Raw genomic sequence first — 56,999 nt, 5'->3', positions numbered from 1 at the left:
TCGCGCAGCGGGAAGCCGCGCCAGGCGGCGACGTTGAGCGGCGAGACGAGGCCGCGCCCCACGTCGACGGGGCCGGCGGCCGCGACGCCCGTGCCGATGAGCCGGGCGTCGTCGGGAAGGGCGTCGAGCGCCCGGCGGGCGACCCCGAGGACGGCGTCGAGCAGCTCGTCGGCGGATCGCTCCTGCCCCGTCGGCCCGCGGAACCGGCTGCCCTCGAGCACGCGGCCCGCGTCGTCCACGAGCGCCGACTCGACCTTGGTGCCGCCGAAGTCGACGGCGAGCGCGAGCGTGCGAGGCATCTTCGTCCTGTCCCGGCCCCGGATCCGCCCGTCGGCCGGCGTCCAGGATACGGGCGGGCCCGCGGCCGGCCCGGGACGCGCGGTCGCCCTCCGCGCGGCCGCGCCCCGCGTCGCCCTGACACCTGTGTGGAATTCGCCGCCCGCACCCGCGGTCCGCGCCTAGGCTCTGCACGTGGATCCCGATCACACCCCCGGACAGGCCCCGCGCGAGGCCTCCGACCCGCGCGCCGACGGCATGTCCGGCCGGCGCGGCGGCGCCCCCGCCCTGGAGCACACCGACGCGGCCGAGGCCCGCCTCGCCTCCCGCGAGCTCGACGAGGGGATGCCCGACTCCGCCGGCCTCGACGACGACCGGGGCGTCGACCGCACCCGGTTCCCTGCCCTGCCCGGCGCCGTCCTCTCCGCGGCCAGCGAGTCCACCGTCTACCTCCCGTACGAGTTCGTCTTCCGCCGGCTCATCGACCTCCCCGCCCTCATCGTGTGGGACGCGGTCTCCGACGCCGACATGGTCTCCGGCTGGCTCGCCGAGGCGTCCATCGAGCCCGGGGACGGCGGCGAGTTCTGGTTCGAGTGGATGAGCGTGCCCGACCGCAGCCTCGCCTCCGCGTCCGGCGGCGTGGTCACGCGCTTCGAGGAGGGGCGGGCCATCGACTACACGTTCGTGCACGAGGGCGAGGTCACGGCCCGCTTCCTCATCCGCCTCCAGGAGGTGCCCGGCGGTCCGCGCGACCGGCAGACGGAGCTCGGCGTCACCGTCTCCGGCTTCCTCCCCGCCGGCATCGCGAACATCCTGAAGGCCAGCTGGCGCCTGCACCTCGACCTGCTCGAGGACCTGGTCCACGGCCGACCGGTCGACTGGTCCACGTGCGAGGCCGAGCACGGGGCGACCTGGCGGCGCTACCTCGCCGAGCTCGAGTCCGCCGAGGGCTGATCCCGCAGGCGGCGCCCACCGCCCGTCCCGGCGCCTGGGAGCCGCTTGCCAGACTGATTGCCTAGCGTGAGGGAATGACTTCGCCGAGCGCCGCCTCCCGTCTCGCCCTCGTGACCGGAGCGACGGGCTACATCGGCGGTCGGCTCGTGCCCCGCCTCCTCGAGGCCGGCTTCCGGGTGCGCGTGCTCGTCCGGGATCCCCGCCGCCTCACCGACGTGCCCTGGCGCGACGACGTGGAGGTGGTGCGCGGGGACCTCTCCGACCCGGCGACGCTCGGTCCGGCGGTCGACGGCGTCGACGTCCTCTACTACCTCGTGCACGGCATGGGCTCCCGGGGCGACTTCGCCTCGTCCGAGCGCGCATCCGCCGAGCACGTCGCCACCGCCGCGAAGGCCGCGGGCGTGGGCCGCATCGTCTACCTCGGCGGCCTGCACCCCGACACCGACGAGCTCTCGAAGCACCTCGCCAGCCGCAAGGCCGTCGGCGACGTCCTGCTCGCGAGCGGCGTGCCGACCATCGCGTTCCAGGCGGGCGTGGTCATCGGATCCGGCTCCACGTCGTTCGAGATGATCCGCCACCTCACCGAGGTCCTGCCCTTCATGCCCGCGCCCGGCTGGGTGCGCAACTTCATCCAGCCGATCGCGATCCGCGACGTGCTCTACTACCTCGTCGCCGCGGCCGACCTGCCCGACGACCTCAACCGCACCTTCGACATCGGCGGGCCCGACGTGCTCCGCTACGGCCAGATGATGAACGGCTACGCGGTCGAGGCGGGCCTCCCGCAGCGGCCCATCGCGTCCATCCCGATCTTCGCGCCGCGCCTGGCCGCGCACTGGGTGAACGTCGTCACGCCCATCCCGCGCACGCTGGCCGTGCCGATCATCGAGTCGCTCCAGTACGACTGCGTGATGGGCGAGCACGACATCTCCACCTACATCCCGGAGCCCGAGGGCGGCCTGACGGGATACCGCCGCTCCGTGCGCCTCGCGCTCGGCCGCATGCGCGACGGCGTCGTCGAGACCAGCTGGAAGGACTCCGCCGTCGTCGGCGCGCCCAGCGACCTGCTGCCGAGCGACCCCGAGTGGTCCGGCCACACCGTGTACCTCGACCTCAAGGAGCGCGCGACCGACGCGGCGCCCGAGGACCTCTGGGCCGTGATCGAGTCGATCGGCGGCGAGAACGGCTGGTACTCGCTGCCGGTCGCCTGGGCCGCCCGCGGCTGGATGGACAAGCTCGTGGGCGGCGTGGGCCTCCGCCGCGGCCGCCGCAGCGCGACGACCCTGCAGACCGGCGACGCGCTCGACTTCTGGCGCGTCGAGCACATCGAGCGCGGATCATCGCTGCGTCTGCGCGCCGAGATGAAGCTGCCGGGCGAGGCGTGGCTGGAGCTCAGCTCCACGCCGCGCGAGGGCGGCGGCAGCGACTACCGGCAGCGCGCGATCTTCTTCCCGTCCGGGCTCGCGGGCCGGCTCTACTGGTTCTCGATCCTGCCCTTCCACGGCGTCATCTTCACGTCGATGGCCACGCGCATCACCGCGAAGGCGCTCGCCGCGACGAGGCGCCGCGAGGCCGGGCGTCCCCTCGAGGGGGCCGCACGGTGAGCCGGCGGATCAGGGCCCCGCGCATCGGCCTGATCCTCCTCACCCTCGTGGGCATCGCCCTCGCGTCGGCCGGTCTCGCGACCGCGGTGACGATGAGCGCGTCCGCGCCCGTGCAGGCCCGGGTCGATCTCGCGATCGTCCCGGGCGACGAGGCCGCCCCGCAGCGGACCCCGGCCGCGGACAGCACGCCCGACCCCGCGGCGACGGAGGCGTGGCGTCCCGTGCCGGTGGACGCGGCCGGCGACCGGAGCATCACCGACCTCACGGGCGGCGCCGCGTCGCGCGTCACGATCGACGTGCTCGGCATGCCCATGAGCCCCGGGCAGGCGGGCGCGCTCGTCGCCGCGATCCTGTCGCTCCCGCTCCTCATCGCGGTCGCCCTCCTCGTGCTGTCGCCCCGCCGGCGTCGCTGGTGGCGCCGCCTGTCCCGTCGCCAGCACGGGTGAGACGGGCGCGCACCCGGTGACATGCCGGGGCGCGGGGACCATGATGGGCACGACGAGAGGTGGATCCATGGCACCGCGCACGCGCACGACCGTCCTCCTGGGCGACAGCCTCACGGGGGACGGCGGCTGGGGCGCCATCGTCCCCGGTCCCGACGCCGACGCCGGGGAGGCGGGGATCGTCGACCTCGGTCGCGCCGGCCAGACCACGGACGACGTGCTCGCGCTCCTGCCGGAGGCGGTGGCCGCGGATCCGTCGACGGTCGTGGTCTCGTGCGGCACGCACGACCTCGGCGCCGCGCGCCGGGGACCCGAGGCGACCGTGCGCGCCCTGGAGACGATCCTCGCCCACCTCCGCCGCGACCTGCCGACCGCCCGCGTGATCGTGCTCTCGGTGCCGCCGCGGGGGCGGGAGCACGCCGAGCGGATCCGCGTCGTCAACGTGCACATCCGCCAGTACGCGCCCGCGGTGCGCGCCGAGCACGTCGACCTGTGGCCCGCCCTGGGCTTCGGCGACGGCGAGCTCGACCCCACCCTCACCGACGACCGCCTGCACCTCACCGAGGACGGCGCGGCCGCGGTCCGCGCGGTCCTCGCGCCCGTGCTCGCCGCGCCGCAGGACGGCGACGACGCGGCCGACGCTACCGGGGACGCGGCCCGCTCCTAGCGGTCCGCGGCGTCCGGTCCGGGTGACCGCAGCGGACCCACGCCGGCCAGGACCACCCCGAGCTTGCGCCGCCACCAGTCGCGCGGCGTGGCAGCGGATCCGATCGACACCTGGCCGGCGAACCGCGCGGTGACGCGGTCCATGGTGCCCAGGGCGTCGCGCTGGGCCTCCTCCTCGCGTGCGTGCAGCGCGTCCGGCGCGCCCGAGGAGTGCGCGGGCCCGCCGCGTCGGGACGCGTGGGGCGCGGCCTCGGCGTCGGCCGCGTGGTCGGCGGCGATCCCGTCCGCGGCCAGGGCGAGAAGCCCGCGCCCCATGGCGGCGGGGAGCGTGGCGTCCACGATCGGCGACGACGACGCGGGCCGCTCGGCCTCGCCGCCGCCCGCGGCGAGCACGCGCTCCCAACCGACGTAGGACTCGACCGCGATGTCGAGCACGATGTCGAGGGCGAGCACGGCCTCCGCCTCGGCGAAGCCCATGCGGGTGAGGTCGCGGATCGCCCCGGTGAAGCGCAGGACGACCTGGTCCGGGGCGGTGTCGAGGTGGTGGATCGCGCTCGCGAGGCCGGGGTGCCGGTCGTACATGTCCCAGACGCGCTCCACGGCCTGCTCGAGGTAGGTGCGCCAGGACGAGTCGTCGGGGGCGGCGAGCACGTCGGCGGGGAAGTCGGGGACCTCGGGCCAGTCCATCCGCGCGATGGCGGTGTCGCAGGCGAGGAGGACGATGTCGTCGCGGCTGGCGACGTGCCGGTACAGCGTCGAGTGGTCGACGCCCAGCCGGTGGGCGAGCGAGGTGAGGGTGAGGGTGCTGAGGCCGACCTCGAGCGCCGCCTCCGCGATGGACCTCCGCGAGACGCGCGCGGGCCTCCCGACCCGACCGGCTCGCCGCTCCATGGCGTCGATCCTACCGCGACGACACCAGGGGTTTGGGCCCAAAGGATCCCGCGGCACGTGACCGCGGCGGACCGGGAGGGCCGCGCGTCACGGCTCCGTCGGCCGGCGCCGCGAGCCGCCGCGGCTAGCGTGGGAGCATGCCCGACAACCGCACCCCCTTCTCCGAGCTCGACGACTTCATCGCCCTCCCGCGCCTCGGCGGCCTCGTGCTCTCGCCCGACGGACGCCGCGCGGTGCTCACCGTCACGACCCTCGACGCCGCGCGGACCGGCTACCGGCACGCCCTCTGGGTCGTTCCCGCAGCAGGCGGCGGCGTGCCGCAGCGCCTCACCCGCTCGGCGAAGAGCGAGGCGGGCGCGGCCTTCACCGCGACCGGCGACCTCCTCTTCGTCTCCTCCCGGCCCGACGCCGACGACGCCGACGGGAAGGACGCCGCGCAGCTGTGGATCCTCCCGGCGGGCGGCGGCGAGGCCCGCGCGCTGACCCGGCTGGCGGGCGGCGTGGACGGCATCGCGGCCGTCGCGCGGGACGCGGCCACGGTGATCCTGCAGGCGCCGCTGCTGCCCGGATCCGATTCCCTCGAGGCCGACGCGGTGGCGCGGAGGAAGCGCGCCGACCTCCAGGTGAACGCGATCCTGCACGAGAGCTACCCCGTCCGCTACTGGGACCACGACCTCGGCCCCGACGAGCCGCACCTCCTCGCGCTCGACCTCGCCGACGCGCTCGTCGAGGAGCCCGCGCGGCCCACGACGGCCGACGCGGCCACGGCGCTCGCCGCCGAGGCCGCGACCGAGGACGGCGGATCCGCGGCCGGCGCTCCCGCCGCCACCGCGCAGCCGTACCCGACCTCCCTGCCGCGCCCGCGCGACCTCACCCCGCGGCCGGGCCGGACCCTCGACCACGCCGCCGCCGCGCTGTCGCCGGACGGCCGCACGCTCGTCGTCGCGGTCGGCGTGAAGGAGCGCCGCGGCTTCCGCCAGGCGCTCGTGTCGATCGACGTCGCCCAGGGGGAGCGCACGACGCTCCTCGACGTGCCCGACGCGGACATCGAGTCGCCCGCCATCAGCCCCGACGGCGCGCTGCTCGCCTACGTGCGCACCGACCGCGCCACGCCCGCCGCCCCGACGCAGCAGGAGATCTGGGTCTCCGCGGTCGACGGATCCGACGCCCGCCGCGTCGCGGCGGAGTGGGACCGCTGGCCGTCGTCGCTGCGCTTCGACGCGGACTCCGAGGCGCTCGTCGTCACGGCCGACCAGGACGGGCGCGGGCCCGTGTTCCGCATCGGCCTCGACGGCGCGGTGACGCAGCTCACGACCGACGACCACTCCTACACGGACGTGCAGGTCGACCGCGAGACGGGCGACGTGCTCGCCCTCCGCTCCTCGTGGATGGCGCCCGCGCACCCCGTGCGCGTGTCGGCCGCCGACGGATCCGTCACGGAGCTCGCGACGCCCGCCCCGGTCCCGGCGACGACCGGCACCATGACCGAGGTCGAGACGACGGCCGCCGACGGCGCCCGCGTGCGCGGCTGGCTGATGCTGCCGGAGGGCGCGTCGGCGGAGGCGCCCGCGCCGCTGCTGCTGTGGATCCACGGCGGCCCGCTCAACAGCTGGAACGCGTGGAGCTGGCGCTGGACGCCGCAGGTGATGGTGGCCCGCGGCTACGCGGTGCTGCTGCCGGATCCCGCGCTCAGCACCGGCTACGGCCTCGACTTCATCGCGCGCGGCTGGGACGCCTGGGGCGAGGCGCCGTTCACCGACCTCATGTCGATCACCGACGCGGTCGAGGCGCGCGACGACATCGACCAGACGCGCACGGCCGCGCTGGGCGGCTCGTTCGGCGGCTACATGGCCAACTGGGTCGCGGGGCACACCGACCGGTTCCGCGCGATCGTCAGCCACGCGAGCCTGTGGGCGCTCGACCAGTTCGGACCGACGACCGACTCGTCGCAGTACTGGCAGAGCATCTTCTCGGCCGAGGGCCTCGACCGGAGCTCGCCGCACCACTCGGTGCGCGACATCGTGACGCCCATGCTCGTGATCCACGGCGACCGCGACTACCGCGTGCCCGTGGGCGAGAGCCTGCGCCTCTGGTCGGAGCTCGCGGAGCACCACGCGGCCGACGACGGCACGACGCCGCACCGGTTCCTGGTCTTCCCGGACGAGAACCACTGGATCCTGAAGCCGCAGCAGTCCGTGGTCTGGTACCGGACGGTGCTCGCGTTCCTCGACCAGCACGTGCACGGGAAGGACTGGGTGCGGCCCGAGGTCCTCGGCTGACGGAGACGGGTCCGGGCGCTCGCGTGCGCGCCCGGACCCGCCGACGGCCGGCGCGTCAGAGGCGGAAGGGGTTCCAGCCCAGCGCCGCGAGCAGGTACCAGGCCGTGGCACCCGTGTGCAGGCTCGCGTCGTACGTGTCGCCGAAGCCCGTGACCAGGCCGTCGCTCGAGGCCGCCACGAGCCCGAGCCCGTCCGCGTTCGGGGCGGCGGCCTGCGCCCGCTCGAGGGTGGCCATGAGGTCCGCGTAGCGCGCCGGATCCCCGGAGGCGCCGCGTGCCCGCACCGCCAGCGCGAGGTGCGCCGTGCCCTCGAACCACACCTTCGACCGGCCGGCGGAGCTGTACGACGATCCGCTGAACCCGCCGTCGGTCGCGGCGAGCTGGCCGATCACCCACGTCACGGCCGGCGAGTACGCGCTGCTGCCCGTGGCGAGGTAGGCCCAGTTCTGCACGTCGCCCGGGATGGGCGTGCGGTTGATCGTCGTGCCGTCGACGTCCGTGCCCGTCCAGAGGTGCCCGTCGCCGCCGTCCCTCATCGCCTGGATGAAGGAGGACGCCGTCGCCGCGCGCCCCGTCCACGCGGCGTCGCCCGTGAGCGTCGCGAGCATGGTGAAGAACGCGAGGACGTCGATGGCGTGCTCCGTGGACTTGAACGCGTACGGCACGTCGGACCCGTCGCGCCCGCCGGTGTAGCCGTACGGGGCGCGCGTCGTGTCGAGCGTGTTCGTGCGGATCCAGTCGCCGAGCCGCACCGCCCCCGCGAGGAAGCGGCTCTGCCCGGTCGCGCGTCCCAGGCGCGCGAGGGCCATGCCCACCCACGCCTGGTTGCCCGTGTTCGCCGCGGGGGAGCCGATGTAGGGCGCCCCGCTCGCGGTGATGAAGGGATCCGGCTGGTACGAGGCGCGCGTGCGCCCGTCGCCGATCGGGTCGTGCGCCTGCGCGTACAGCAGGGAGTCGCCGAGCACGGTCGCGCGCCGGAGGTCGTCCGCGGTGCCGCGGGCGACCCAGGCGAGGATCATGATGGCGTCGTCGTACGCGAAGCTCGACACGAAGCCCGCGGCGCCCTGCTTCCCGCCCGTGTAGCTCTGCGGGACGCGGAGCGTGGATCCGCTGCCGCGCTGGTCGAGCTTCTCCGCGAGGAACCCGAAGGCGTTCGTGACGGACGCGGCGGACGGGACGGCGGCGGCCGCCGCCCGGGCCGCGGACGCGCCGGACGGGAGCGGAGCGGTCGCGGCGAGCCCGGCGATCCCGAGGCCGGCGACCCCGAGGACGGCGGCGCGGCGGGAGATCGTCCCCCGGCCGTCGACCCCGCCGCCCGTGCAGGGGCCGCTCATCGGGACCGGGGTCCGCCGAGGCGGAACGGGTTGGTGAGGGTGGCCGCGAGGAGGAACCACGCGGTCGCGCCGGTGTGCAGGCTCGCGTAGTAGATGTCGCCGAAGCCCGTGTCGAGGCCGTCGCTCGAGGCGGAGACCACGCCCTTCCCGTCGCCGTTCGGCTGCTCCGCCTGTGCGACCTCGATGCTGCGGAACAGCTCGATCGCGCGGGCCCTGTCGCCGGGCGCGCGGCGGATGCGGAAGCAGAGGGCGAGGTGCCCGGATCCCTCGAACCACACCTTGCTGGTGTCGGTGTCGCTGTACGAGGGCCCCGTGTACGGGCCGTCGACGGCGGACAGCTCCGCGACGACCCAGTCGAGCGACGGGGAGTAGCGCGCGTCGAGGGTCGCGAGGTAGGCCCACGTCTGGACGTCCTCGGGGACGACCGTGCGGTTGATCGTGACGCCGTCGGGGTCGGTGCCCGTCCAGAGGTGCCCGTCGGACGGATCCTGCATGGCCTCGACGAAGGACCGCGCGATCGCGGCGTCCGCGGCCCAGGACGCGTCCCGGGTGAGGGTCGCGAGCTGCGTGAAGAAGCCCGTGACGTCGATGTTGTGCTCGGTCGACTTGAACGTGATCGGCTCGTCGTCGGCGTTCCGTCCGCCCGTGAAGCCGTACGGGGCGCGGGCGGTGTCGGTGGCGTTCGCGCGGATCCACTCCCCGAGCCGCACCGCCCCGTCGAGGAAGCGCCGCTGCCCGGTGACGCGGAACAGCCGTGCGAGCGCCATGCCGACCCAGCTCTGGTTGCCGGTGTAGGCGGCGGGCGAGCCGATGTCGAGGTCCCCGGACGGAGCCCCCGTGGCCGGGAAGGTGTCCGGCTGGTACGAGGCGCGGGTGCGGCCGTCGCCGATGGGGTCGTTCGCCTGCACGAACAGGAGCGCGTCGCCGAGGACGGTGGCGCGGCGGACGTCGGCGCGGGATCCGCGGCCGAGGTAGGCGAGGATCACGAGCGCGTCGTCGTACGCGAAGGACGACACGAAGTCGAAGGTCGGCGTGGTGAAGAAGCCGCCCTGGTAGCTGCGCGGGAGCCGGAGCTGGTCGCCGGTCGCGTACTCGTCGACGCGGCCGTCGAGGAACTCGTAGGCGGCCGCGGCGCTGCGCATCAGCGAGCGCGACGCGGCGGGCGATCCGAGGTCCGGGGCGCCGAGCAGCGGGCCGGACGCGGACGCCGCCCGCGGGGCCAGGAGGGCGCCGCCGAGGGCGGCGACGGCGGCGGATCCGCCGAGGAGGGTGCGCCGGCTGAGCGGCGCGTGCGGGCCGTCGGGGACGGGGCGCGGGGTGGGGCCGTGGTCGTTCATGTCATCTCTCCATCTTCGTCGATCGGGGATTCCAGGGGTGGGGCGGTGGTGCGGGTGGGGCGGTGGTGCGGGTCAGCGGCCGAGGGGCCGGTCGAGCTCGCGGGCCGGGCGCAGCAGGGCGGCTCCCACGGACGCGGCGGGCAGGTCCGGGGGGAGGAGGCGGACGCGGTCGGGGATGCCGAGGCTCCCGAGGAAGGGGGAGGTGGCGGCCTGCCGGTCGAGCACGCCGAGCACGTCCTCGAGCAGGGGCGCGCCGAGCCGGCTGACGCCGCCGCCCACGACCACGGCGTCGACGTCGACCGTGAGCACGAGGATCCGGACGGCCGCGGCGATGCCCTCGGCCAGGCGCCGGCGGATTGCGACGGCGAGCGGGTCGCCCTGCTCGGACGCGCGGAGCACCTCGACCGCGGCGTGCGCGCCCGTGCCGTGCCACTGCCGGGCGATGCCCCCGCCGGAGGCCATGGTCTCGAGGCAGCCGCGCTGGCCGCAGGGGCAGGGGAGGCCGGCCGGGTCGACCTGCACGTGGCCGATCTCGCCCGCGCCGCCGCGCGCGCCGCGGCGCAGGACGCCGTCGGTGACGATGCCGGCGGCGAGGCCGGTGCCGACGTTGAGGTAGGCGAGGGATCCGCGGAGGTCGAGCAGCCGGGAGACCCCGACCGCGGCGGCGTTCACGTCGTTCTCCAGCGCCACCGGGACGCCGAGGAGGCCCTCCAGCTCGACGCCGAAGGGGAAGCCGTCGATGCCGAGGTTGACGGCGTGCTGCACGGTGCCGGTCGCGGGATCGACCATGCCGGGGATGCCGACGCCGACGGAGGTGACGGCGGGGGAGCCGAGCCCGGCGACGAGCTCGTCGACCGCGGCGGCCGCGTTGGCCAGCACCTCGGCGGCCCCGTGGCCCGCGGGGCGGCGGAGGGAGCCGACCACGGCGTCGTCGGCGTCGACGGCGACCGCCTCGACCTTGGTGCCGCCGATGTCGAGTCCGATGCGCACCGGTGTCCCTCCTGCGGCGTCCGGAGCGCCGGTATCCGGCGGGGGCGCCGGCGCCGCGTTCGTTAGTAAACATTACAAATCCGACGGCCACAAGGTCCGGATCCGGAGGATGGGGACCGAGGGCCGTGTTTCCGGGAGATTTCGCGGACAGATCCCGCGGGATCGCTTGACACCCGTTTGTAAGGAGGATTTACTAACGCTCCAAGCAGTCGATGACGACCGGATGGAATGGAGACGGCGAACATGCCCACCGAACTGGCCAACGCCGCCTCAGAAACCGGGGGCGTCCGCACCCGGCGCCCCGTGTCGAAGTCGCTCCCGCAGCACGCCCGCCTGCACAACCGGTCGATGATGCTGCAGGCCCTCTTCCACCGCGGCGCCATGAGCCGCGCCGACCTCGCCCGCGAGTCCGGCCTCACCCGCCCCACGGTGTCGGTCCTCGTCGGCGAGCTCGCGGCCGACGGCATCGTCGCCGAGGTCGGCCAGCGCGAGGACGCCCGGGTCGGCAAGCCCGCGAAGCTCGTCGAGATCGACGCGGACTCCTTCCACATCGTCGCGCTCGACCTCTCCAACGGGCGCCGCTTCGTCGGCGCCGTGATGAACCTGCGCGGCGAGGTGCTGGCGGAGTCGGCCCTCGAGGTCGACGGCGCCACGGGCGACGCGGCCGTCGCCAAGGTCGTGCGCCTCGCCGAGCGCCTGGTCGCGCAGACCACGAGGCGCCTCCTCGGCATCGCGGTGGGCGTCCCCGGCATCGTCGACGACCGGGGCGTGGTGCGGAAGGCGCTCGACCTCGCGTGGTCGGACGTGCCGCTCCGCGACAGGATGGCCGACCACTTCCGGGTGCCCGTGCGGATCGCCAACGACGCGAACCTCTCGGCGATCGGCATGCACATGTTCGCGGAGGTCCCCGGCGAGAGCGTCATGGTCGTCACGATCGAGGACGGCGTGGGCGTCGGCCTCGTGATCGGCGGCGCGCTGGTGGAGGGCGAGCAGTTCGCCGCGGGCGAGATCGGCCACGTCACGGTGGGGGAGCCCGACGAGGGCGACCTCTGCACGTGCGGCCGCTCGGGCTGCCTCGAGACGGTGATCGGCGCGCGCTACCTCGCCCGGCGCATCGCGGGACTCGAGGGCGACGCCCGCGACGCCGTCCTCCGCGACGCGGGGCGCGCGCTCGGCGTCGTCATCGCCCCCGTGATCAGCGCGCTCAACCTCAACCACGTCGTCGTCACCGGACCCCGGGAACTGATCGAGGGCCCCCTCCGCGACGCGACCGTCGCCACCATCCGCGCGCGCACGCTCACCTCGGTGGGCGACGCGCTGTCCCTCCGCATGCGCGACGACGACGACGACCTCGTGCTCCTCGGCGGCGCCTCGCTCATGCTCCAGGGCGAGCTCGGCGTGCGCTGACCCCGACCCCATCCACCCGCACAGCACCCACCGCACCGATCCACAGGAGGACCACCATGCGACACACACGACGGGCCGCGCTCACCGGCCTCGGCCTCGCGGCCGCCCTCACCCTCACCGCCTGCTCCAGCGGCGGCACCACCGCGGCCGGCGACGGATCCGCGCAGGAGATCGCCGCCGTCGACGGTGACGGCAAGACCCTGAACGTCTGGGTCATGACCGGCGACTACACCGACGAGACCATGCAGGCCATCAACGACGAGTTCACGGAGGCCACCGGCGCGGAGGTGGAGATCCAGACGCAGCAGTGGGACGGGATCACCACCAAGGTCGCGACCGCGCTCTCGACCTCCACCCCGCCGGACGTGATCGACATCGGCAACACGCAGGTCGCCAGCTACGCCGCGAACGGCGGGCTCATGGACCTCACCTCCTACCGCGACGACCTCGCGCAGGGCCAGACCTGGCTCGAGGGCCTCGAGGCGCCGGCCACGGTCGACGGCAAGCTGTACGCCGTGCCCGGCTTCGCGGGCGCCCGCGCCGTGATCTACAACAAGACCATGTGGGCCGACGCCGGCGTCACCGCCGCCCCGACCACCTACGAGGAGCTCACGGCCGCGCTCGAGAAGGTCGCCGCCGCGAACGCCTCCACCGACGGCTTCTCGCCGTTCTACATGCCCGGCCAGTACTGGTTCGCCGGCATGCAGTTCGTCTGGGACGCGGGCGGCGAGCTCGCGACCGAGGCCGACGGCACGTGGACCCCGGGCCTCGGCGACGCGGAGGCGCAGCAGGGCCTGAAGGACTTCCAGGAGTTCCAGAACGCCTACTCGACCGCCGCCTCCCGCACGCTCGACACCACGGCGCCCGACCAGACGCAGATCTTCGCGGACGGCACCACGAGCGCGATCCTCGCCTCGAACGGGTACATCGACATGATCAAGAAGGCGAACCCCGAGCTCACCGACGACGACCTCGGCAGCTTCCCGTTCCCGGGCAAGTCGGGCGAGACGCAGCCGGTCATGCTGGGCGGCTCCGACTGGGGCATCTCCGCCAAGTCGAAGAACGCGGAGCTCGCGCTCCAGTGGGCGAAGATCGCCGCGAGCCCCGACATCCAGTCGGAGTGGGTCTTCGGCAACGACACCTGGATCCCGAACAGCACCGAGGCCGTCGAGGCCGCGTCGAGCTCGCTGTCCCCGCTCGACAAGGGCTTCTTCGACGCCGCCCTCCGCTCGAACGCCACCCCGGCGAGCGGCAGCTGGGCCGACCTCGAGGGCGACAAGAGCATCAACCAGCTCTTCGCCGCCATCGCCTCCGGCTCGAAGACGCCCGAGGCCGCGGCGGAGGACTTCGACGCCGCCGCCGACGAGAAGCTCAACGCGGGATAGCGCACCGGGCGCCGCCGGCCACCCCGGCGGCGCCCCTCCCGCGGAACCGATCCCGCACCGCCGCACCCGCACCACCATCCGAAGGAGGCCTCGTGGCCCTCACCCGCACGAGCCCGGCGACGCGCCGCGGATCCACCGCCCCGACCGGCTCGCCCCGGCAGCCCGCCGCCCGGCGGCGCGGCAGCTCCGCGCCCGCCTGGCTGCTCTCGCCCGCCGGCCTCGTGCTGCTGGTGGTGCTGGTCGCGCCCATCGTCTACCTGGTCGTCACGTCGACCACGGACTCCGACCAGCGCACCCTCTACACCGGCGCCTACGAGAGCGTCGGACTCGGCAACTACGCCGACCTCGTGCAGGACCCCGCGTTCTGGGCCTCGCTCGTCCGCACGATCGTCTTCACGGCGGCCATGGTCATCGGCAGCGTGGCCATCGGCACGGGCGTCTCGCACCTCATGACCCGCATCAGCACGCCGTTCCGCTACGCCGTCACGATCGTGCTGATCTTCGCGTGGGCCATGCCGAACGTCGCCTCCTCCCTCGTGTGGAAGTGGCTGTTCCAGCCGGGCTACGGCGTCGTCAACTGGCTGCTCACGCAGGTCGGCGTCTTCGGCGACATGACCGACGTCGACTGGGCGAACGACGCGTTCCTCGCGTACACGTCCATCTGGATGCTCATCGTCTGGCAGGCGGTGCCGTTCATCGCGCTGACGCTGTACGCGGCCGAGACGCAGATCCCGCCGGAGCTGAAGGAGGCCGTGCGCCTCGACGGGGCCTCGGAGCTCGCGGTGTACCGCACCATCACGCTGCCGTTCCTCAAGCCCACGCTGCTGCTCGTGACGATCCTCTCGGTGATCTGGGACTACAACGTCTTCAACCAGATCTGGCTCGTCTCGCAGGGCGGCCCGGACGACGCCACCTCGACGCTCGGCGTCTTCACCTACACGACCGCGTTCGTCGGCTTCGAGCTCGGGCAGGGCGCGGCCATCTCGGTCGTGACCACGCTGCTCCTGCTGGTGCTCACCGCGTTCTACATCCGCAACCTCATCCGATCGGGAGAAGACCTGTGACCACGACAGCACCCGCGGGCACCGGCGCCGTGCCGCCCGAGACCGAGGACGAGGCCGCCGCGGTCGTCGCGGGCGGCGGAGGCGAGCGCCGGAGCCTCGCGCGCTCCTCCCGGAGGCGCCGTCGCCGCCCGTGGATCGGGAACTCCATCGCCGCGGTCTTCTGCGTCGTGTGGATCTTCCCCGTCTACTGGATGGTGAACACCGCGTTCAAGCCGCGCTCCGAGTCGATGAGCCGGACGCCGGGCTTCCTGCCCCAGGACCCGACGATCTCGAACTTCGTCGCGGCCCTCACCAACGGCGACTTCCTGCTCTACCTGCGGAACTCGACCGTCGTGGTGGCGGGCGCGGTCGTGCTCTCCATCGTGCTGGGACTGCTGGCGGCCGCCGCGCTCTCGCGGTTCTCGTTCCGGGGGCGCCGGCCGATCATGGTGGCGATCCTCGTGGTGCAGATGCTGCCGGCGACCGCGCTGCTCATCCCGCAGTTCCTGATCTTCACCCAGATCGGCCTCATCGGCACCTACCTCGGCCTCGTGCTCGCCTACGTCGGCGCCGTGCTGCCGTTCACCATCTGGGTGATGCGCGGCTTCTTCCTCGCGATCCCCGTGGAGCTCGAGGAGGCGGCCCGCATCGACGGGTGCTCGACCTGGCAGGTGCTCACCCGGATCCTGTTCCCGCTCGTGATGCCCGGCATCATCGCCTCGAGCGTGTTCGCCTTCATCGCGGCGTGGAACGACTACATCGTCGCGAACACGTTCATGCAGGATCAGTCGCACTACACGCTGCCGGTGTGGCTGGCCTCCTTCACCACCCAGACCACGGGCACCGACTTCGGCGCCCAGATGGCCGCGTCCGTGCTGTTCTCGCTGCCCGTCGTCGTCTTCTTCATGATCATCCAACGCAACCTGGTGTCCGGCATGTCCGCCGGCGCCGTGAAGGGCTGACCCGCATGACCACCGTCCCCGCCGTGATCCCCGCCCCCGTCTCGCTCGTCGTCGGGGAGGGCGCCTTCCGCCTCGAACCCGGCACCCGCATCCAGGCGCCCGACGCGCTCGCCGCGACCGTGGCGTGGCTGCAGTCGGCCCTGCGGCCGGCGACCGGGTTCCCGTTCGCCTCCGCCGGCGACGCCGGCGCCGCCGACGGCGCGATCTCCCTCGCGCTGGATCCGTCGCTCGCGCCGGCCGCGCACCGCATCGACGTGACCGACCGCGGCGTCCGGATCCGCGGCGGCGACGAGACCGCCGTCTTCCACGCGTGCCAGACGCTCCTCCAGCTGCTGCCGCCCGAGGTGCTCCGCCGGGCGCCCGTCGCGGGTGTGGCGTGGACCGTGCCCGCCGTCGCGATCGAGGACGCACCGCGGTTCCGCTGGCGCGGCGCCATGCTCGACGTGGCCCGCCACTTCCTGCCCAAGCACGACGTGCTGCGCTTCATCGACCTGATGGCGATGCACAAGCTGAGCACCCTGCACTGGCACCTCACCGACGACCAGGGCTGGCGCGTGGAGATCCGCCGGTACCCCCGGCTCACCGAGGTCGGGTCGTGGCGCGCCGAGACGCAGGTCGGCGCCTCCGAGGACTCGCCCGGCGACGGCCGCCCGCACGGCGGCTGGTACACGCAGGACGACATCCGCGAGGTGGTCGCCTACGCGGCCGCGCGCCACATCGACGTGGTGCCCGAGATCGACGTGCCGGGCCACTCGCTCGCAGCGATCGCGGCCTACCCGGAGCTCGGGGTCGGGAGCGCGGACCAGCCGCGCGCCGTGCACACGCGCTGGGGCATCATCCACGACGTCCTCAACATGGAGGAGTCGACGCTCGCGTTCTACCGCGACGTGCTCGACGAGGTGATGGAGCTGTTCCCGTCGCGCTACGTCGGCATCGGCGGCGACGAGTGCCCGCGCGACCAGTGGGCCGCGGATCCGCGCACGCAGGAGCTCATGCGCGAGCGCGGCTTCACCGACGAGCTGGAGCTGCAGAGCTGGTTCATCGGCGGGCTCGACGCGCACATCACCGCGGCCGGCCGCACCATGTACGGCTGGGACGAGATCCTCGAGGGCGAGGTGTCCTCCTCCGCGGTCGTCGCCTCCTGGCGGGGGATGACGGGCGCCGTCACGGCCGCGCGCCGCGGCCACGACGTGGTCGCCTGCCCCGACGACCAGGTGTACCTCGACTACCGGCAGTCCGACGGGCCCGACGAGCCGATCCCCGTCTCCATCCCGCTGACGCTCGAGGATGTGCTCGCGTTCGAGCCCGTGCCCGACGCGCTCACGCCGGAGGAGGCGGAGCACGTGCTCGGCGGCCAGGCCAACATCTGGACCGAGCACATGGACTCGCCGCGCACCATCGACTACCTCGTGTTCCCGCGGCTGTCGGCGCTCGCCGAGGCGGTGTGGTCGCCGAGGCCGGAAGGCGCGCGCGACGTCGACGACTTCCACGCGCGGCTCGCGGTGCACCTCGCCCGGCTCGACGCGTTCGGGGTCGAGTACCGGCGCGCGTCCGGGCCCATGCCGTGGCAGATGCGGCCCGGGATCGTCGGGAGGCCCGCGACCCGCGAGGAGCGCCAGGCGTACATCGACGGCATCGTCGCGAGCATCGCCGAGTGATGGCCGTCGACCCGCGCCCGCTCGCGCCCGCCGCACCCGTCCGCCCGTCCGTCGACCGCCTCGCCCGCGCGGAGGAGGTGGCGTCGTGGAGGTGATCATCCTGCCCACGCCCGAGGTCGTCGGCCGCGTCGCCGCCGCGCGCGTCGCCGCCGTGGTCGCCCGGAAGCCCGACGCGGTGATCGGGCTCGCCACCGGATCCAGTCCCTCCGGGCTCTACGCCGACCTCCGCCGCCGCGTGGACGCCGAGGAGGTCTCGTTCGCCGAGGCGCGCGGGTTCGCGCTCGACGAGTACGTGGGGATCCCGCTCGCGCACCCCGAGTCGTACGCGAGCGTCATCGCGCGCGACGTGGTCGGGCCGCTCGGCTTCGACCCCGACCGCGTGCGCGTGCCCGACGGCCGCGCCGCCGACCTGCGGCGGGCCGCCGAGGAGTACGAGCGCGCGATCCGCGACGCCGGCGGCATCGACGTGCAGATCCTCGGCATCGGCGCGAACGGGCACATCGGATTCAACGAGCCGACGTCGTCGCTCGCCTCGCGCACCCGGATCAAGACGCTCGCGCCCGCGACCCGGGAGGCGAACGCGCGCTTCTTCGACCACGTCGACGACGTGCCGACGCACTGCATGACCCAGGGGCTCGGCACGATCCTCGACGCCCGCGAGCTCGTGCTCGTGGCGCAGGGCGAGGGCAAGGCCCAGGCGATCGCCGCGGCCGTCGAGGGGCCGCTCACCTCCTTCGTGCCGGGCAGCGTCCTGCAGCTGCACGCGCACGCGGTGGTCATCGTGGACGAGGCCGCGGCGTCGCGCCTCACGCTCGCCGACTACTACCGGCGCACCTACGACGACAAGCCGGAATGGCAGCGCGTCTCGTGAGCGGCACCACTCTTCTCCGCGCCGCGCGGGCCGTCGACGCGCGCGGCACGGTCGACGACGCGTGGATCCTCCTCGACGGCGACGCCATCGCGGCCGCCGGCAGCGGGTCGGAGGCGCCGCCCGCGGACCGGACCGTCGACCTCGGCGACGCGACGCTCGTCCCCGGGTTCGTCGACCTGCACGTGCACGGCGGTGCGGGCGGATCCCACGACGAGGGGGCGGCGGGGATCCGCGCGGCCGTCGCGCTGCACCGGCGCCACGGCACGACCCGCTCGGTGCTGAGCCTCGTCGCGAACCCGGTGCCCGACCTCGTCCGCTCCCTCGGCGCGATCCGCGAGGCGATGGCCGAGGACCCGACCGTCCTCGGCGCGCACCTGGAGGGCCCGTTCCTGTCGCCGCACGCGGCGGGGGCCCACGCGCACGAGCACCTCGTGGATCCGACGCCCGCGCGCATCGAGGCCCTGCTCGAGGCGGGGGACGGCGTGCTGCGGCAGGTCACGATCGCGCCGGAGCTTGACGGCGCGCTCGACGCGATCCGCCGGCTGGTCGCGGCGGGCGTCGTCGCGGCCGTCGGGCACACGACCTGCACGGGCGACCTCGCGCGCGCGGCCTTCGACGCGGGCGCGACCGTCCTGACGCACGCGTTCAACGCCATGCCCGGGATCCACCACCGCGAGCCCGGCCCGGTCATGGCCGCCGTCGCGGACGAGCGCGTGACGCTGGAGCTGATCCTCGACGGCGTGCACGTGCACCCGGCGGTCGCGGCGCTCCTGTTCCGCGAGGCGCCCGGCCGCGTCGCGCTCGTCACCGACGCCATGGCCGCGGCCGGATCCGCCGACGGCCGCTACCTGCTCGGCTCGCTCGACGTGGACGTGCGCGACGGCATCGCGCGCCTGTCGGGCGCGGGCACGATCGCCGGCTCGACCCTCACGCAGGATGAGGCGCTGCGGATCGCGGTGCGCGACGTGGGGCTCGCCCTGCCGGACGCGGTGGCGGCCCTCGCCTCGACGCCGGCGCGGGCGCTCGGCATGGGCGACCGGCTCGGGCTGCTGCGTGCGGGATCCGCCGCCGACGTCGTCGCGCTCGCGCCCGACCTCCAGGTCGCCCGCGTCTGGGCCGCGGGCGCCGAGGTGCCCGGGACGGATCCGGGTCAGGCCTCGTCGCGGTAGACGACCCGGCGCTCGCCGGCGCGCACGGCCGCGGCGAGGCGGTTGCCGGCGGGCGGGAGCGGGCAGTTCATCCAGTCGGAGAAGCCGCACGGCGGGACGACCGCGCGCGTGAAGTCGAGCGTCACCGGTCCGTCGCCGTCCGGGCGGGGGAGGAACAGGAAGCGGCTGGGCGCGTAGCTCTCGCGTCCGGTGGTCGCGTCGGCGAAGACGAGCTGGAGGCGGTCGCCGTCGGCGAAGGCGCTGAGGCGCACCTCCTCGCCCTCGATGGTCACCACGATGTCGCCGGGCACGGGCAGCTCGCGCGTGCGGCCGGCGTCGGCGATGTGCTCGAAGGGGATCACGCGGTCGTCGTCGACGCGCTCGAAACGGCCCTCGAGGATCCACTCGGGCGCGTACGGGTAGACCTCGATGTCCTCGAACGCGCGGTTCCTCGGTGACGCCGAGTCCCACAGCCGGTAGCCGTGCTCGGGCTCGCCGGTGTCGAGCGAGATGCGCTCGATGCGGGTGAGCTGCACGGTGTCGGGCTGGCCCTCGAGCGCCTCGAGGTCGCTGACCTCCTCGCCGGGCGCGAGCCACGTCGTCTGGACGAGCGCGAGGCTGCCGAACGGGCTCGTCACGGCGGCGAGGCGGGCGCGGTGCCACGCCTCGTAGTCGGCCTGGGCGGCGGCGAGGGCATCGGGGTCGGCGGCGTCGGGGCGGGCGGCATCGGTCGTCGTGTCGGTCACGTGAGGGTCAACGCACCGGGCCCGGTCGCATTCCCGTCCGCGCCGCGCGGAGGTCGCGCGGAGGCGGCGGGTATTGACTGGATCCACCGACGGAAGGACGCTCCATGGCACGCACGGTCGCCGACCAGCTCATCGCCCAGCTCATCGAGGCGGGGGTGAGCCGGATCTACGGGGTCGTCGGCGACAGCCTCAACCCGGTCGTCGACGCCGTGCGGCGCACGGGCGGCAGCCGCAAGGGCGGCATCGACTGGATCCACGTGCGGCACGAGGAGGCGGGCGCGTTCGCCGCGTCCGCCGAGGCGCAGCTGACGGGCAAGCTCGCCGTGTGCGCCGGATCCTGCGGCCCCGGCCACCTGCACCTCATCAACGGGCTGTACGACGCGCACCGCTCGGGCGCGCCCGTGCTCGCCATCGCGAGCCACATCACCACGAACCAGATCGGGTCCGGCTACTTCCAGGAGACCCACCCCGACCGCCTCTTCGTGGAGTGCTCGCACTACACGGAGATGATCTCGACCGCCGTGCAGGCGCCCCGCGTCGTCGACCAGGCGATGCGGCACTCGCTCGCGCTCGGCGGCGTCAGCGTCATCACGCTGCCCGGCGACGTGGCCGAGTTCGAGGCGGAGGGCGAGGCGCCCGCGTTCTCGCTGCCGCGCCGGCCGGCGATCGTGCCCGCCGAGGAGGACGTGCGCGCGCTCGCCGCGGCCATCGACGAGGCGAAGAGCGTCGCGATCTTCGCGGGCCGGGGCGCGGGAGGAGCGCACGCCGAGCTCATGGAGCTGGCCGACAGGATCGCCGCGCCCGTCGGGCACTCGCTGCGCGGCAAGGACGTGATCCAGCAGGACAACCCGTTCGACGTCGGCATGACCGGCCTCATCGGGTACGGCGCCGCGGCGGCCGGCATCTCGGGCGCCGACCTGCTGATCCTCATCGGCACCGACTTCCCCTACGACCAGTTCCTGCCCGGCAAGGAGGTGCGGACCGCGCAGATCGACATCGCGCCCGAGCGCCTCGGCCGCCGCACCGACGTCGACATCGCGATCCACGGAGACGCGCTCTACACGATCCGCGCGGTGCTGCCGCTCGTCGAGCGGAAGACGGACCGGAGGTTCCTGGAGAAGCTGCTCGAGGAGCAGGACGACAAGGTGGAGAAGGTCGTCGGCGCGTACACGTCGAAGGCGGAGAAGCTGAAGCCGATCCACCCGGAGTACGCGGCCAGCATCCTCGACGAGGTCGCGGGCGACGAGACCGTATTCACGAGCGACACCGGCATGTGCAACGTGTGGAGCGCGCGCTACCTCACGCCGAACGGGCGCCGGCGGATGATCGGGTCGCTCGTGCACGGATCCATGGCCAACGCGCTGCCGATGGCGATCGGCGCGCAGGTCGCGTACCCGGAGCGCCAGGTCGTCTCCGTCTCGGGCGACGGCGGGCTGTCGATGCTCATGGGCGAGCTCGTGACGGTCGCCGCGTACGACCTGCCCGTGAAGGTGGTCGTGTTCAACAACTCCACGCTCGGGCTCGTGAAGGTCGAGATGCTCGTCGACGGGATCCCGGACTTCGGCGTCGACGTGCCGATGGTCGACTACGCGGCGGTGGCGGCGGCGCTCGGGATCCACTCCCAGCGCGTCGAGGACCCGGCCGACATCCGCGGCGCCCTCGAGGCCGCGTTCGCGCACGACGGGCCCGCGCTCGTCGACCTCGTGACCGACCCGATGGCACTGTCGATCCCGCCGGAGATCACGGCCGCGCAGGTCAAGGGCTTCGCGCTGTCGATGTCGAAGATCGTCATGAACGGCGGCGTCGGCGAGGCCGTGAAGCTCGCCCGCTCGAACCTGCGGAACATCCCGCGTCCGTGAGCGAACCCGCCCGCGCGTCCATCAGCACCACCGTCACCAGCACCACCCGAACCGAGGAGATCCCCATGTCCCACCCCGTCGTCGTCACCGCCGTCTTCACGCCCGTCGAGGGCAAGCACGACGAGGCCGTCGCCGCCCTGTCCCGCGGCATCGCCGAGGTCCACGAGGAGGAGGGTTGCGAGGTCTACGCGATCCACGACGCCCCCGACGGCACCATCGTGATGCTCGAGAAGTGGTCGTCCGAGGAGGACCTCGACGCGCACGGCGCGGGCGAGGCGGTCGCCCGCATGGGCGCGTCGCTGGCGGGCCTCATCACGGGTCCGGCCGTGGTCACGCGGCTCACGCCGATCCCGGCGGGCTCGGAGCTGCAGGGCGCGCTCTAGCGCCCCGCGCTCGGCTCAGCTCACCTCGACCAGCGTGATCCCCGCCGAGCGGTCGCCCGACGCGAGCGCCTCGAGCGCGGCCGGGGCCTCGTCGAGCGTGATGCGGTGCTCGATGAGCAGCTCGGGGCGGAGCGCGCCCGACGCGACCATGGCCATCAGCTCGGCGTAGTCGTGCGCGGGCATGCCGTGGCTGCCGTGCAGGCTCAGCTCCTGGCCGATGACGAACGGCAGGGGCACCGTCGGCTCGCTCGCGAACAGGCCGATCTGCACCTGCCGGCCCGTCGGCGCGAGCGCGAGCAGGCTGATCCGGAGCGTGGACTCGCGCCCGAGCGCCTCCACGGACACCTGCACGCCGTCGGGGGAGACCGCGTGGATCGCGTCGAGGACGTCGAGCTCGGAGAGATCCGACGAGTCGATCGTGTACTCGGCGCCGAGCTCCGAGGCGCGTGCGAGGGCGGCGGGGTCGACGTCGACCGCGATGACCTCCGCGCCGACCGCGACGCCGATCATCACCGCGCTGAGGCCCACGCCGCCGCAGCCGATGACGAGGAGGCGCTCGCCGCGCTGGATCCGCGCCCGGTGGACCAGCCCGCGGAACGCCGTGGCGAAGCGGCAGCCGAGGAGCGCGGCGGCGCCCGCCTCGAGGTCGTCGGGGACGGGGATGAGGTTCACGTCGGCGTCGTGCAGCGCGACGAGCTCGGCGAACGACCCCCAGTGCGTGAAGCCCGGCTGCGTCTGGTCGCGGCACACCTGGCCGTTCCCGGCGCGGCACTCGGCGCAGCGGCCGCACGCGCAGACGAACGGGACGGTGACGCGGTCGCCCACCTGGAAGCGGGTGACCTCGGGGCCGACCTCGTGGATCCGCCCCACGAGCTCGTGGCCCGGCACCTGCGGGAGCTCGATGCCGTCGTCGTGGCCGAGCCAGCCGTGCGCGTCGCTGCGGCAGACGCCCGTGGCCTCGACGCGCACGACGACGCCGGCGGCCGACGGCGCGGGATCCGGCAGCTCGCGGACGACGGGGGTCTCGCCGAAATGCTCGTAGACGACGGCGCGCATGGGGGCTCCTCGGGGTCGGGGCGGGGACGGGCTCGTCCACGGTATCCGAGCGCCGGCCCGCTCCCGGCGCGCGCTGGCAGACTGGGCCGGTGACCCGCACCCCCGCCGCCCCCGCGTTCACCCGTCCGTCGCTCGCGCCCGGGCTCCTCGGCGCCATCGTGCTGCTGGCCGGGTTCGCGGTGATCGACGGCGAGCTCTTCACGGTCGTGCGGTTCGCGGTCGCGATCCTCGCGCTCATCATGATCGTGTTCTCAGTGCGCGCCCGCAGCTGGTGGAGCGCCGCGCTGCTCGCGGCCGTCGCCGTCATGTGGAACCCGGTCGCCGTGATCCCCGTCGAGGCCGTCACCTGGCAGTCGCTGCAGTACGTGGCCGCGATCGTGTTCATCGCCGCGGGCATCCTCGTGAAGGTGCCCGCGGAGGCGGACCCTACGCCGGGCCGACCCCGAACGCGCGCTCCTCGGTGAGCCCGCGGCGCAGGTAGGCGACGATCTCGTCGAGCGACCGGCGGGCGAGCGCGGGGTCCGCCGCGGGGTAGGCGAGCCAGCCCTGGTCGGCGCGGGGGATCCGCACGAGCCGCGCCTTCACCCCGGCCGCCTTGAGCGCCGCGACGCCCTCGACGACGTGGTCGAGCCGTGCGTCGGCGCCGCCCACGTGCACGAGCGCGTCCGGCAGCCGGTCGCGGCCGTGGCCCTGGCGGTCGGCGGATGAGGCGCTCGGCACGTCGCCGGACGGGCTGACGAGCACGAGCCGCAGCACGGCCGGACCGTCGGCGTCGCGGGCGAGCGCGGTGATGCGGAGGGCGCGGTCGGCGCCCGGGCCGTCGCCGAGGATCCCGAGCCGCTCCGGCGTGCCGTTCCAGCCGGCCGCGTGCGACGCGATCCAGGACAGCCCGGCGAGGGCCTGCTCGTCGTCGTCGGGCGCCATGGTCACGACGACCGCGCGGAGGTCCTTCGCGAGCGTGGACGGCAGCCAGTCGCCGTCGTGCCGGGCGAGGACGACGAGCACGGGTGATCCGGTCGCCGAGCGGTCGTGCCCGGGCGGCGTCCAGACGGCGATGTCGAGGGGGAGCCCCTGCTCGCCGGCGGAGCGCCGGACCACGTCCGTGCCCGCGGCGGGCGTGCCGCGGAGGGAGCGCGCGACGGCGGGGACGTGCCGGATGGCGAGGCCGAGGATCCGGCGGCGGGGCGTGACGGAGGCGGCGGCGGCGCGCGCGGCCATCAGGCGCCGCTCGCGGATCCGGCGCCGGCCGATCCGGGCACGGGCGACCCGGAGACGGACGCCGGCGCCTCGGAGGGCCGCGTCTCGCGCCCGCCGCGCGGCACGGCTCCGTGGCCGTCGGGCACGCGCTCGTCCTCGCGGACCGGGCCGGGAGGGGTGCCGTCGCCGAACGGTCGGCCGCCCAGCTCCTCGCGGCCGTGCGGCTCGAGCCAGCCCCACGTCTCGGGGCCTGTGGGCACGACCCGCGTCGGGTTGATGTCGGTGTGCGTCAGGTAGTAGTGCTGCTTGATCTGCACGAAGTCGATGGTGTCGCCGAACCCGGGCGTCTGGAACAGGTCGCGGGCGTACGCCCAGAGCACGGGCATCTCGTCGAGCTTCTGCCGGTTGCACTTGAAGTGGCCGTGGTAGACAGCGTCGAAGCGCGCGAGCGTGGTGAACAGGCGGACGTCCGCCTCGGTGATCGTGTCGCCCACGAGGTAGCGCTGCGTCGCGAGCCGGTCGCTCAGCCAGTCCAGGCGCGAGAACAGGCGGTCGTAGGCCTTCTCGTACGCCTCCTGGGATCCGGCGAAGCCGCAGCGGTACACGCCGTTGTTCACGTCGCGGAAGACGAGGTCGGCGACCTCGTCGATCTCGGCCCGCAGCGCGACGGGGTAGAGGTCGGGCGCGCCCTCGCGGTGGTGCTCGGTCCACTCGGTGGAGAGGTCCAGCGTGATCTGCGGGTAGTCGTTGGTGACCACCTGGCCGGAGGGGATGTCGACGAGCGCCGGCACCGTGATGCCGCGCGGGTAGTCGGGGAAGCGCGCGAAGAACGCGTCCTGCAGGCGCTCGACGCCGAGGACGGGGTCGCGTCCGTCGGGGTCGAGGTCGAAGGTCCAGCTGCGCGCGTCGTGCGTCGGGCCGGGCAGGCCGAGCGAGATGGCGTCCTCGAGGCCGAGCAGGCGGCGGACGATGACCGAGCGGTTCGCCCACGGGCACGCGCGCGCGGCGACGAGGCGGTACCGGCCGGCCTCGACGGGCCAGCCCTGCGAGCCGTCCCGGAGGATCCGGTCCTCGATGTAGTTCGTGTCGCGGGTGAACTCACCCTCCTCCACGTAGCGGCCGGGAGCGCCCGCCTCGTTGCTGCCTGCGGGTGTCGCCTGATCCGTCATGCATCCACCCTAGGCCGGGGCCGCCCGCGGCGACCGGGCCGGGACGAGCCGCACCGCGCACACCGGCGCGCACCGGGTCCCGCGTGCCCTAAACTCCTCTACGTGCCCGTCCTCCCCGAGGCGGCCGGGCGCAGGCGGCGGACCCAGATCCCACCCCCGACCCGGAACCCCGGTTGCTCGAGGCCGGTCCCCTCGCCACCGTCCGACCGCACGCGTCACCGTGCGCGACGGGCGCACGATCTTCCGATCCGGGAGCGCAGGCAGCGCCTGGCCCCGGCAGTGAACAAGGAGTTGCATGGCTCGCACCGGCCAGCGGCGGTCCTCCGCCCGCACGCGCACGATCGACAACGAGGGGCTCATCCCCGTGCTGGCCCGTGCCGTGCGCGAGATCGAGCAGGCCGCCCAGCGCGGCAAGCTCAAGCCCGTCAACCGCACGAAGTTCCAGGTCGTCGCCGTGCTGATGCGCGAGGAGCGCACGCACGCGAAGGACCCGGCCACCCCGCTCAGCGACCCGGAGCGCGCCGAGACCCTGAAGCGCCTCGACGGCATCGCGAGCATCCTCGCCCGCACCGCCGCGCGCGACACCTCGGTGCTGCCGCTGCTGGATCCCGACGCCAAGCTCTCCGAGACCGCCCGCGCCATGCGCAAGCACATGCTGTTCGACGGCGGCGTGGAGATGGTCGTGGAGGAGGAGCCGGAGCCCGAGCCCGAGGATCCCGCGCTCGCCAAGCTCGTCGAGCGCCAGGTCGTCCCGCCGTCGGTGAAGGCGCGCGTGCTCGCGAACCCGTTCCTCGAGCCCGACCTCGACCGGCCGGCGCCCGCCGCGCCGCCCACGCGCCTGTTGGCGAACTGGGAGCTGCTCGGCCCGCTGTTCAAGTCGTTCGAGTACGGCGCCGGCGGCGGCATCGCGAGCATGGACCTGCCCGAGAGCCCGCGCATCGACCGCCTCTCGCCGCACGGCCTCGAGCTCATGCGCCACCAGGCGCGCTTCCTCGAGAGCGTGCGCCTCGGCCACCGCGAGTTCCTGCTCGCCGACGAGCCCGGCCTCGGCAAGACCGCGCAGGCGCTGCTCGCCGCGTCCGTCGCCGATGCGTACCCGCTGCTCGTCGTCGTCCCGAACGTCGTCAAGATGAACTGGAAGCGCGAGGTGGAGCGGTGGACGCCGCACCGCCGCGCCACCGTGATCCACGGCGACGGCCTCGGCCTCGACGCCTTCGCCGACGTCGTGATCGTCAACTACGAGGTGCTGGATCGCCACATCGGCTGGCTGCGCACGCTCGGCTTCCGCGGCATGGTCGTCGACGAGGCGCACTTCATCAAGAACCTGCAGTCGCAGCGCTCCAAGTTCGTGCTCGCGCTCGCCGAGAGCATCCGCCAGCGGCAGTCGGCCCCGCTGCTCATGGCGCTGACCGGCACGCCGCTCATCAACGACATCGACGACTTCCGCGCCATCTGGCAGTTCCTCGGCTGGATCGACGGCGACAAGCCGACGTCGGTCCTCATGGGCGAGCTGGAGGAGGCGGGCCTCACGCCCGCCGACCCCGGCTTCTTCGCGGAGGCCCGCCGCGCGGTCATCGACCTCGGCATCGTGCGCCGCCGCAAGATCGACGTGGCGACCGACCTGCCCTCCAAGCGCATCGCCGACCTGCCGGTCGAGCTCGACGACGACCTCGGCCGCTCCATCCGCCAGGCCGAGCGCGAGCTCGCGGCGCGTCTCGTCAAGCGCTTCACGGCGCTCGTCGGGGCACGTGGCACCACGGTCGCCGACGTCATGGACGGACCGGCCTCCGAGCGCGCGAGCCTCGTCCGGCTCGTGGCGCAGTCCGAGCTCGACGAGGCCAAGGCGCAGAAGACCGGCGAGAACGTGTTCACCATGGTCCGCCGCATCGGCCAGGCCAAGGCCGTGCTCGCGGCCGACTACGCCGCGCAGCTGGCGCGCTCCGTGGGCAAGGTCGTGTTCTTCGCGAAGCACGTCGACGTGATGGACCAGGCCGAGGCCACGTTCGCGAAGCGCGAGCTGAAGAGCGTCTCCATCCGCGGCGACCAGTCGCCGGCCGCACGCCAGAACGCGATCGACTCCTTCCAGAACGACCCCGAGGTGAAGGTCGTGGTCTGCTCGCTCACCGCGGCGGGTGTCGGACTCAACCTGCAGGCGGCGTCGAACGTGGTGCTCGCCGAGCTCAGCTGGACGAGCGCCGAGCAGACGCAGGCCATCGACCGCGTGCACCGCATCGGCCAGGAGGAGCCCGTCACCGCGTGGCGGATCATCGCGGCGCAGACGATCGACGCGAAGATCGCGGAGCTCATCGACAGCAAGGCGGGCCTCGCGGCGCGTGCGCTCGACGGTGAGGACTTCGACGAGACCGGATCCACCTCCGTGCAGCTCGACGCGCTCTCGCACCTGCTCGAGGAGGCGCTGGCCGCGGGCTGATTGGCATCCGCGCCACGTGACGACGCCCCCGCGACCTGCTGGTCGCGGGGGCGTCGCGCGTGCGGGCTGGCGCTAGCCGTGCTCGGCCTTCTTGCGCGCCCGCTCCGCCTTGCGGGCCGCGCGGCGCTCGCGGGCGAGGGCGTCCTGGGCGTCCTGCGTCGGGTTCGAGCGGGAGGTGCCGATGACGGCGAAGGCGATGAGGATCACCACGACCACCATCACGGCGGGCAACACGACAGACAGGATCACGGCGTCTCCTCGGCTCGGTGCTCCCGAGCGTACCGAGCGGATCCAGCCGTCCTAGTCCTCGAGGGCCGCGCCGCGGAGGTCCGGCAGCGTGAGGGCGGCGGCCGCGGCGATCCCGAACACGGCGGCGAAGACCCCGAACGGCAGCGCGACGCCGCCGAGCGCGAGGAGCGGCGGCACGCACAGCGGCGCGACGATCGAGGCGAGGCGGCCGAAGCCCGCCGCGCTGCCCGCACCCGTCGCGCGCACCCGCGTCGGGTACAGCTCCGGGGTCACCGCGTAGAGCGCGCCCCACGCGCCGAGGTTCGAGAACGACATGAGGGCGCCGAACACGAGGATCGTCGTGACGGAGTCCGCGGTGCCGAAGAGGCCGGCCGAGACGGCGGATCCCGCGAGGAAGACCGCGAGCGTCACGCGGCGCCCCCACTTCTCCACCAGCCAGGCCGAGACGGCGTAGCCCGGCAGCTGCGCGAGCGTGATGAGCAGCGTGTACTCGAACGAGCGCACCAGCGAGAAGCCCTGGGCGACGAGCAGCGTCGGCAGCCAGATGAACGCGCCGTAGTAGGCGAAGTTGACGCAGAACCACACGATCCAGAGGGAGAGCGTGCGGCGTCGGAGGCGGGCGCCGAAGAGGCGCTCGCGGGGTGCGATGTCGGCGGGTGCGGTCTCGGTGCCGACCGTCGCGTCCGCGGCCCGTGCGTCGGCCGTCGTCTCGGTGCGGGCATCAGGAGCCGGATCCGACCCCGCCGCCCGCTCGAGGTCGCGCACCACGCGCTCGGCCTCGCGGTGCCGCCCCTTCGCCTCGAGGAAGCGCACCGACTCCGGCAGCCGCAGCCGCACGACGATCGCCCACACGGCGGGCACCGCGCCGAGCGCGAGCGCCCAGCGCCAGCCGTCGTCGCTCGCGGGGATCACGAGGTAGCCGATGAGCGCCGCCGCCGTCCAGCCGACGGCCCAGGACGACTCGAGGATCACGATGACGCGGCCCCGGATCCGGGCGGGCGAGAACTCGCTCACGAGCGTCGACGCGACGGGCAGCTCCGCGCCGAGCCCGAGGCCCACGACGAAGCGGAGCGCGATGAGCGCGCCCACCGACATGGCGAGCGCCGAGACGCCCGTGGCCAGCCCGTAGACGAGCAGCGTGAGGGCGAACACCTGGCGGCGGCCGATGCGGTCCGCGACGAGGCCGCCGACGCTGGCGCCGATCGCCATGCCGAGGAACCCGGCGGAGGCGACGAGGCCGAGCTGCCCGGCGTCCGCCTCCCACACCACCGCCAGCTGCGCGATGACGAACGAGATGAGCCCGACGTCCATCGCGTCGAGCGCCCAGCCGACGCCGCTGCCGCCGAGGATGCGCGAGTGCGCGCGGGTCCAGGGGAGGGCGTCGAGGCGCTGGGCGCGGGTGGGCCGCGAGGTGGTGGTGGTCATGTTCCTGGCTTCCGGGAGGGCGCTCGGGTGGTCGCGCGCCTCGCGGGGTGAGGAGGAGGCGCTCGCGGTGGATCGAGCGTAGCGCCGGGCCGGGCCGCGGGCGCCCCATGACGTCAGAGCCGACGGACGCGCTCCGCGAGCCTCTCGAAGGCCGCCGCGTGGGTGACCCGCAGCGCGTCCCACGAGGCGGTCATGTCCACGCGCTCGGGATCCGCGACCACCTCGGCGAAGCCGTGCTGCGCGCGCGGCACCGCGTCGCCCGGCAGCACGAGCGACTGGATGAAGGCGCCCGTGTCGTCCGAGAAGGTCAGCGTGTGGCTGGCGACGTTGCGGTGCCAGTCGTCCGACGGCCAGGACAGGAACGCGACGTGCCGCGGAGCGACGCCCGTCTCGGCCGCCGACACGTAGCTGCCGTAGTGCTCCTCGCCGGGCGACAGGATCTTGTAGGAGCCGTTGTCGAGGTAGACGAGCAGCGCCTCGTCGAACGGCTTCTCGCCGTACATGGCGGTGTAGTGGAGCGCGTGCACGAGCACGGGCGAGCCGAGCGGCACCGGCAGCGCCGCCGCGGGGGTGGCGGTCGGCGCGGCGACGGACGCGGGGGCAGCCGGCTGCAGGAACTCCTCGTCGGTCACGTGCGCGCCCCACGTGGTCGCGTCGACCGGGTCGTCTCCGTCCTCCAGCACCGCGATGTGCTCCATGGGCGCGTGCGCCGTGGCGCCGTGCCAGTGCTCCTCGCCGGCCTCGATGTACACGGATCCGCCGGGCCCGACCTCGACCACGCCCCCGTCGCGCGTGCCCACGCGGGCGATGCCGGAGGTCACGTGCAGCGTCTGCCCGAGCTGGTGGGAGTGCCACACGGTGCGGGCGCCGGGCGCGAAGGTCACGGCCGCGACGACCGCGCGCTGCTCGGGCGTCTGCGGGGTGGAGAGCCAGCGGAGGCGGACGTCGCCCGTGAACTGGTGGTCGGGCATCGTGATGGCGGGGGTCTCGGCCTCGACGCGCATGCGGATCCTCTCTGTCGGGCACACGGGATGCCCGGGTCGTGGAACGGGGAGCCCCGGCGCGGTGGTCGCGTCGGGGCACGGGCATCCTCCCGCGGCGGCGGCTGGGAGGGCGCCGACGCGTCCCCAGGTGGCGGGAGCGCCTCGTCCGCGCGCGGTGCGGCGCGGGGCCGACGGGGCCCGACGCCCTCCGCCGCGACCGCTGGTGCGGCCGCGGCGATGTCCCTACGCTCGGCACCATGACCGCGCCCCACGTCGACGCCCCGCCGCCCGTCCGGGCGCGTCTCCTGCCGGCGCCCCTGATCCTCCTGTGCGGCCTGGTCGTGGTGCCCCTCGCGATCTCCTTCGCCGCGAACAGCTGGGCGACGCCCGACGCGCCCGCCTACGTGCGGATGGCGTTCGCCTCGGTCGCGGGGGTGGTCGTCGCCGTCGCGTCGGTGCTGGTGCTGCTGGTCGACCGCCTGGTGAAGCGCGCCCCGGCCGGGACCATGGTGGCGCTCACGGTCGTCGTCCTGGTGTGGGCGTCGAGCACGCTCGCCTCGACGAGCGACATGCTGCTGCAGCGCCTCGCGCAGCTCGACTGATCCGGGACCGGTCGCCGCGCGGCGGTCAGCCGAGCGCCTCCGGGGCACGGAAGAAGTCGCGCTCGTACGCGGCGGAGACCCGCGACGCCTCGAGCATCGCGGCCCGCCGGGACGGACCCGCGAGCACGGCCGCCTCGTCCACCAGCTCGCACGCGCGCCGTGTGGCCTCCGCGAACGCCGGATCCGCGTAGGTCGCGAGCCACGCGCCGTACGGGTGCGCATCGCCGGCCGCCGCCGCCGCGGATCCCGCCGCCCGCAGCCTGGTGCCCACGTCCGCGTAGATCGTGAAGCAGGGCAGCAGCGCCGCGACCAGCACCGCGTACTCGCTCCCCGCGGCGTGCGCGAGCAGGTGGTCGACGTAGGCGCGCGTCACGGGTCCGGCGACCATCGGCGCGGGGTGCCGGGACAGCCACTCCTCGTGCAGCGTCGACTCCGCCGCGATCGCGTCGGCCGCGGACCGCGCCCAGGCGACCTGCGCGTCCGGCGTCGGCGCGAGCTGGCTGGCGCGCGCGAGCACCCGGGAGTACGCGCGGAGGTAGATCGCGTCCTGCGCGAGGTAGTGCGAGAACCACGCCTCGGGCAGCGTGCCGTCGCCGAGGCGGCGGACGAAGGCGAGGTCGTCGATCTCGCGGCGGAGGTCGGCGGATCCCGCCCACATCTCCTCCGACACGGGGCCGGCGTGGGTGCCGGCCGCGTCCCACAGCGCGCGCAGGTGGTCGAGCGGCCCGGCGCCCGCGCCCACCTCCAGCTCCTCGGCGTGCGCGAGGGATCCGGTGAGCCACGCCTTCGCCTCCGTCAGCGTCCGCAGCCAGTCGCCGCGGCGCGGCTGGAGGGTCGCGAGCGCGCTCGACAGCGAGCAGCCGGTGCCGTGCGTGCTGGTCGTCGCGACGCGCGGGCCGTCGACCACCGCGACCGACGGATCCCCGCCGCCGTCGCCGACCGCGGGCGTCACGAGCGCGTCCGGGCAGTCGTCGACGCGCAGGTGGCCGCCCTTGACGATCACGCGCACGCCGTGCCGGACGGCGAGGGCGCGGCCCTGCGCGAGCGCGTGATCCCACCCGTCGGCCTCGGGCTCGCCGAGGAGCGCGGCGAGCTCGGGCAGGTTCGGGGTGACGACGTCGGCGAGCGGCAGCAGGCGGCGGAGCGCCTCGGTCGCGTCGGCGTCGAGGAGCGCGTCGCCGGACTGGGCGACCATCACCGGATCCAGCACCACGACCGGCGGGCGCACCGCGCGCAGCCAGTCGGCGACCTCGTCGACCACCGCGGCGGATCCGAGCATGCCGATCTTCACGGCGTCGATCTCCACGTCGTCCGACACGGCGTCCAGCTGCGCCCGGAGGAACGCGACCGGCGGCACGTGGATCTCCCGGACGCCCGTCGTGTTCTGCGCCACGAGCGCCGTGACGACGGCCATGCCGTAGCCGCCGTTCGCGGCGATGGACTTGAGGTCGGCCTGGATGCCCGCGCCGCCCGTGGGATCCGTGCCCGCGATGCTGAGCACGCGGGGCACCGGACGGAGAGGCGGTGCGTCGCGCTCGGGTGACGCGACGACGTCGACCGCGCCATCCGCGGAGGCCGTCTCGACCGCCGCCGCGCGCACCCGCGCCCACGCGTCCGCCAGCTCGCGTGCCGCCGCCTCCGGATCCTCCGCCGCGCACACCGCCGACACGACGGCCGTCCCCGCGCCGCCCGCCGCGGCGATCGGCTCCACGTCGCGCACGTCGACCCCGCCGATCGCGACGCACGGCACGGGGGAGAGGCCCGCGATGATCCCGAAGCCGTCGTGCCCGAGCGGCGCCGGGTGGTCGGGCTTGGTGCTGGTGGGGCGGATCACGCCGACGCCCAGGTAGTCGACCATGCCGGCCGGCAGCGCGCGCACCGCCTGGACGTGCTCGGGCGCGTTCGCGGTGAGGCCCACGACGAGGCGGCGGTCGGGGCTCGCCGCGTCGAGCATCCGGCGCACGAGGTCGGCCGGCACGTCGGACTGGCCGACGTGCACGCCGTCCACCCGGGCGCCGCGGGCGAGCGCCGCGAGGACCACGTCGACGCGGTCGTCGACGAGGAGCAGCGGTCGGGCCGCGGACGGGTGCGCGGCGGCGTGCGCGTCGATGACGGTGGCCGCCTCCATCACCGTCGCCAGAAGCTCGGCCGCGCTCGCGTGCTTGTCGCGGATCTGCACCGCCGTCGCCCCGCCCGCCACCGCCGCCGCGACGACCGCGGGCACGCCGCGCGCGCCGCACAGGGCGGGGTCGGTGACGAGGTAGACGGAGAGGTCGAGCGCGCTCACGAGAGGCGCTCGCGCTGGGCGACGAGCTCGGGCGTGACGGCGTCGAGCGCGTCGAGCAGCGCGACGGCGAACGACCCCGGTCCGCGGGATCCTTCGGCGGCGACCTCCGCGGCGATCGTGTAGACGCTCGTCGCGGCCACGGCGGCCCGCAGCGGATCCGGGTCCGTCGACGCGAACGCCGCCATCACGGCGCCGAGCGCGCAGCCCCCGCCCGTCACCTTCGTCAGCAGCGCGTCGCCGGTGTGCACGCGCACGACCCGGTGGCCGTCCGTGATGTGGTCGACCGCGCCCGAGACCGCCACGACCGTGCCGTAGGTGCGCGCCAACAGTGTCGCGGCGTCGAGGGCGGCTTCGACGGAGTCGGTCGCGTCGACCCCGCGGCCGCCCGCGCCGCCCGTCGCGAGCGCGATGATCTCCGACGCGTTGCCCCGCACGATCGTCGGGGAGAGCGCCACGAGCTCGTGCGCGAGCCGCGTGCGCACCGGCAGGGCGCCGACCGCGACGGGATCCAGCACCCACGGCGTCCCCGCCTCGCGCGCCGCGTGCGCGGCCTCGACGGCTGCCTCCCGCTGCTCCGCGTGCGGCGTGCCGAGGTTGATCAGCAGCCCCGAGGCGATCCGGGCGAACGGCCCCGCCTCGGTCGGCACGTCCGTCATCGCGGGCGCGGCGCCCAGCGCGAGGAGGACGTTCGCGGTGAAGCCGGTGACGACCGCGTTCGTGATGCACTGCACGAGCGGCACGCGCTCCCGCAGCCGGTGGAGGAGGTCCGCCGAGGCGGTCCCCGTCCCGGTGATCTCGTCGATGGACGGGCGCGCAGCGCTCATGATGACATCCCTCCGCCGGTGCGAACCGGATCAGGTGCGACGGGTCTCATCTCAGCCCTCGTGGGCACCCCGTGTCAGGGATCCACCCTAGGGGGCGGGCGACGCCCCCGCGGCCTCGAGTAGCGAGGCCTCGCGCATGCCGACTGCTTCCTCGGACGGCGCGTCGCCACGTGCGGCACCGAGCGCGCCAGGTCCGGGCGGTCGAAGGATTTCCCTCAGGAGCTGCTATCGGGTGACAGCTGGCAGTTCCCGGAAAGAGATCGACATGGGGAGGGACTTCCATGTCGCTTTGACACGATCGTCATCACTTGCGAACCGACGCTAGATGCGTGCTTTGGGCCCCTCTCAGAGTTCGAGCAGCAGCCATGATCGGGGACTCTGTCTCCCGTGTGCTCGACAGCTAGAGCGACCCAGAGAGAAGCCTGACGCAATACTCGATGCAAACGGTTAGGGGGCGATGGAATCGCCGACTGTCGAATTGTGGAGTAGAGTACCTCGTCATTCGAAGAATGACAACAGCATCGCCACCCCCGGGCCAACTGCATACATTGCTCCTGTGCCGATCAAGATGATCCTGATTCGGCAGCCGAGTAAATATCAACAAGCGAAGGAGAAGGACATGACTCAGGTCAGCCGTTGATCCCGGCGACGGACGTGAGACGAGCATCTGCCGCCTATCGCGATACTGGGCACGCGGTGTTGCGTGGTCTCCTGGACGTGGAAAAGATGAAGCTGATCCAAGACCAGATCATCGAGCAGTTCAGTCGCTCGGGTGTCACGGACGGCTGCATGACCGAGCGTGGGCAGCTGAGGTACGTATCTCGAGCCGAGGAGAAGCCCGAGGACTTCCTTCTCGCAGGAGTTGCACAATCGCAGGATCTCGAGGCCATGTACCACGCTCCCGAGGTACTAGATGCGGTCCGCGCGCTCCTGGATCATGAGGACGTATTCATTCATCCTCTGAAGCACCTGCGAGCCGTTCCCCCGGAAGCGTCCGATCTATCATATCCAGCGGGCGTCCATCAGGACTTCCCGGAGCTCCAGGGCAGCTGGCGTCAGTTGACCATGTGGACACCGCTCTTTCGGGCTACACCAGATACGGGGTCTCTCCCGGTCTTTCATGAGGAGCGAGATTCGGTCGCCCCCATGATGGTCGCAGATAACCCATCAGGATGGGCGATCGATGACACGTTCCTCACGGGGCGGGCGCGATATGATCTGAACCCAGGAGACGTGCTCGTCTTCAATACATTTACGCCGCACGGTGGAGCAAGGAACCATGGTGACGGCATTCGGGTGAGTGTCGAGGCGAGATTCCAGCCGCTCGCGGATCCTGTTGCGGAGGGTGTACTCGCGGCGCCGTTGATCGCGGATGATTGGGACGCGCACTACCAAGGTTGGAAGAATGGGCTTGCGCACTACTGGCGCAGCAGGCATCCGCCGACAGTTCCGTTCGACGATACCTGGGAGCGGTGGCGCGACATCATGGCGGTCGATGAAGCGAGAAGAGCAAATGAGCATGCATACCAGGCCCTAGTGATCGCATCGCACTTCGCGCGCAACGAGCCGACCCGGCGAGAGGCGACACGCCTCCTAGGGCTGATGTGACGCGCTCTGTCCCGCCGGCCTCCGGGCGTTCGTCGCTGATCAACCGCGATTTCGCCTGGCTATGGGCTGGCCAGGCGGCGTCCTCCTTCGGGGAGTACCTCCTCGCCTCTACTGTCACCGTCTGGCTGATCACCGGCCTCGCGGCCGGCCGGCCGGAGCTTCCTGCGCTGGTCTCGGCCGTGGTTGCGACCAGCACGTTGCCCCGCCTCATCGTCGCGCCGCTTGTGGGCGTACTCGTCGACCGCTGGCGAGCGGACAGGGTGATGATCGTCTCGGACTTGGCGAGGATGGCTCTGCTTCTGCCGATGACCGCGATCGCAGCGAGAGGCGGTGATGAGCTCGTGATCACGTCGTTGCTGGTCACTCTGACGCTGATCGGTGCCGCGTCGCAATTCTTCATGCCTGCACGTGCTGCAGCGCTGCAGGCGCTCGTCCCCGAGGATCGTCGTGCAGATGCCGCCGGGAAGATGATGTTCGCTGCCGTCGGGATCGCGGTCATCGCTACGACCGCGGGGCCCGCGCTGTACTCGTTCCTGGGGCCTCTTCCCGCCCTGGTCGTAAACGCGCTCACCTTTGCCCTGTCCGCCGTGTGCGTCTCGCGCGTCGAAGGCGGGCGAGCGGTACGGCCCGACGCGGAAGTTGCGCGGCGCTACTGGCCCGACTTCGTCGCGGGCATATCCATCGCGTGGCGCACGCCGTCGATTCGAACGGTCCTCATCGGCGTCTCTCTGTATGGCCTCTCGCTGGGGATCAACAACTCAGTGCTTGCGCTGTTCGCTCTTCAGGCACTGGCGCTTTCCTCCGCGCAATACGGTCTCGTCAGCGGTGCCTTCAGCCTCGGAGGCCTCGTCGGGTCCCTGTCGGCGCCCCGAATAGCTGTTGCTGTCACGCCTCGTGCGGCATTTATCGCGGGCCTGGGATCGATGGGAGTGATCTACATCTGTTACTCGCAGGTACGGGCATTCGTGCCGGCGGTGATCGCCATGTTCGCGGCCGGTGTGGCGTTCTCGTTCTACGTTGTCGCCCAAGGTCCCATCCTCCAGACCGCTACCCCATCAGGGTTCATGGGGCGGGTAACCGCCATTACGACCCCGGCATTGGCGCTGACCACGCTTTTGGGCACGATGGGAACCGGATGGCTCCTCAGCTACGCCAGTGGCACCGGGCCAGACGTCTACGCCAGCGCGATCTTGGCTGGGGCGCTGCTCCTCTGCCTGGGCGCGTCGGCGATGTTGGCCGGAGGATGGCAGGCTCATCGCCGGTGACCTCCTCGAGCTCCCGCTAGGCGAGCCCCGCCACGTCGAGCACCCACGCGTAGTCGGAGGCGCGCTCGCGCCACGCGTCGTACCGGCCCGACTTGCCGCCGTGGCCGGCCTGCATCTCGGTGCGCAGCAGCACGGGCGCGCCGACCTCGCGGAGGCGGGCGGTCCACTTCGCGGGCTCGACGTAGAGCACGCGCGTGTCGTTGAGGCTGGTGACCGCGAGGATCCGCGGGTACTCCACGCCCTCGCGCACGTTCTCGTACGGCGTGTACGACTTCATGTACGCGTACACCTCGGGGTCGTGCAGCGGGTCGCCCCACTCGTCCCACTCGATCACGGTGAGCGGCAGCGACGGGTCGAGGATGCTCGTGAGCGCGTCCACGAACGGCACGCCCGCGAGGATCCCGGCGAACCGGTCGGGCGCGAGGTTCGCCACCGCGCCCATCAGGAGGCCGCCCGCGCTGCGGCCCTCCGCCACCAGCTTCTCCGGGCTGGTCCAGCCCCGCGCGATGAGGTGGTCGGCCGCGGCCACGAAGTCGGTGAAGGTGTTCCTCTTGGTGAGCGTCTTGCCCTCGTCGTACCAGCGCCGGCCCATCTCGCCGCCGCCGCGCACGTGCGCGATGACGAAGGCCATGCCCCGGTCGAGCAGCGACAGCCGCGCGATGGAGAACGACGGGTCGATGCTCGCCTCGTACGAGCCGTAGCCGTACAGGAGGAGCGGCGCGGGCGTGCCGGGGTGCACGAGGCCGCGCCTGTAGATCACCGACAGCGGGATCTCGGTGCCGTCCTCCGCGGTCGCCCACTCGCGGGTCTGCACGTAGTCGTCGGGGTCGTAGCCGCCGCGCACGGGCTGCTGCTTGAGGAGGCGGAGCTCCCGCGTCGCGAGCACGTAGTCGAACGTGGTGGCCGGGGTCGCGAGGCTCGTGTAGCCGAGGCGGACGGTGGGCTGGTGGAACTCGGGGTTGCCCGCGGTGCCGACCGTGTAGATCGGCTCGTCGAACGCGATCTCGTGCAGCTGCTCGCCGTCGAGGACGCGGTCGAAGGGGATGACGCCGACGCGGGTGAGGCCCTCGCGGCGGTAGGAGATCACGAGGTGGTCGGCGAACGCGCTGGCGTCCTCGAGGCGCACGTCGTCGTCGTGGGGGATGACGACCTGGCGGTCGGTCGTGGAGGTCGGGTCGTCCGCCGGCACGTCGATGAGCTCGAAGTTCGTGGCGCCGTCGTTGTGCAGGATGAGGAGCCGGTCGGATCCGTCGATGACCGCGTGGTCGACGTCGTACTCGACGCCGTGGCGGCGCGGCCACACCGGGCGGAAGGCGCCCGTCGGGTCTCCCGCGTCGAGCAGCAGCACCTCGGTCGTGATCTTCGAGCCGACGTAGACGGTGAGGTACTGCCGGCTGCGGGTCATGCCGAAGCCGACGAAGTAGCTCTCGTCGGGCTCGGTGAAGACCTTCACGTCCTGCGACGCGGGGGTGCCGACGCGGTGGCGCCAGACGGTGTCGGGGCGCCAGGCGTCGTCGACCGTGACGTAGAAGAGGTGGTCGCCGTGGGCGGAGAAGGTGGCGCCGTGGCTCGTGCCGGGGATCTCGTCGGCGAGGTCCTCGCCCGTGGTCAGGTCGCGGATCTTCAGCGTGAACCGCTCGTCGCCCTCGGTGTCGGTCGAGTAGGCGAGGAGCGACCCGTCGGGGCTGACCTCGAACGCGCCGAGCGAGAAGAACTCGTGGCCCTCCGCCTCGGCGTTGGAGTCGAGGAGCACCTGCTCGCCCTCGACGGCGCCGCCGTCGGCCGCGGGCTCCACGGCGGGCGGGGTCCAGTCGTCGGGACCGGCGACGGGCCGACGGCAGCGGATCGCGTACTGCGACCCCTCGACCGTGCGCGCGTAGTACCACCAGTCGCCCTCGCGCACGGGCACCGACAGGTCGGTCTCCTGCGTACGGTCCTTGATCTCCGTGAAGATCCGCTCGCGCAGCGGCTCGAGGTGCGCGGTCTGGCCTTCGGTGTACGCGTTCTCGGCCTCGAGGTGCGCGATGACCGCGGCGTCGCCCTTGTCGCGCAGCCACTCGTAGCGGTCCACGAACGTGTCGCCGTGGAAGGTGCGCTCGATGGGGCGCTGCTCCGCGACGGGAGGGGTGGAGGGGGAGTCGGATGCGGGGGAGGAGACGGCCGGGACGGCGGGGTCGGTCATCCCGCCAGCCTACCGACGGGGGACGACCGGGCCCCGGCCGTCCCCGCGGATCAGGAGCTGATCGGCCCGGCCTCGCGCGGCCCGGTCGCGCCGGGCGTCGTCACCGCGCCGAGCGTGCTCGAGCGGGTCGCGAGGCGCGCGACGGCCTGGAGCGGGATCGACAGCCAGCCGGGACGGTTGCGGACCTCGTAGATCGCCTCGTAGACGGCCTTGTCGATCTCGAACGCGTCGAGCAGGGCCCGGTTGGCGCGGAGGTCGGTGCCGGAGCGGGCGATGTAGCCGTCGACGAACGCGCGGCGGGCGGCGCTGGCCCACGCGGCCGCCGACTTGCCGGGGTGCGCGAGCGCGTAGGAGCCGGCGACGTAGTCGAACGAGCGGAGCATGCCGGCGACGTCGCGCAGCGTGACGTCCGCCAGCGAGCGCTCGTGCATGGGGCGCATCGGCTCGCCCTCGAAGTCGAGGAGCACCCAGCCGCGGTTCGGCACCGAGAGCACCTGGCCGAGGTGGTAGTCGCCGTGGATGCGCTGAAGCTTCGGCCACTCGCCCTTCTCGGCGGCGTCGTACACGCTCGCGATGGCGTCGTGGAACGCGGCGATCTCGGGGACCTCGCGCTCGGCCGTCGCGTGACGGCGGCGGAAGCTGACCATGATCCCCTCGATGACGTCGGGCGTGGCCTCGACGGTGGGGAGCGCGGCGGCGAGCGTGGCGTGCACGTCGGCGGTCGCCTCGCCCAGCGCGCGGGCCTGCGCCTGGAAGTCCTCGTCGGCCTCGGCGGCGCGGAGCGCGACCCGCCAGGCGTCGGTGACGCCGGGCAGGAACTCCTGCGCGAAGGCGACGTGCCCGACGGCGCGCCCCTCCTCGCGGCCCGAGTCGCTCCACTCGGCGAGCACGCTGCCCATGGTCTGCGGCACGAGCCGGGATCCGGCGCCCGCGATGGCGGACTGGAGCACGACGTCCGGGTTCTCGCCGTGGTGCAGCGCGCGGAAGACCTTGACGATCATCGGGTTCACGGCGTGGCCGTCGGCCGAGACCATGTCGTAGATGATCGAGGTGTTCGACTGCTCGCCCGACAGCACGTGGGATCCGACGACGGTCGCGATCTCCACGCCCGGCTGGCGCTGGCCGCGCGCGGTCGCGCCGAGCGAGGTCTCGTCCACGTCGGCGTCGCGGTCGTCGAGGATCGTGCGGATGAGGGCCCACGCGTACGCGGGGTCGTGCGGACCGTCGTAGACGTGCAGCTCGACGCCGTCGTCCTCGACGGTGGTGCCGATGTGGAAGGGCTTCAGCTCCTCCAGCGGCGCCTGCCGGTAGGTGAGCGGCACCTGGTAGAGCACGGGCTTCGCGCTGCCGTGGTCGATGATCAGGTGCGTCTCGATGCGGGCGAACCAGCCCTCGTCGCTGAAGCTCCAGCCGCCGATGCGCTCGAGGCGCGGCTCGGTGCCCTTCGAGGCGAACCAGCGCTGCTCGCGCATCCAGGCGGCGAGGAAGTCGGGGATGACGCTGAGGTCGTGGTGCTGCATGGCTCAGGCCACCTTCGCGGTCACGTCGGCGAGCGACGGGTTGGTGGCGGACGAGCCGTCGGGGAAGAGGACGGTGGGGACCGTCTGGTTGCCGCCGTTGATGGCCTCGACCAGCTCGGCCGTGCCGGGCACCTGCTCGATGTCCACCTCGTCGTAGCCGATGCCGGCCCTGTCGAGCTGCGACTTCAGCCGGCGGCAGTAGCCGCACCAGGTGGTGGAGAACATCGTGATCCGCCCGGGGGCAGGTACGTAGGAGGAGGTCTCGGGCGCCATGGTCCTCACCCTACGCGCCGTTCTCCACGCCGACCCGGGATCCGCGGCGCGCGAGCGGGTGCTCGGCGCGTCGCGGATCCCCGGATGCGGTCCCGGTCAGCGGCGGATGCGGGTCAGCCGAGGAGCGAGCGCTCGAACCAGGCGTTGCGGAACTTGGCCTCGGGATCCAGGCGCTCGGCGAGGGCGAGGAAGTCGCCCGATCGCGGGTACAGCGGGGCGATGTCGGCCGCGGTCGCGGTGAAGACCTTGCCCCAGTGCGGGCGGGCGCCGAAGGGGCGGATGGCCGCCTCGAGCTCGACGAGCAGCGCCTCGACGGCCTCCTGGTCGCGCTTCCACGTGAAGTGCAGGCCGATGGTCGTCTGCCCGTACTGGGGGCTCAGCCAGAGCCGGTCCTCGGCGACGGCGCGCAGCTCGCAGACGAGGAGGATCGGGCGGATACGGTCGCCCATCGCCCGGAGCGCCTGCACGGCCTCGACGGCCCGGTCGAGCGGCACGTGGAACTCCGACTGGATCTCCTCGCCGTCACTCGGCGTGAAGCCCATCTTGAAGTGCGAGAGCCGGTCGGACCAGAGGCCGACGACGCCGAGCTGCGAGGTGCTGTTCACCGGATCGATCCCGAGGATCGGGTGGCGCTCCTCGGTCGCGGCCGGCGCGCCGAAGTAGTCCTCCATGACGACCTCGTCCTCGGGCTGGCCGTCGACGTCGAGCTGCACGCGGCTCTTCAGCCACACCTGGTCGGTGGCCTCGCCGAAGCGCGTGAAGACGCTGACGCTGTAGGCGCCGCCGAAGACGTCCTCGAGGTTGGCGTCGAACGCGTCCCACGAGAGGCCCTCGAACACGCGCTGGCGCACGAGATAGGCGGGCTCGACGTCGAGGGTCACGCGCGTGACGACGCCGAGCGCGCCGAGGCCCACGACCACGCCGTCGAAGTCGTCGTCCCCGCGGCGGTACGTGACCGTCTCGCCGTCGGCCGTGATCAGCTCGAGGGCCGCGACGGCGGTGCCGAGGTTGCCGTTGCCGATGCCGGATCCGTGGGTCGCCGTCGCGATGGCGCCCGCGACCGAGATGTGCGGCAGCGACGCGAGGTTGTGGATCGCGAGGCCCTCCTCGCCGAGGAGCTCCGCTAGCTTCCCGTAGGCGAGGCCCGCGGAGAAGGTGGCGGTGCTGGCGTCGCGGTCGATCACGAGGTCGGCGGGCAGCTCGGCGAGCGAGACCAGCACGTCGGAGTCGGCGATGTCGTTGAACGAGTGGCGGGATCCCAGCACGCGGATCCGGGGCGCGTCGCGGACGATCGCCCGCAGCTCCTCGACGCTCGTCGGCGTGCGGACCTCGCGGGCCTTGTACGCGTAGTTGCCGGCCCAGTTGGTGCCCGCGGTGCCCTGCTCGATGGTGTCGGTCATGCGTCCTCCTCGCGCCCGCCATCGGACGCCGTCGTCTCCAGCTTGCCCGTCCTCCGGCCGGAGGGCGAGCGGTGTCGTGCGGTCGGGCCGCGTCGGCTGCGGCGGCGGACCCGTGAGGGCCCGCCGCCGCGGACGTCAGCGGCTGCGGATGGTGAGCTCCAGCGTGCGGGCCGAGGGCCACAGCTGGTGCTCGGGCAGCACGTCGAGGCCGCACGCGCGCGAGCCGAGCCCGTGCTGCGCGGCGTCGATGTACAGGTGCACCGCCTCGCTCGCGGGCAGCTCGTGCGGGTGCGCCGCGCGGTCGAGCTCCTGCGGCGTGTGCCGCGAGGCCGTGAAGCCGGGGCGGCGACCCGCGGTGTCGGGGGCGGCGTGGATCACGATGCCGCCCTCGCCGTCGAACGTGCCGAGCTCCAGCTCGCGCAGGTCGCTGCGGTGGCCGGTCTCCTGCGGCATCGAGTACACGGCGCCGAGGTCGTCGACGAGCGACGAGAAGCGGCCGACGAGCGCCGCGCGCCGCGAGTCGGGGTACGACTCGAACGGGCCGGTGCCGAACCACTCCGCGTTGGTGACGCTCGCGGGCAGGTCGAACAGGATCCCGACGCGCGGCCACGTGATGGCCCACCCGGCGCTCGGCACGATGTCGACCCGCAGGCCCAGCTCGCCGTCGGCGCCCTCGGTCCAGCAGTACGTCGTGTCGACCGAGTCGAAGGACTGCGCCGCGCTCGTGCGCACGACGACCGTGAGGGATCCGGAGCCGACCTTCACCGAGCGGACCCGGTGGGTGAGCCGGTCGAGGCCCGCCCGGCGCCAGCGCGCCTCGCTCGACGGGCCGGGCACGCCCTTGCCGAAGGTGAGGCGCGGATCCGCCAGCTCGTAGGAGCCGCTGCTGTCGCTGCGGTCGTTGTCGGTGGGCGCGCGCCAGAGCTCCAGGCGCGGGCCGTCGACCTCGAGGGAGCCGAGCCGCACGAGTCGGCCGGTGGCGAGGTCGAACTCGCCGTCGCCGAGGGTGAGGCGCGTGGCGCCCGCGTCGGGCAGCACGTCCTCCTCGGCGTCGACCCAGCGCGCGGGCACGGCGGGCCGCGGCGCGGGCGTGAGGTCGAACTGCTGGACGGCGACCACGTGGCCGGCCTCGGCCCACGGCTCGTCGTCGCGGAGGATCGCCTGCACGGTGAGCCACACCTCGGCGCCGTCGGCCGCGAGCTCGCCCGCGGAGAGCGCGTCGGCGGGAAGCGGGATCCGTGCCGTCTCGCCGGCCGGCACGGCCTCCGCGTCGAGGACGCCGGTCGCGATGTCGTCTCCGTCGACCGCGAGCACCCAGACGAGGCTGGCGAGCGCGGTGGAGACGGAGTGGTAGCGGTTCTCGACCACGAGGGACGCGGATCCGCCGTCGCGCTCGAGCCCGAACGCGATCGGCTGCACCACGGCCTTGTACTCGGCCAGGCCGGGCGTCGGGGTGTCGTCGGGCAGGACCATGCCGTCCATCACGAAGTTCGCGTCGTGCACGACCTCGCCGAAGTCGCCGCCGTAGGCGTAGAACGCCTCGCCGTCCGCGGTCTCGGTGAGGATGCCGTGGTCGCGCCACTCCCACACGAAGCCGCCGTGCAGGCGCGGGTAGCGCAGCACGAGGTCCTCGTACTCGCCGATCTGGCCGGGGCCGTTGCCCATCGCGTGCACGTACTCGCACAGGATGAAGGGCTTGGTGCGCTGGCGCATGCCCTCGCCGGGCGTGCAGCCGAGCAGGTCGCCCGGGATCACGTCGCTGCCGATGGACTCGGTCTCCTGGAGGTTGGAGTACATGCGCGAGTAGACGTCCGTGTACTCGCCCGTGTAGTCGCCCTCGTAGTGCACGGGGCGGCCCGGGTCGCGGCGGTGGACCCACGCCGACATCGCGGCGAGGTTGCGGCCGGTGCCCGCCTCGTTGCCGAGGGACCACATGACGATCGACGGGTGGTTCTTGTCGCGCTCGACCGTGCGCTCGATGCGGTCGAGGTAGTGGTCGGCGAAGCGCGGGTCGTCGCTCGGGTTGCCGACCCAGCCGCCGAACTCGAAGCCGTGGGTCTCGAGGTCGCACTCGTCGATGACCCAGAAGCCGAGCTCGTCGGCGAGGTCGAGGACGCGGGGGTGCGGCGGGTAGTGGCTGGTGCGGATGGCGTTGACGTTGTGCTGCTTCATCAGCAGCATGTCGGCGCGCGCGTGGTCCTCGTCGAAGACGCGGCCGCGCTCGGGGTGGGCCTCGTGCCGGTTGACGCCGTGGAAGACCACGCGGCGGCCGTTGACGAGGAACCGGTCGCCCTCGATGCGCACGGTGCGGAAGCCGAGGCGGATGGAGAGCGCCTCGACGTTGGTGCGGAGGAAGCCCTGGTACTGCGTGGGGCTCTCGGCGCTCCACGGCTCGACGCGGTCGACGTGGACGGGGGCGACGTCGGCGGGCGTGGCCCAGGTGACGTGGATCCCGAGGTCCTCGACCTCGAACGTGACGGGGAAGGCGGCGGGGGCGGCGTCGACCTCGACGTGCACCGTGCCGGCGCCCGTCTCGTGGTCGTACTCGGCGCGGGTCCACGCGTCGTCGATGCCGCCCTCGGGGCGGCCGAGGAGCGTGACGTCGCGGAAGATGCCGGGCATCCACCACTGGTCCTGGTCCTCGAGGTAGCTCGCGATCGACCACTGGTGCACGCGCACGGCGAGCACGTTGGATCCGGGCCGCAGCGACGCCGTGACGTCGAACTCGTGCGAGAGGCGCGAGCCCATCGCGGTGCCGACCTCGTCGCCGTTCAGCCACACCTTGAACGCCGACTCGACGCCCTCGAAGCGGAGCACGACGCGCTCGAGCGACTGCCAGTCCGTGGGCACGTCGATCTCGACGCGGTAGTCGCCCGTGGGGTTCTCGTCGGGCACGAAGGGCGGCTCGACGGGGAACGGGTACTGCACGTTCGTGTAGGCGGGGAGGCCGAAGCGGCCGTCCTGGCCGAGCACCCAGTGGCTCGGCACGGGGATCTCGTCCCAGCCGGAGTCGTCGAACGCCGGGTCGGCCATCTCGTCGGAGAGGCTGCGGGGCGTGGGGGAGAGGCGGAACCGCCAGTCGCCGTTCAGCACGATGCGCGGGGCATCCGAGTGCAGACACGAACGGGGGCGTCGGGCGGCGCCCGACGTGGGGGCGAAGTCCTCGAAGTAGGGGAGGGCGTGCGTCATGGGCTTCCTTGCGCGTGGGCGGGTGCGGCGACGTGCCGCGATCCCATCATCGTGGGTCGAGGGGTGGCGCGCCGAATGCGCAGACGGCCGGGCAGGTCGCCCCGCCCGGCCGTCCGGGATCCGCGCGCGGACGGATCAGCCCTTGACCGCTCCGTCCGTCAGGCCGCCCCGCCAGAACTTCTGCAGCACGATCATCGCGGCGATGAGCGGGATGATCGACACGAGCACGCCGCCGGTGGTGAGCTGGTAGAACTCCGGCAGCCGGTCGACCTGGCTCCGCCAGTTGTTGAGGCCGAGCGTGATCGGGTAGAGCTTGTCGTCGGCCAGCATGATCAGCGGCAGGAAGTAGTTGTTCCAGATGCCGACGAGCTGGAAGAGGAACACCGTCACGAGCGCGGGCGTCATCGAGCGGAGCGCGAGCGTGTGGAAGATCCGCAGCTCGCTCGCCCCGTCGATCCGGCCCGACTCGATCACCGCGTCCTCCACCGACGCCTGCGCGTAGATCCGGCAGAGGAACAGGCCGAACGGCGACACGAGCGACGGGATGAGCACCGACCAGTACGTGTTCGCGATCCCCATGGTGCTGAACAGCAGGAACAGCGGCAGCGCGGTGGCCGTGCCGGGCACGAGCACCCCGCCGAGGATCGTGCCGAACACGAGGTTCGACCCCTTGAACTTGTACTTCGCGAGCGCGTACCCGCCAGCGGCCGCGAAGTACGTCGCGATGAGCGCGCCCACCCCGGCGTAGAGCACCGAGTTCAGGAACCAGCGCACGAAGATGCCGTCGTCGTACGTGAACACCATCGTGAGGTTCTGCCAGAGGTTCATGTTCGCGAACAGGAACCCGTTGGTGCTGAACAGGTCGGCCGTCGTCTTCGTGGCCGCGACCACGATGTAGTAGACGGGGACGAGGAAGTACAGCGCGACGACCGTGAGGATCGCCGTGACGATGATCCGCGTCGCCGGCTTCGAGCCCGCTCCGGGGGTGCTGCCGGCCTTCGACGGCCTGCTCACCTTCGCCTCGGCGGCCTGCGCGAGGCGCTTCTGCTCCGCCTTCTCCGCGGCCTCGCCCGCCGTCGGTCGGATCTCCGTGGCGGTCATGCGCGCGCCTCCTTCTTCTTCGCGGCGGCGGCTTCCCGCTCCTCCTTGGGCTTCCGGTTCGTGATCCCGAGGAACACGAACGACAGGACGAACGCGGCGAGGGCGATGATGACCGCCTGCGCCGCGGCCACGCCGTAGTCGTTGTACGCGAACGCGGTCGTGTAGGCGGACAGGTTCGGCGTGTACTGCGAGTCGATCGCGGGCGCGGAGGTGGCGAGCACCTGCGGCTCCGCGAACAGCTGCAGCGTGCCGATGATCGAGAAGACGCTCGCGAGCACGAGCGCCGGCCGGATGAGCGGCAGCTGGATCGAGACCGCCGTGCGCCACGCGCCCGCGCCGTCGATGCGGGCGGCCTCGTAGACGTCCCCGGGGATCGACTTCAGCTGGGCGATGATGATGAGCATGTTGTAGCCCGTGTAGGTCCAGGTCACGATGTTCGCGATGGACCAGAGCACGGTGCCGGCGCCCAGGAAGTCGAGCTGGATCCCGAACATCTCGCCGATGTCGATGATGGGCGACAGCCCCGGGATGTAGAGGAAGCCCCAGAGGATCGTCGCGATGACGCCCGGCACGCCGTACGGCATGAAGTACGCCGCCCGGAAGAACTGGGGCCACTTCGCCGACGCCGACTCGAGCAGCAGCGCGAGGATCGTGCAGAGGATGATCATGACCGGCACCTGCACGATGCCGAACAGCAGCACCCTGCCGATGGACGCCGTGAACGCGTCGTTCGCGAGCGCGAGCGCGTAGTTCTCGAACCCGGCGAAGACCGTGGTCACGCCCTGCTCGCCGAACAGGCCCTGGCGCCGGACGGTCGTGAACGACTGGAAGACCGCGTAGATGATCGGGAGCACGAAGGTCAGCAGGAAGACCGCGAGGAACGGCGCGAGCATGACCCACGGCGCGATGGTCTGCGACTTCTTGAGCTGCCCCTTGCTGACGCCCGCGCGCTGCACGCGGCCGGGCCGGGAGGCGGTGCGCTCCCCGGTCGGCTTCGTCGCGACGCTCATGCGGAGGCCGCCTCGACCGTGAGCCCCTTGTTGCGGAAGGCCTCGATCACGGCCTCCTGCGCCAGCGGCAGCGACTCGACGAGGGTCTGGCCGCTCGTGAGCTTGCGGCGGAACTCGTCCTGGAGGGTGTTGAGGGTGAACTGCGTGAGCGGGCACCAGGTCCAGTCGAGGTTCTGCTCCTTCGCGGCCGGCACGAAGACCTCCTCGTTGTAGCTCTGGCCGCTGAACCACTCGCTCGGCTCCTGGCGGGATGCGCCGATGTAGTCGGGCGACGGCGACCAGCCGATGCCGGAGTTCGCGATCATCGCGTCGATGCCCTCGGGGGAGGTCGTCATCCACGTCATGAACTTGAGCGCCTCCACGGGGTGCTTGCTGTTCGCGAGCACGGCCGCGGTGGATCCGCCGAGGTAGCTGGACCCGTACGCCCCGTCGAACGACCACGTCTGCATGGGCGCCACGCGCCACTTGCCCTCGCCGCCGGAGACCGACTGGATGAGGGCGTCGCCCCAGCTCGCGCTCGTGACGCCGAAGATCTTCGCGTCGGCGGCGGCCGCGTACCAGGGCGGCGAGTACGCCGTGAAGCTCGTGTTGACCACGTCGTCGTCGATGGCCCTGTCGAAGAACGCGGCGACCTCCATCGTCCGCTCGTCGAGCATGTCGACCACCCAGCGCTCGCCGTCGATCCGGAACCAGTTCGCGCCGGCCTGCGTCGCGTACGAGGTGAAGACGCTGGCGTCGGAGACGGGGAAGCAGTCGAGGTAGTTGCCGGGGCCGGTCTTGCGGACCTCGGCGCTGATCGCCGCCCAGTCGTCCCAGGTCGCGGGCGGCTGGCCGCCCACCTGGTCGAGGAGCTCGGGCTGGTAGTAGAAGGCCATGGGGCCGGAGTCCTGCGGGATCCCGAAGACGCCGTCCTGGAAGCTGACCTGCTTCCACAGCGCCTCGTCGTACCGGTCGCGGTACTCCTCGACGCCGTAGCGGGTGAGGTCGACGAGGCCGTTGGCGAGGAGGAACTCGGGCAGCTGCCGGAGCTCGACCTGGCCGATGTCGGGTCCACCGCCGGCCGTGATGGCCGAGTACATCTTGTTGTAGCCGCCGGCGTTGCCGCCGGGGATCCAGACCGCCTCGACCTGGATGTCGGGGTTCTGCGCGTTCCACACGTCCGCGACCTTCTGCAGATCCTTCAACCACGCCCAGTACGTGAGCGTGACCTTCTCGCCCGGTGCGGCGGCGGGGATGACCGGATCGGAGTTGACCAGCCTCCCGCCCGGTGCCGAGCAGGACGCGAGGGCCAGCGTGCCCGCGGCGGCGGCCCCCACCCCCAGCGCCTGTCTCCTGCTGATCGAATGCATCGTCGCATCCCTCCCGTCGTCGTCGATGGCAGATGGGCCGGAGCCCACGGCCACTCTAAGCGCGCGACGAAAATTATTCCTAACCCCTGGTCGGGATTCTCGGGGAGCCGGGCGGGCGCGCTCAGCCGCGCGCGCCCCGGTTCCGCACGGCCCACTCGAGGGCGTGCATCGCCTGGTCCTTCGTGAGGCGCGTCTCGAGCCCGCAGCTCGGGCACTCGACGCGGTAGGTCGAGCGCAGCGGGATGAGCGGGACGAAGAACACCGTGAAGCGGAGGGTGCGGTGGAGCACGCGCTGGGCGCTCGTCACGCCGCAGCGGAGGCACGCGAAGGTCACGATGACGATGAGGGCGTCGCGGGCGCGCGTGCCGAACAGGAGGATCACCTCCCGAGGCTACGCGCGCCGCGCGGAGCATAGGCGGTGGGGCGGCCCCCGGACGAGGAGGCGACGCTCCGCGGATCACCCGGTACGGTCGAGGGACACGCCTCGAGCAGATCGGCCCCGCATGACCACGCACCGCGTCGGCGCGCACGTCACCCCGGCGACGGCCTGCCCGGGAGGCGCCGCGTGATCGTCTTCGTGGTCGTGGGCGCCGTCGGCCTCCTGCTCCTCCTCTCCAGCATCGTGCTCGGCGACCTGCTCGACGCGATCGGCGGCGGCGACGGCCTCGTGTCCGGCGTCGCGCTCGGGGCGGCGCTCGCCATCTACGGCGTCGGCGGCGTGCTCGCCGACCAGGCCGGCATCGGATCCGGCGGCGCCATCGCGATCGCCGTGGCCCTGGCGCTCGTCGCCCTCGTGGTCGTGCAGCTCACCGTCCGCTTCGTCGCGAAGCAGGAGAGCGGCGGCTCGTACTCGCCCGTCGGCATGGTCGGCGTCGTCACGTCGCCCACCTCGCCCACCGGTGGCGAGGTGCGGCTCGAGCACATCCGCGAGCTGGAGCGCCGGCTCGCCATGAGCGCGGAGCCGCTGGCCGCCGGCACGCGCATCCGCGTCGTCTCGGAGGACGGGTTCCGCGTGCGCGTCGAGCCCGACGCCGAGGACGCCCCCCGCACCTAGCAGCATCCGTCCCATCGAGAGGAACCATCCCGTGGACCTGATATCCGGCGGCGCCAGCGCCATAGCCGTCATCGTCGTCATCGTCATCCTGGTGGCGCTGGTGGCGTTCATCGCCTCCCGCGTGCGCCGCGTGCCGCCGAACCAGGCGCTCGTCATCGTCGGCCGCAACGCCGAGAGGAGCGAGGGCGGCGCCGGGTTCTCCAGCCCGCAGAAGGTCATCATCGGCGGCCGGACCTTCATCTGGCCGATCTTCCAGGAGGGCTTCACGCTCTCCCTCGAGCAGTACCAGACGAGCGTCACGGCCGAGGCGCGCGACGCCAACTTCATCAACACCGCCGTCGTCGCGACCGTCAACTTCAAGGTGACGGGCACCGAGGACGGCGTGCGCCGCGCCGTGCAGCGCTACCTCCTCCAGCAGGACGCCCTGCCGGAGATCGTGCGGCAGTCGCTCGAGGGCGCGATCCGCGGCCTCATCGGCGACCGACCCGTCGACGAGCTCGTGAAGAGCTTCTCCGTCGTGGCGCAGGAGGCCGTGAACCAGACCAAGAACGACCTCGCGGAGCTCGGCCTCCAGATCGAGACGCTCAACGTCCGCGAGATCACGACGCCCGGCAGCTCCTACCTCGACGACCGGGCCCGCTCGAACGCCGCCCGTGCCCGCCAGGTCGCCGAGGTCGCGGAGGCCGAGAACAAGCGGATCTCCGCGCTCGCCGCGATCGAGAACGACCAGCAGACCGCCGAGCGCCAGCTCGAGCTCGACCTGCGTCGCGCCGCCATCAAGGCCGACACCGACCGCGCCAACGCGACCGCGTACGCGGCCGGCGAGCTGGCCAAGGCCGAGCAGGACCGCCTGGTCGCCGACCAGGAGCGCACCGCCGTGGCCGCGCAGGCCGAGGTCTCGAAGGAGCGCCTCCGCATCGACGTGGAGCTCCCCGCCGAGGCCCGCAAGTACGCGACCGTCCAGGACGCGCAGGCCGCCCGCGACGCCGAGAAGGCGAAGGTCGACGTGGAGGTCTACCAGCGCACGCAGAACGCCGAGGCGGCGAAGACCGCGGCCGTGAACGAGGCCGCGTCCATCACCGCGCTCGGGAAGGCGAACGCCGACGCGATCCAGGCCCGCGGGCAGGCGGAGGCCGAGGCGGCCGCCGCGCTCGCCGAGGCGCAGAACAAGCTGTCGCGCGAGGCCCTGCAGGCGCGCATCATCGCGTCGATGCCGGGGATCGCGCGCGAGATGGCGGCGCCGCTCGCCAACGTCGACAACATGACGATCATCTCGGCGGACGGCGCGAACGCGCTCAACCGCTCGGTGGCCGAGAACATGGCGACGCTGCCGAAGCTGCTCAAGGACACCACGGGCATCGACGTCGCCACGGCGCTGAGCTCGTTCCTCGGGTCGACCGCCGCGGGGACGTCCGCCGGCGCCGGTTCCACCTCCACGGACGTCGGCCCGAAGGCCGGCGCGTCCGAGGGCGCCGGGATCTGATCCCGGTGCCGGAGCTCCTCGGGGCGCACGCCGCCCCGGGGAGCGCGGCGTGAGATCCACGAGCCCGTTCGGGGCGTTGTGGGGCGCGAACGCGCTCTCCAACCTCGCGGACGGGCTCGTCTTCGTCACCATGCCGCTCGTGGCGGCGGGGCTCACCGACGACCCGCGCGGCGTCGCCGGGCTCGCGACCACGTACGCGCTCGTGCGGCTGGTGGTCGCGCTGCCCGTGGGCGTGTACGTCGACCGGCTCGACCGGCGCACGCTGATCGTCGTGGCGAACGCCCTCCGCGGCGCGGCGGTGCTGGGGCTCGCGGTCTCGATCCAGTCGGGCGTCGCCTCGCTCGCGGTGCTCTACGCGGTGATGGCCGTGGTCGGCGTGCTCGAGAGCGCCGCCGACGGCGCCGCGGTCGCGGTGCTGCCCTCGATCGTGCCGCGCGACCGGCTCGATCGAGCGAACGCCCGCATCACGGGCACGCAGCTCGTGGCCGATGAGTTCGTGGGGCCGCCGCTCGGCGGCCTCCTGTTCGCGCTGGCCGCCGCCGTGCCCGTGTACGTGACGGGCGGGCTGTGGGTCGCGGCCGGTGCGGTGGCGCTCGCGCTGCCGCGGCGCACGCGCGACGTCCCCCTCGCCCCCGAGGCGGCGGGTGCGCCGTCGTCCGTGTTCCGCGAGGCCGCGGCGGGCGTGCGCTGGCTCGCCCGGCACCGCGTGGTCGGATCCCTCGCGCTCATCGGCGGCCTCGCGAGCGTCGGCTACATGCTGCCGTTCTCCGTGCTCGTGCTGTTCGCGCGCGACCGGCTCGGGCTGGACGCCGCCGGCTACGGCGTGCTGCTCGCGGCCAGCGCGCTCGGCGGCCTCGCCGGATCCGCGATCGCCGCTCCGCTCCGCGCCCGCCTCGGCTCCCGCTGGACCATCACCGCTGCCCTGACGCTCGGCGCCGCGAGCCTCGCGGGCCTCGCCGTGGCGCGGGATCCGATCGTCGCGGGGATCCTGCTCGCGCTCTACATCCTGCACGCCGTGGTCTGGAGCATCTGCGCGACCTCGCTCCGCCAGCGGCTCGTGCCGGGGGAGCTGCTCGGGCGCGTGGGCGCGGCGGGCCGGGTGGCCAGCCTGCTCGGCCTCGCCGCCGGATCCGCGCTGGGCGGCGCGCTCGCGACCGCCGGCATCGCGCTGCCGACCGTCGGGGGAGCCGTCGTGTTCGCGGGATGCGCGCTGCTCGCGGTCGTCGCGCTGCGCGGACCGGTCGACCGCGCCGCGGCGCCCTAGCCCGCGTTCGGCAGCCGCACCTCCACGAGCCCGCCGGTGACGCGCGTCTCGAATCGCGGCTGCGGTGCGGTCGCGGGGCCGTGGATCACCGCGCCCGTCCTCAGGCTGAACATGCTCTCGTGCCACGGGCAGGTGACGCACGCCTCGCCCGTCTTCGGATCCGTGCCGAGCTCACCCTCGTCGAGCGGCGCGGACAGGTGGCTGCAGGTGTTGCTCAGGGCGTCCACCGTCATGCCGTTCCGGCGCACGAGCACGGGCAGGCCGGCGACGTCGCGCTTGGCGAGCCGGCCGTCGGGCAGGTCGTCGAGGTGGCCGAGCTCCTGCCAGCCCGCGGGGAAGCGGTGCGGCACGTCCTCGGCGTGGTTGGCGCCGGCCGCCTGGCGGTAGGCGAGGTGGCCGCCGAGGAACCCGCCGGCGGAGACGAGGCCGAGGCCCGCGAGCCCGAGGACCTTGCCGCTCGTGTGCTTGCCGCGGGCCCGCTGGATCCACGACAGGCCGTAGAGGCCCGTCGCGACCGCGTTCGCCGCGGAGTGCACGATGCCGACGCGCATCTGCTGCTCGTGCAGCTGCGACCAGTCGGCGTATCCGGAGGCGATCGACGGCGCGGCGCTCAGCACGCCGACGCCGACGAGCGCGCGGCTCGCCTTCTCGTTGCCGGGCAGGAAGTCGAGGACGGCGGAGGAGACCCACGCGCCGGTCGGGATCAGCACGGCCACCGGGTGCAGAGGGTGGCCGAACGGCACGCCGTGCAGCAGGTCGGCCAGGGCCCGCGGCTTCAGCAGCGCCGTGACGACGCCCTTCACGCGGTCCACGATCGGATCCAGCGCCTTCGCGTCCTCGATGCTCGCGATGGCCGCGACCAGCTTCAGCTCCCGCATGGGGTCTCCGTCCGATTCCGGCGCCGCCGTCGGCGCTCTCCTCCCAGGCAACGCCTCCCGGGCGCCCGCGACAAGGACGCGGGCGTCCCGGTGGAGCCGCGCGTCAGGCGTCGGGGTCGTGCGCGACGTGCCGGGAGGCGACCGGGCGGCCGGCGCGAGCGACCCGGTAGCCGGGGGAGCGGAGGCGTCGCGCCCAGGGGTAGGTGGCGTCGCCGGGCGGGGCGGCGAGCACCGGATCGGCGCGCGTCGCCGTGTCGAGCGGGCCGCTCGCGTCGTGGGCCAGCTCGATCCTCGCCGCCACGTGCCACCGGCCGCGCGGCGTCGCGTGCACGAGCCGCATGCGGACGGGCCGGGTCGCGAGCGCGCGCCCGAGGTCCGCGGCGCCGGCCGGCAGCGGCGGATCCGCGTCCACCAGCACGCCGACGAGCACCGGCCCCGCGGATCCGCGGTACGGCATGAGCGTCGTGAGCCGCGCCCCGGAGAGGGCCCGTCGCGGCGCGAGGAGGAACCGGCCGACCGGTGAGAGGCCCGTGGACGCGAGCAGCACGTCCACCGTGGTGCCGCCCTCGTCCGGGATCCGCAGCGCGAGCCCGAGCACGTCCGGCAGCGCAGGCGGCAGGCCCCCGCCACGCGAGAAGCGGGCGTCGACGTCGAGCGGCCGGTCGAGCCCGTCGAGCCACGCGAGCCCGGAGTCGGCACGCCCCGCGACGGGCGTCAGCGTGCCCGCGAGGGCGACGCCGTGCGGATGCAGCGGGCGCGGACGTCGGACGAGGCGGACGGCGGAGACGATCGCCGCGAGGACGTTCCCGCCGATGCGGGCCGGGGTGCCGGACATCTCCCGACCCTATTCCGGTCGCCGCGTCCCGTCCCGACGCGCCGGACACGACGACGCCCGGGCCGACCTGGTGGTCGGCCCGGGCGTCGGGCGGTGCGGTGGTGCGAAGCGCCGGAGCGCGTGCCGCTACGGCGTCGGCATGCCGCCGTTGACGTTGAGCGTCTCTCCGATGACGTAGCTCGACTCGTTGGAGGCGAGGAACACGTAGGCGGGCGCGAGCTCGGCGGGCTGGCCGGCGCGGCCGAGCGGCGTCTGCTCGCCGAACTCGGGCAGCGCGTCGGCGGGCTGGCCGCCCGCGGTCTGCAGCGGGGTCCAGATCGGGCCGGGCGCGACGACGTTCACGCGGATGCCCTTGGGCGCCAGCTGGCCGGCGAGGCCCTTCGAGAACGCGTTGATCGAGGCCTTGGTCGTGGCGTAGTGCACGAGGTTCGGCGACGGCGCATAGGCCTGGATCGACGACGTGTTGATGATCGACGAGCCCGGCTTGAGGTGCGGCAGCGCGGCCTTCGTGATCCAGAACATCGCGTAGACGTTGGTCTTGAAGGTCAGGTCGAACTCCTCGTCCGAGATGTCCTCGAGCGCGTCGACGTTCTGCTGCTTGCCCGCGTTGTTGACGACGATGTCGAGGCCGCCGAGGCCCTCGACCGCCTTCGCCACGAGCTCGCGGCTGAACTCCGCGGTGCTGATGTCGCCGGGGATCGCGACGGCCGTGCGTCCGGCCTCCTCGATGAGGGCGACGACCTTCTTCGCGTCCTCCTCCTCCTCGGGCAGGTAGGAGAGGGCGACGTCCGCGCCCTCGCGGGCGTAGGCGATCGCGACGGCCGCGCCGATGCCGGAGTCGGCGCCGGTGACGAGCGCCTTGCGGCCCTCGAGGCGGTTCGATCCGCGGTACGTCTTCTCGCCGCGGTCCGCGGTCTCGTTCAGGTCGGCGTCAAGGCCCGGGCCGTCCTGCTGCTGCGCGGTCGGGTCGATGTCGCCGTACATCTTCGTCGGGTCCTGGAACGTGTACTGGTCGGTGCTCATGTGTCTCCTCGTGCGGTGCGTGTGCGGTGCGGGATGCGTGCGGGTGCCGGGCGGATCAGCTCGGCGGGGTGTCGTCCAGGTCGATGTCCTGGCCGGCGAGGTCGTTCTCGGCGAGCACCGGCTCGGCCTCGCCGTCGACGCCGAGGACGTCGGCGGTGGGCTCGGCGTCGGCGGCCATCACGGCGTCGTCGTCGGGCTCCTCGACGGGATCGTCGGTCTCGGGGAGGACGGTCTCGCCGGCGACGGCGTCGTTGGCGACCGTCTCCTTGTCCATGCCGACCGCGTCGAGCGCGGTGTCGTCACCCGTGGCGTCGTCGCCGGGCGTGGTGCTGGTGGCGTCGGTCACGGTCACTCACCGGCCTCGGGCTTGGGGTGGCCGGGGATCGAGTCGCCGCTGAGGTTGAGCTCGTCGGGGTCGACGTCGATCTCGCCGACGTCGTCGGGTCCGCCCGATCCGGGGAGCACCTGCACGTCGTCCGCGGCGGCGGGGACGTCGTCGGAGACGCCCTCGCTCTCGGTGATCTGCTGCTCCTGCTTGACCTGCGTGTCGTCCTCGCTGGGCGAGATGAAGTCCTTGTCCTGCCGTGTGTCTGAGGTGTCCGCGGGCTGGAGGCGCGGGTCGTCGGTGTCCATGCTCTCGACGCTACGCTCGGCCCCGAGGGCTGTGTGGCGGCGTTCAGGCAACGCGCATGTGCGGGATCCGGGACGCGTCACGGCGGCGCGCCCCGGGGCGGATCACTGGTCGTCGGGACCCTCGCCGAACGGGTCGGGGGTGTCCTCGCGCGCGTCCTCCTCCGCCGCCTCGGCGGCCTCGGCGACCGAGTCGGAGTCGATGGGCGCGGGCTCGGCGAGCGGGTGGCGCGAGGCGTCGGCGGGATCCGTCACGTCAGCGGCCCTCGGGGTCGACGTGGCCGACGGCGTCGTCGGCGGGTGCGCTCATGTGCGAGTCGGCGGCGGTGACGGCGCGGTTGTCGGGGACCTCGGGGTACTCGGCGCTCGCGGGATCCGCGTCCTCCACCTCGAGGGTGTCCTCCTCCGCGTGCCCGTAGGTCGTGCCCTCCGGCTGGCGGACGGCGTCGCCCACGCCCGCCGGCGCATCGGCGTCGGTGA

At 73.3% G+C, this 56,999-nt stretch carries 52 protein-coding genes and 1 riboswitch (2 of these 53 running past the window's edge); of the genes, 22 read left to right on the top strand and 30 right to left on the bottom strand.

Annotation, left to right across the window (positions count from 1 at the left end; all coding sequences use genetic code 11):
* Positions 1–299, bottom strand: partial view of an ROK family protein gene (locus BFL37_RS07600; RefSeq protein ID WP_086514535.1) — the start only. The gene continues 640 nt to the left of window position 1, outside the view; 299 of the gene's 939 nt are visible here — the first part of the coding sequence; its start codon is at positions 297–299; the stop codon falls past the left edge of the window.
* A gap of 172 nt (positions 300–471) precedes the next feature.
* Between BFL37_RS07600 and BFL37_RS07595 the strand changes: the two genes are divergently transcribed.
* The 4 genes from BFL37_RS07595 to BFL37_RS07580 all read left to right on the top strand — a co-directional run bounded on the left by BFL37_RS07595 (position 472) and on the right by BFL37_RS07580 (position 3,941).
* Positions 472–1,230, top strand: a complete 759-nt coding sequence (locus BFL37_RS07595; RefSeq protein ID WP_086514534.1) for an SRPBCC family protein — start codon at positions 472–474, stop codon at positions 1,228–1,230.
* Between the two features lie 74 nt (positions 1,231–1,304).
* Positions 1,305–2,831, top strand: a complete 1,527-nt coding sequence (locus BFL37_RS07590) for an SDR family oxidoreductase (RefSeq protein WP_086514533.1) — start codon at positions 1,305–1,307, stop codon at positions 2,829–2,831.
* On the top strand, positions 2,828–3,277 hold the full coding sequence (locus tag BFL37_RS07585) for a hypothetical protein (RefSeq protein ID WP_086514532.1): 450 nt from the start codon (positions 2,828–2,830) through the stop codon (positions 3,275–3,277). Before BFL37_RS07590 ends, BFL37_RS07585 begins: the two co-directional genes overlap by 4 nt.
* Positions 3,278–3,344: 67 nt before the next feature.
* A complete protein-coding gene (locus BFL37_RS07580; RefSeq protein WP_241533906.1) occupies positions 3,345–3,941 on the top strand; it encodes a GDSL-type esterase/lipase family protein in 597 nt (198 codons plus the stop codon).
* Here the strand turns inward: BFL37_RS07580 and BFL37_RS07575 are convergent.
* The gene (locus BFL37_RS07575) at positions 3,938–4,831 is read right to left on the bottom strand and encodes a TetR/AcrR family transcriptional regulator (protein WP_086514530.1); all 894 of its coding nucleotides are present in this window, start codon (positions 4,829–4,831) and stop codon (positions 3,938–3,940) included. The genes BFL37_RS07580 and BFL37_RS07575 overlap by 4 nt on opposite strands.
* 137 nt (positions 4,832–4,968) lie before the next feature.
* Here BFL37_RS07575 and BFL37_RS07570 point away from each other — a divergent pair, with 137 nt between their 5' ends.
* The gene (locus BFL37_RS07570; protein WP_086514529.1) at positions 4,969–7,110 is read left to right on the top strand and encodes a S9 family peptidase; all 2,142 of its coding nucleotides are present in this window, start codon (positions 4,969–4,971) and stop codon (positions 7,108–7,110) included.
* 55 nt (positions 7,111–7,165) lie between these two features.
* On the opposite strand, the gene BFL37_RS07565 is transcribed toward BFL37_RS07570, so the two are convergent.
* From BFL37_RS07565 to BFL37_RS07555, 3 genes are all read right to left on the bottom strand, one after another.
* On the bottom strand, positions 7,166–8,443 hold the full coding sequence (locus BFL37_RS07565; RefSeq protein ID WP_086514528.1) for a hypothetical protein: 1,278 nt from the start codon (positions 8,441–8,443) through the stop codon (positions 7,166–7,168).
* Complete coding sequence (locus BFL37_RS07560) at positions 8,440–9,780, bottom strand: hypothetical protein (RefSeq protein WP_086514527.1); 1,341 nt, start codon at positions 9,778–9,780, stop codon at positions 8,440–8,442. Before BFL37_RS07560 ends, BFL37_RS07565 begins: the two co-directional genes overlap by 4 nt.
* 72 nt (positions 9,781–9,852) lie before the next feature.
* Positions 9,853–10,770, bottom strand: coding sequence for an ROK family protein (locus tag BFL37_RS07555; RefSeq protein ID WP_086514526.1), 918 nt, complete (start codon positions 10,768–10,770; stop codon positions 9,853–9,855).
* Positions 10,771–11,013: 243 nt separating this feature from the next.
* Between BFL37_RS07555 and BFL37_RS07550 the strand changes: the two genes are divergently transcribed.
* The 7 genes from BFL37_RS07550 to nagA all read left to right on the top strand — a co-directional run bounded on the left by BFL37_RS07550 (position 11,014) and on the right by nagA (position 19,265).
* The gene (locus BFL37_RS07550; protein WP_086514571.1) at positions 11,014–12,177 is read left to right on the top strand and encodes an ROK family transcriptional regulator; all 1,164 of its coding nucleotides are present in this window, start codon (positions 11,014–11,016) and stop codon (positions 12,175–12,177) included.
* A 56-nt stretch (positions 12,178–12,233) separates the two neighbouring features.
* Positions 12,234–13,562: an extracellular solute-binding protein gene (locus BFL37_RS07545; RefSeq protein ID WP_086514525.1), complete on the top strand. Its 1,329-nt coding sequence runs from the start codon at positions 12,234–12,236 to the stop codon at positions 13,560–13,562.
* A 92-nt stretch (positions 13,563–13,654) separates the two neighbouring features.
* Positions 13,655–14,626 (top strand): carbohydrate ABC transporter permease, encoded by a 972-nt coding sequence (locus BFL37_RS07540; protein ID WP_086514524.1) that lies wholly within the window; start codon positions 13,655–13,657, stop codon positions 14,624–14,626.
* On the top strand, positions 14,623–15,567 hold the full coding sequence (locus tag BFL37_RS07535; RefSeq protein ID WP_206601267.1) for a carbohydrate ABC transporter permease: 945 nt from the start codon (positions 14,623–14,625) through the stop codon (positions 15,565–15,567). Before BFL37_RS07540 ends, BFL37_RS07535 begins: the two co-directional genes overlap by 4 nt.
* 5 nt (positions 15,568–15,572) lie before the next feature.
* Complete coding sequence (locus tag BFL37_RS07530) at positions 15,573–17,225, top strand: beta-N-acetylhexosaminidase (protein ID WP_086514523.1); 1,653 nt, start codon at positions 15,573–15,575, stop codon at positions 17,223–17,225.
* 85 nt (positions 17,226–17,310) lie between these two features.
* The gene (nagB, locus tag BFL37_RS07525) at positions 17,311–18,096 is read left to right on the top strand and encodes a glucosamine-6-phosphate deaminase (protein WP_086514522.1); all 786 of its coding nucleotides are present in this window, start codon (positions 17,311–17,313) and stop codon (positions 18,094–18,096) included.
* Complete coding sequence (gene nagA / locus BFL37_RS07520; RefSeq protein WP_086514521.1) at positions 18,078–19,265, top strand: N-acetylglucosamine-6-phosphate deacetylase; 1,188 nt, start codon at positions 18,078–18,080, stop codon at positions 19,263–19,265. Before nagB ends, nagA begins: the two co-directional genes overlap by 19 nt.
* Here the strand turns inward: nagA and BFL37_RS07515 are convergent.
* A complete protein-coding gene (locus tag BFL37_RS07515; RefSeq protein WP_086514520.1) occupies positions 19,247–19,990 on the bottom strand; it encodes a DUF1684 domain-containing protein in 744 nt (247 codons plus the stop codon). The genes nagA and BFL37_RS07515 overlap by 19 nt on opposite strands.
* Before the next feature lie 104 nt (positions 19,991–20,094).
* Here BFL37_RS07515 and BFL37_RS07510 point away from each other — a divergent pair, with 104 nt between their 5' ends.
* Both BFL37_RS07510 and BFL37_RS07505 read left to right on the top strand, forming a co-directional pair.
* The gene (locus tag BFL37_RS07510) at positions 20,095–21,849 is read left to right on the top strand and encodes a pyruvate dehydrogenase (protein ID WP_086514519.1); all 1,755 of its coding nucleotides are present in this window, start codon (positions 20,095–20,097) and stop codon (positions 21,847–21,849) included.
* A 65-nt stretch (positions 21,850–21,914) separates the two neighbouring features.
* Positions 21,915–22,232, top strand: coding sequence for a putative quinol monooxygenase (locus BFL37_RS07505; RefSeq protein WP_086514569.1), 318 nt, complete (start codon positions 21,915–21,917; stop codon positions 22,230–22,232).
* A 15-nt stretch (positions 22,233–22,247) separates the two neighbouring features.
* On the opposite strand, the gene BFL37_RS07500 is transcribed toward BFL37_RS07505, so the two are convergent.
* Positions 22,248–23,288, bottom strand: coding sequence for a zinc-dependent alcohol dehydrogenase family protein (locus BFL37_RS07500; protein ID WP_086514518.1), 1,041 nt, complete (start codon positions 23,286–23,288; stop codon positions 22,248–22,250).
* Positions 23,289–23,377: 89 nt separating this feature from the next.
* Between BFL37_RS07500 and BFL37_RS07495 the strand changes: the two genes are divergently transcribed.
* Entirely contained in the window at positions 23,378–23,752 is a 375-nt protein-coding gene (locus BFL37_RS07495) for a DUF6804 family protein (RefSeq protein WP_086514517.1), read from the top strand.
* Here the strand turns inward: BFL37_RS07495 and BFL37_RS07490 are convergent.
* Both BFL37_RS07490 and BFL37_RS07485 read right to left on the bottom strand, forming a co-directional pair.
* Complete coding sequence (locus tag BFL37_RS07490) at positions 23,715–24,506, bottom strand: alpha/beta hydrolase (protein ID WP_086514516.1); 792 nt, start codon at positions 24,504–24,506, stop codon at positions 23,715–23,717. The two genes, BFL37_RS07495 and BFL37_RS07490, sit on opposite strands and share 38 nt — an antisense overlap.
* The gene (locus tag BFL37_RS07485; RefSeq protein WP_086514515.1) at positions 24,506–25,654 is read right to left on the bottom strand and encodes a glutathione S-transferase family protein; all 1,149 of its coding nucleotides are present in this window, start codon (positions 25,652–25,654) and stop codon (positions 24,506–24,508) included. Before BFL37_RS07485 ends, BFL37_RS07490 begins: the two co-directional genes overlap by 1 nt.
* 295 nt (positions 25,655–25,949) lie before the next feature.
* Between BFL37_RS07485 and BFL37_RS07480 the strand changes: the two genes are divergently transcribed.
* On the top strand, positions 25,950–28,085 hold the full coding sequence (locus BFL37_RS07480) for a DEAD/DEAH box helicase (protein ID WP_086514514.1): 2,136 nt from the start codon (positions 25,950–25,952) through the stop codon (positions 28,083–28,085).
* A gap of 72 nt (positions 28,086–28,157) precedes the next feature.
* Here the strand turns inward: BFL37_RS07480 and BFL37_RS14590 are convergent, their stop codons facing one another.
* From BFL37_RS14590 to BFL37_RS14845, 3 genes are all read right to left on the bottom strand, one after another.
* Complete coding sequence (locus tag BFL37_RS14590) at positions 28,158–28,334, bottom strand: hypothetical protein (protein ID WP_172403765.1); 177 nt, start codon at positions 28,332–28,334, stop codon at positions 28,158–28,160.
* Between the two features lie 51 nt (positions 28,335–28,385).
* Positions 28,386–29,759: an MFS transporter gene (locus BFL37_RS07475; RefSeq protein ID WP_086514513.1), complete on the bottom strand. Its 1,374-nt coding sequence runs from the start codon at positions 29,757–29,759 to the stop codon at positions 28,386–28,388.
* A gap of 113 nt (positions 29,760–29,872) precedes the next feature.
* The gene (locus BFL37_RS14845) at positions 29,873–30,763 is read right to left on the bottom strand and encodes a cupin domain-containing protein (protein WP_086514512.1); all 891 of its coding nucleotides are present in this window, start codon (positions 30,761–30,763) and stop codon (positions 29,873–29,875) included.
* Between the two features lie 236 nt (positions 30,764–30,999).
* Between BFL37_RS14845 and BFL37_RS07465 the strand changes: the two genes are divergently transcribed.
* On the top strand, positions 31,000–31,344 hold the full coding sequence (locus tag BFL37_RS07465) for a hypothetical protein (RefSeq protein WP_086514511.1): 345 nt from the start codon (positions 31,000–31,002) through the stop codon (positions 31,342–31,344).
* 25 nt (positions 31,345–31,369) lie between these two features.
* Here BFL37_RS07465 and BFL37_RS07460 read toward each other — a convergent pair whose 3' ends face one another.
* Together BFL37_RS07460 and thiM are read right to left on the bottom strand one after the other, a co-directional pair.
* Positions 31,370–33,631, bottom strand: a complete 2,262-nt coding sequence (locus tag BFL37_RS07460; RefSeq protein ID WP_086514510.1) for a bifunctional hydroxymethylpyrimidine kinase/phosphomethylpyrimidine kinase — start codon at positions 33,629–33,631, stop codon at positions 31,370–31,372.
* The gene (gene thiM / locus BFL37_RS07455) at positions 33,628–34,455 is read right to left on the bottom strand and encodes a hydroxyethylthiazole kinase (RefSeq protein ID WP_086514568.1); all 828 of its coding nucleotides are present in this window, start codon (positions 34,453–34,455) and stop codon (positions 33,628–33,630) included. Before thiM ends, BFL37_RS07460 begins: the two co-directional genes overlap by 4 nt.
* A riboswitch (TPP riboswitch) is annotated at positions 34,446–34,537 on the bottom strand. Its footprint overlaps the gene before it by 10 nt.
* A 572-nt stretch (positions 34,538–35,109) precedes the next feature.
* Between thiM and BFL37_RS07450 the strand changes: the two genes are divergently transcribed.
* On the top strand, positions 35,110–36,063 hold the full coding sequence (locus BFL37_RS07450) for a phytanoyl-CoA dioxygenase family protein (RefSeq protein WP_277620510.1): 954 nt from the start codon (positions 35,110–35,112) through the stop codon (positions 36,061–36,063).
* The gene (locus tag BFL37_RS07445) at positions 36,060–37,328 is read left to right on the top strand and encodes an MFS transporter (RefSeq protein WP_172403764.1); all 1,269 of its coding nucleotides are present in this window, start codon (positions 36,060–36,062) and stop codon (positions 37,326–37,328) included. The genes BFL37_RS07450 and BFL37_RS07445 overlap by 4 nt, the downstream gene beginning before the upstream one ends.
* A gap of 16 nt (positions 37,329–37,344) precedes the next feature.
* Here BFL37_RS07445 and BFL37_RS07440 read toward each other — a convergent pair whose 3' ends face one another.
* The 9 genes from BFL37_RS07440 to BFL37_RS07400 all read right to left on the bottom strand — a co-directional run bounded on the left by BFL37_RS07440 (position 37,345) and on the right by BFL37_RS07400 (position 49,734).
* Positions 37,345–39,510 (bottom strand): S9 family peptidase, encoded by a 2,166-nt coding sequence (locus tag BFL37_RS07440; protein ID WP_086514507.1) that lies wholly within the window; start codon positions 39,508–39,510, stop codon positions 37,345–37,347.
* Positions 39,511–39,560: 50 nt separating this feature from the next.
* On the bottom strand, positions 39,561–41,030 hold the full coding sequence (locus BFL37_RS07435; RefSeq protein WP_086514506.1) for a maltokinase N-terminal cap-like domain-containing protein: 1,470 nt from the start codon (positions 41,028–41,030) through the stop codon (positions 39,561–39,563).
* 3 nt (positions 41,031–41,033) lie between these two features.
* Positions 41,034–41,303: a mycoredoxin gene (locus BFL37_RS07430; RefSeq protein ID WP_043582728.1), complete on the bottom strand. Its 270-nt coding sequence runs from the start codon at positions 41,301–41,303 to the stop codon at positions 41,034–41,036.
* 113 nt (positions 41,304–41,416) lie between these two features.
* The gene (locus BFL37_RS07425) at positions 41,417–42,703 is read right to left on the bottom strand and encodes a D-arabinono-1,4-lactone oxidase (protein WP_086514505.1); all 1,287 of its coding nucleotides are present in this window, start codon (positions 42,701–42,703) and stop codon (positions 41,417–41,419) included.
* A 135-nt stretch (positions 42,704–42,838) separates the two neighbouring features.
* Complete coding sequence (locus tag BFL37_RS07420; protein ID WP_086514504.1) at positions 42,839–45,892, bottom strand: glycoside hydrolase family 2 TIM barrel-domain containing protein; 3,054 nt, start codon at positions 45,890–45,892, stop codon at positions 42,839–42,841.
* Between the two features lie 135 nt (positions 45,893–46,027).
* Entirely contained in the window at positions 46,028–46,993 is a 966-nt protein-coding gene (locus BFL37_RS07415; protein ID WP_086514503.1) for a carbohydrate ABC transporter permease, read from the bottom strand.
* Positions 46,990–48,003 carry a carbohydrate ABC transporter permease gene (locus BFL37_RS07410; protein ID WP_086514502.1) on the bottom strand — a complete coding sequence of 338 codons (1,014 nt, stop codon included), beginning with the start codon at positions 48,001–48,003 and terminating at the stop codon, positions 46,990–46,992. The genes BFL37_RS07415 and BFL37_RS07410 overlap by 4 nt, the downstream gene beginning before the upstream one ends.
* Positions 48,000–49,352, bottom strand: a complete 1,353-nt coding sequence (locus BFL37_RS07405; protein ID WP_086514501.1) for an ABC transporter substrate-binding protein — start codon at positions 49,350–49,352, stop codon at positions 48,000–48,002. The genes BFL37_RS07410 and BFL37_RS07405 overlap by 4 nt, the downstream gene beginning before the upstream one ends.
* Positions 49,353–49,473: 121 nt before the next feature.
* Positions 49,474–49,734 (bottom strand): zinc-ribbon domain-containing protein, encoded by a 261-nt coding sequence (locus BFL37_RS07400; RefSeq protein WP_086514500.1) that lies wholly within the window; start codon positions 49,732–49,734, stop codon positions 49,474–49,476.
* Positions 49,735–49,917: 183 nt separating this feature from the next.
* On the opposite strand from BFL37_RS07400, the gene BFL37_RS07395 reads away from it, so the two are divergent.
* From BFL37_RS07395 to BFL37_RS07385, 3 genes are read left to right on the top strand one after another with little or no spacing between them, the layout of a single operon-like run.
* Positions 49,918–50,406 (top strand): NfeD family protein, encoded by a 489-nt coding sequence (locus BFL37_RS07395; protein ID WP_086514499.1) that lies wholly within the window; start codon positions 49,918–49,920, stop codon positions 50,404–50,406.
* A 31-nt stretch (positions 50,407–50,437) separates the two neighbouring features.
* Complete coding sequence (locus BFL37_RS07390; protein ID WP_086514498.1) at positions 50,438–51,889, top strand: SPFH domain-containing protein; 1,452 nt, start codon at positions 50,438–50,440, stop codon at positions 51,887–51,889.
* 49 nt (positions 51,890–51,938) lie between these two features.
* The gene (locus BFL37_RS07385) at positions 51,939–53,153 is read left to right on the top strand and encodes an MFS transporter (RefSeq protein ID WP_086514497.1); all 1,215 of its coding nucleotides are present in this window, start codon (positions 51,939–51,941) and stop codon (positions 53,151–53,153) included.
* Here the strand turns inward: BFL37_RS07385 and BFL37_RS07380 are convergent.
* The 7 genes from BFL37_RS07380 to BFL37_RS07355 all read right to left on the bottom strand — a co-directional run.
* Positions 53,150–54,031, bottom strand: coding sequence for a Rieske 2Fe-2S domain-containing protein (locus BFL37_RS07380; RefSeq protein WP_086514496.1), 882 nt, complete (start codon positions 54,029–54,031; stop codon positions 53,150–53,152). The genes BFL37_RS07385 and BFL37_RS07380 overlap by 4 nt on opposite strands.
* Before the next feature lie 103 nt (positions 54,032–54,134).
* A complete protein-coding gene (locus tag BFL37_RS07375; RefSeq protein ID WP_086514495.1) occupies positions 54,135–54,866 on the bottom strand; it encodes a hypothetical protein in 732 nt (243 codons plus the stop codon).
* Between the two features lie 126 nt (positions 54,867–54,992).
* Positions 54,993–55,889, bottom strand: a complete 897-nt coding sequence (locus BFL37_RS07370) for a glucose 1-dehydrogenase (RefSeq protein ID WP_086514494.1) — start codon at positions 55,887–55,889, stop codon at positions 54,993–54,995.
* Between the two features lie 55 nt (positions 55,890–55,944).
* On the bottom strand, positions 55,945–56,235 hold the full coding sequence (locus BFL37_RS07365) for a hypothetical protein (RefSeq protein WP_241533905.1): 291 nt from the start codon (positions 56,233–56,235) through the stop codon (positions 55,945–55,947).
* A gap of 2 nt (positions 56,236–56,237) precedes the next feature.
* A complete protein-coding gene (locus BFL37_RS07360) occupies positions 56,238–56,522 on the bottom strand; it encodes a hypothetical protein (RefSeq protein WP_086514492.1) in 285 nt (94 codons plus the stop codon).
* A gap of 102 nt (positions 56,523–56,624) precedes the next feature.
* Positions 56,625–56,774, bottom strand: a complete 150-nt coding sequence (locus BFL37_RS14585; RefSeq protein WP_172403763.1) for a hypothetical protein — start codon at positions 56,772–56,774, stop codon at positions 56,625–56,627.
* A 1-nt stretch (position 56,775) separates the two neighbouring features.
* Positions 56,776–56,999 carry the 3' portion of a hypothetical protein gene (locus BFL37_RS07355; RefSeq protein ID WP_086514491.1) on the bottom strand. 88 nt of this gene lie beyond the right edge of the window, so the window shows 224 of its 312 coding nt (coding positions 89–312); its start codon lies off the right edge, out of view — the gene reads right to left on this strand; the stop codon is at positions 56,776–56,778.

Source organism: Clavibacter michiganensis, assembly GCF_002151125.1.
GTDB classification, from domain to species: Bacteria; Actinomycetota; Actinomycetes; order Actinomycetales; family Microbacteriaceae; genus Clavibacter; species Clavibacter michiganensis_C.
The sequence above is the reverse complement of the archived record's forward strand: the minus strand, read 5'-3'. Positions and strand labels throughout refer to the sequence as shown.

Coding starts and splice junctions, on each gene's coding strand:
- BFL37_RS07590 (WP_086514533.1), top strand. CDS start 1,305: ATGACTTCGCCGAGCGCCGCCTCCCGTCTCGCCCTCGTGACCGGAGCG.
- BFL37_RS07580 (WP_241533906.1), top strand. CDS start 3,345: ATGGCACCGCGCACGCGCACGACCGTCCTCCTGGGCGACAGCCTCACG.
- BFL37_RS07575 (WP_086514530.1), bottom strand. CDS start 4,831: ATGGAGCGGCGAGCCGGTCGGGTCGGGAGGCCCGCGCGCGTCTCGCGG.
- BFL37_RS07570 (WP_086514529.1), top strand. CDS start 4,969: ATGCCCGACAACCGCACCCCCTTCTCCGAGCTCGACGACTTCATCGCC.
- BFL37_RS07565 (WP_086514528.1), bottom strand. CDS start 8,443: ATGAGCGGCCCCTGCACGGGCGGCGGGGTCGACGGCCGGGGGACGATC.
- BFL37_RS07560 (WP_086514527.1), bottom strand. CDS start 9,780: ATGAACGACCACGGCCCCACCCCGCGCCCCGTCCCCGACGGCCCGCAC.
- BFL37_RS07550 (WP_086514571.1), top strand. CDS start 11,014: ATGCCCACCGAACTGGCCAACGCCGCCTCAGAAACCGGGGGCGTCCGC.
- BFL37_RS07545 (WP_086514525.1), top strand. CDS start 12,234: ATGCGACACACACGACGGGCCGCGCTCACCGGCCTCGGCCTCGCGGCC.
- BFL37_RS07530 (WP_086514523.1), top strand. CDS start 15,573: ATGACCACCGTCCCCGCCGTGATCCCCGCCCCCGTCTCGCTCGTCGTC.
- nagA (WP_086514521.1), top strand. CDS start 18,078: ATGGCAGCGCGTCTCGTGAGCGGCACCACTCTTCTCCGCGCCGCGCGG.
- BFL37_RS07510 (WP_086514519.1), top strand. CDS start 20,095: ATGGCACGCACGGTCGCCGACCAGCTCATCGCCCAGCTCATCGAGGCG.
- BFL37_RS07505 (WP_086514569.1), top strand. CDS start 21,915: ATGTCCCACCCCGTCGTCGTCACCGCCGTCTTCACGCCCGTCGAGGGC.
- BFL37_RS07500 (WP_086514518.1), bottom strand. CDS start 23,288: ATGCGCGCCGTCGTCTACGAGCATTTCGGCGAGACCCCCGTCGTCCGC.
- BFL37_RS07490 (WP_086514516.1), bottom strand. CDS start 24,506: ATGGCCGCGCGCGCCGCCGCCGCCTCCGTCACGCCCCGCCGCCGGATC.
- BFL37_RS07485 (WP_086514515.1), bottom strand. CDS start 25,654: ATGACGGATCAGGCGACACCCGCAGGCAGCAACGAGGCGGGCGCTCCC.
- BFL37_RS07480 (WP_086514514.1), top strand. CDS start 25,950: ATGGCTCGCACCGGCCAGCGGCGGTCCTCCGCCCGCACGCGCACGATC.
- BFL37_RS07475 (WP_086514513.1), bottom strand. CDS start 29,759: ATGACCACCACCACCTCGCGGCCCACCCGCGCCCAGCGCCTCGACGCC.
- BFL37_RS14845 (WP_086514512.1), bottom strand. CDS start 30,763: ATGCGCGTCGAGGCCGAGACCCCCGCCATCACGATGCCCGACCACCAG.
- BFL37_RS07465 (WP_086514511.1), top strand. CDS start 31,000: ATGACCGCGCCCCACGTCGACGCCCCGCCGCCCGTCCGGGCGCGTCTC.
- thiM (WP_086514568.1), bottom strand. CDS start 34,455: ATGAGCGCTGCGCGCCCGTCCATCGACGAGATCACCGGGACGGGGACC.
- BFL37_RS07440 (WP_086514507.1), bottom strand. CDS start 39,510: ATGACCGACCCCGCCGTCCCGGCCGTCTCCTCCCCCGCATCCGACTCC.
- BFL37_RS07435 (WP_086514506.1), bottom strand. CDS start 41,030: ATGCAGCACCACGACCTCAGCGTCATCCCCGACTTCCTCGCCGCCTGG.
- BFL37_RS07430 (WP_043582728.1), bottom strand. CDS start 41,303: ATGGCGCCCGAGACCTCCTCCTACGTACCTGCCCCCGGGCGGATCACG.
- BFL37_RS07425 (WP_086514505.1), bottom strand. CDS start 42,703: ATGACCGACACCATCGAGCAGGGCACCGCGGGCACCAACTGGGCCGGC.
- BFL37_RS07420 (WP_086514504.1), bottom strand. CDS start 45,892: ATGACGCACGCCCTCCCCTACTTCGAGGACTTCGCCCCCACGTCGGGC.
- BFL37_RS07415 (WP_086514503.1), bottom strand. CDS start 46,993: ATGACCGCCACGGAGATCCGACCGACGGCGGGCGAGGCCGCGGAGAAG.
- BFL37_RS07410 (WP_086514502.1), bottom strand. CDS start 48,003: ATGAGCGTCGCGACGAAGCCGACCGGGGAGCGCACCGCCTCCCGGCCC.
- BFL37_RS07405 (WP_086514501.1), bottom strand. CDS start 49,352: ATGCATTCGATCAGCAGGAGACAGGCGCTGGGGGTGGGGGCCGCCGCC.
- BFL37_RS07380 (WP_086514496.1), bottom strand. CDS start 54,031: ATGCGGGAGCTGAAGCTGGTCGCGGCCATCGCGAGCATCGAGGACGCG.
- BFL37_RS07375 (WP_086514495.1), bottom strand. CDS start 54,866: ATGTCCGGCACCCCGGCCCGCATCGGCGGGAACGTCCTCGCGGCGATC.
- BFL37_RS07370 (WP_086514494.1), bottom strand. CDS start 55,889: ATGAGCACCGACCAGTACACGTTCCAGGACCCGACGAAGATGTACGGC.
- BFL37_RS07360 (WP_086514492.1), bottom strand. CDS start 56,522: ATGGACACCGACGACCCGCGCCTCCAGCCCGCGGACACCTCAGACACA.